Origin of the sequence: Streptomyces sp. NPDC050509 (assembly GCF_044457965.1) — a bacterium.
GTDB lineage: Bacteria > Actinomycetota > Actinomycetes > Streptomycetales > Streptomycetaceae > Streptomyces.
Map to the genome: position 1 here is coordinate 1,151,244 of NZ_JBITHL010000001.1, position 57,671 is coordinate 1,208,914.

At 72.8% G+C, this 57,671-nt stretch carries 37 protein-coding genes (1 of these 37 only partly in view); 29 read left to right on the top strand and 8 right to left on the bottom strand.

The features are described from left to right. Positions 1 to 143 precede the first annotated feature (143 nt). Positions 144 to 1,745 carry a LuxR C-terminal-related transcriptional regulator gene (locus tag ACIBJC_RS04380; protein WP_399287544.1) on the bottom strand — a complete coding sequence of 534 codons (1,602 nt, stop codon included), beginning with the start codon at positions 1,743 to 1,745 and terminating at the stop codon, positions 144 to 146. A 416-nt stretch (positions 1,746 to 2,161) separates the two neighbouring features. Beyond that, positions 2,162 to 5,083: an AAA family ATPase gene (locus ACIBJC_RS04385; protein WP_399287546.1), complete on the bottom strand. Its 2,922-nt coding sequence runs from the start codon at positions 5,081 to 5,083 to the stop codon at positions 2,162 to 2,164. Positions 5,084 to 5,277: 194 nt separating this feature from the next. On the opposite strand from ACIBJC_RS04385, the gene ACIBJC_RS04390 reads away from it, so the two are divergent. From ACIBJC_RS04390 to ACIBJC_RS04400, 3 genes are all read left to right on the top strand, one after another. Next, positions 5,278 to 8,382 (top strand): AAA family ATPase, encoded by a 3,105-nt coding sequence (locus ACIBJC_RS04390; protein WP_399287549.1) that lies wholly within the window; start codon positions 5,278 to 5,280, stop codon positions 8,380 to 8,382. Positions 8,383 to 8,468: 86 nt separating this feature from the next. Next, complete coding sequence (locus ACIBJC_RS04395) at positions 8,469 to 9,737, top strand: MerR family transcriptional regulator (protein WP_399287552.1); 1,269 nt, start codon at positions 8,469 to 8,471, stop codon at positions 9,735 to 9,737. 183 nt (positions 9,738 to 9,920) lie between these two features. Next, positions 9,921 to 11,132 (top strand): hypothetical protein, encoded by a 1,212-nt coding sequence (locus ACIBJC_RS04400; protein ID WP_399287555.1) that lies wholly within the window; start codon positions 9,921 to 9,923, stop codon positions 11,130 to 11,132. Between the two features lie 84 nt (positions 11,133 to 11,216). Here ACIBJC_RS04400 and ACIBJC_RS04405 read toward each other — a convergent pair whose 3' ends face one another. Together ACIBJC_RS04405 and ACIBJC_RS04410 are read right to left on the bottom strand one after the other, a co-directional pair. Then, the gene (locus ACIBJC_RS04405) at positions 11,217 to 11,765 is read right to left on the bottom strand and encodes a methylated-DNA--[protein]-cysteine S-methyltransferase (RefSeq protein ID WP_399288139.1); all 549 of its coding nucleotides are present in this window, start codon (positions 11,763 to 11,765) and stop codon (positions 11,217 to 11,219) included. A gap of 43 nt (positions 11,766 to 11,808) precedes the next feature. Beyond that, positions 11,809 to 13,308, bottom strand: a complete 1,500-nt coding sequence (locus ACIBJC_RS04410) for an AlkA N-terminal domain-containing protein (RefSeq protein WP_399288142.1) — start codon at positions 13,306 to 13,308, stop codon at positions 11,809 to 11,811. Between the two features lie 561 nt (positions 13,309 to 13,869). Between ACIBJC_RS04410 and ACIBJC_RS04415 the strand changes: the two genes are divergently transcribed. The 20 genes from ACIBJC_RS04415 (at position 13,870) to ACIBJC_RS04510 (ending at position 44,325) form a co-directional block, all read left to right on the top strand. Next, positions 13,870 to 15,720, top strand: coding sequence for a phage tail sheath family protein (locus ACIBJC_RS04415; RefSeq protein ID WP_399287557.1), 1,851 nt, complete (start codon positions 13,870 to 13,872; stop codon positions 15,718 to 15,720). 34 nt (positions 15,721 to 15,754) lie between these two features. After that, positions 15,755 to 16,279, top strand: coding sequence for a phage tail protein (locus ACIBJC_RS04420; RefSeq protein WP_313939720.1), 525 nt, complete (start codon positions 15,755 to 15,757; stop codon positions 16,277 to 16,279). A 105-nt stretch (positions 16,280 to 16,384) separates the two neighbouring features. Continuing rightward, positions 16,385 to 17,131 carry a hypothetical protein gene (locus ACIBJC_RS04425; protein ID WP_399287560.1) on the top strand — a complete coding sequence of 249 codons (747 nt, stop codon included), beginning with the start codon at positions 16,385 to 16,387 and terminating at the stop codon, positions 17,129 to 17,131. Further along, positions 17,124 to 17,909, top strand: coding sequence for a hypothetical protein (locus ACIBJC_RS04430; protein ID WP_399287563.1), 786 nt, complete (start codon positions 17,124 to 17,126; stop codon positions 17,907 to 17,909). The genes ACIBJC_RS04425 and ACIBJC_RS04430 overlap by 8 nt, the downstream gene beginning before the upstream one ends. Before the next feature lie 4 nt (positions 17,910 to 17,913). After that, a complete protein-coding gene (locus tag ACIBJC_RS04435) occupies positions 17,914 to 18,786 on the top strand; it encodes a DUF4255 domain-containing protein (protein WP_399287566.1) in 873 nt (290 codons plus the stop codon). Between the two features lie 32 nt (positions 18,787 to 18,818). After that, entirely contained in the window at positions 18,819 to 20,807 is a 1,989-nt protein-coding gene (locus ACIBJC_RS04440) for an ATP-binding protein (RefSeq protein ID WP_399287569.1), read from the top strand. Further along, positions 20,798 to 21,118, top strand: coding sequence for a hypothetical protein (locus tag ACIBJC_RS04445; RefSeq protein WP_399287572.1), 321 nt, complete (start codon positions 20,798 to 20,800; stop codon positions 21,116 to 21,118). The genes ACIBJC_RS04440 and ACIBJC_RS04445 overlap by 10 nt, the downstream gene beginning before the upstream one ends. Further along, positions 21,115 to 27,858, top strand: a complete 6,744-nt coding sequence (locus ACIBJC_RS04450; RefSeq protein WP_399287575.1) for a DUF4157 domain-containing protein — start codon at positions 21,115 to 21,117, stop codon at positions 27,856 to 27,858. Before ACIBJC_RS04445 ends, ACIBJC_RS04450 begins: the two co-directional genes overlap by 4 nt. A 9-nt stretch (positions 27,859 to 27,867) precedes the next feature. Next, positions 27,868 to 28,569 carry a hypothetical protein gene (locus ACIBJC_RS04455; protein ID WP_399287578.1) on the top strand — a complete coding sequence of 234 codons (702 nt, stop codon included), beginning with the start codon at positions 27,868 to 27,870 and terminating at the stop codon, positions 28,567 to 28,569. Further along, entirely contained in the window at positions 28,566 to 29,258 is a 693-nt protein-coding gene (locus ACIBJC_RS04460) for a hypothetical protein (protein ID WP_329827931.1), read from the top strand. The genes ACIBJC_RS04455 and ACIBJC_RS04460 overlap by 4 nt, the downstream gene beginning before the upstream one ends. Before the next feature lie 6 nt (positions 29,259 to 29,264). Then, a complete protein-coding gene (locus tag ACIBJC_RS04465; protein WP_399287581.1) occupies positions 29,265 to 29,630 on the top strand; it encodes a hypothetical protein in 366 nt (121 codons plus the stop codon). Further along, entirely contained in the window at positions 29,623 to 30,762 is a 1,140-nt protein-coding gene (locus ACIBJC_RS04470; protein ID WP_399287584.1) for a hypothetical protein, read from the top strand. The genes ACIBJC_RS04465 and ACIBJC_RS04470 overlap by 8 nt, the downstream gene beginning before the upstream one ends. A 34-nt stretch (positions 30,763 to 30,796) precedes the next feature. Further along, positions 30,797 to 31,321, top strand: a complete 525-nt coding sequence (locus ACIBJC_RS04475; protein WP_399287587.1) for a phage baseplate assembly protein V — start codon at positions 30,797 to 30,799, stop codon at positions 31,319 to 31,321. An 80-nt stretch (positions 31,322 to 31,401) separates the two neighbouring features. Next, on the top strand, positions 31,402 to 31,749 hold the full coding sequence (locus tag ACIBJC_RS04480; protein ID WP_399287590.1) for a hypothetical protein: 348 nt from the start codon (positions 31,402 to 31,404) through the stop codon (positions 31,747 to 31,749). Then, on the top strand, positions 31,746 to 32,129 hold the full coding sequence (locus ACIBJC_RS04485; RefSeq protein WP_399287592.1) for a GPW/gp25 family protein: 384 nt from the start codon (positions 31,746 to 31,748) through the stop codon (positions 32,127 to 32,129). The genes ACIBJC_RS04480 and ACIBJC_RS04485 overlap by 4 nt, the downstream gene beginning before the upstream one ends. Next, positions 32,126 to 35,386: a putative baseplate assembly protein gene (locus ACIBJC_RS04490; protein WP_399287595.1), complete on the top strand. Its 3,261-nt coding sequence runs from the start codon at positions 32,126 to 32,128 to the stop codon at positions 35,384 to 35,386. Before ACIBJC_RS04485 ends, ACIBJC_RS04490 begins: the two co-directional genes overlap by 4 nt. After that, complete coding sequence (locus ACIBJC_RS04495) at positions 35,383 to 39,327, top strand: putative baseplate assembly protein (RefSeq protein ID WP_399287598.1); 3,945 nt, start codon at positions 35,383 to 35,385, stop codon at positions 39,325 to 39,327. The genes ACIBJC_RS04490 and ACIBJC_RS04495 overlap by 4 nt, the downstream gene beginning before the upstream one ends. After that, positions 39,324 to 41,537 carry a hypothetical protein gene (locus ACIBJC_RS04500; RefSeq protein ID WP_399287600.1) on the top strand — a complete coding sequence of 738 codons (2,214 nt, stop codon included), beginning with the start codon at positions 39,324 to 39,326 and terminating at the stop codon, positions 41,535 to 41,537. Before ACIBJC_RS04495 ends, ACIBJC_RS04500 begins: the two co-directional genes overlap by 4 nt. 126 nt (positions 41,538 to 41,663) lie before the next feature. Next, the gene (locus ACIBJC_RS04505) at positions 41,664 to 43,322 is read left to right on the top strand and encodes a DUF6519 domain-containing protein (RefSeq protein WP_399287603.1); all 1,659 of its coding nucleotides are present in this window, start codon (positions 41,664 to 41,666) and stop codon (positions 43,320 to 43,322) included. Between the two features lie 109 nt (positions 43,323 to 43,431). Further along, a complete protein-coding gene (locus ACIBJC_RS04510; RefSeq protein ID WP_399287605.1) occupies positions 43,432 to 44,325 on the top strand; it encodes a peptidoglycan-binding protein in 894 nt (297 codons plus the stop codon). 112 nt (positions 44,326 to 44,437) lie between these two features. Here the strand turns inward: ACIBJC_RS04510 and ACIBJC_RS04515 are convergent, their stop codons facing one another. Then, positions 44,438 to 45,856 carry a phytoene desaturase family protein gene (locus ACIBJC_RS04515; RefSeq protein WP_399287608.1) on the bottom strand — a complete coding sequence of 473 codons (1,419 nt, stop codon included), beginning with the start codon at positions 45,854 to 45,856 and terminating at the stop codon, positions 44,438 to 44,440. 155 nt (positions 45,857 to 46,011) lie between these two features. Here ACIBJC_RS04515 and ACIBJC_RS04520 point away from each other — a divergent pair, with 155 nt between their 5' ends. After that, positions 46,012 to 46,806, top strand: coding sequence for a nucleotidyltransferase domain-containing protein (locus ACIBJC_RS04520; RefSeq protein WP_399288145.1), 795 nt, complete (start codon positions 46,012 to 46,014; stop codon positions 46,804 to 46,806). Positions 46,807 to 46,884: 78 nt separating this feature from the next. Here ACIBJC_RS04520 and ACIBJC_RS04525 read toward each other — a convergent pair whose 3' ends face one another. Both ACIBJC_RS04525 and ACIBJC_RS04530 read right to left on the bottom strand, forming a co-directional pair. Next, positions 46,885 to 47,745 (bottom strand): inositol monophosphatase family protein, encoded by an 861-nt coding sequence (locus tag ACIBJC_RS04525; RefSeq protein WP_399287610.1) that lies wholly within the window; start codon positions 47,743 to 47,745, stop codon positions 46,885 to 46,887. A gap of 64 nt (positions 47,746 to 47,809) precedes the next feature. Further along, the gene (locus ACIBJC_RS04530; protein WP_399287613.1) at positions 47,810 to 49,624 is read right to left on the bottom strand and encodes a gamma-glutamyltransferase family protein; all 1,815 of its coding nucleotides are present in this window, start codon (positions 49,622 to 49,624) and stop codon (positions 47,810 to 47,812) included. Between the two features lie 491 nt (positions 49,625 to 50,115). Between ACIBJC_RS04530 and ACIBJC_RS04535 the strand changes: the two genes are divergently transcribed. Both ACIBJC_RS04535 and ACIBJC_RS04540 read left to right on the top strand, forming a co-directional pair. Then, a complete protein-coding gene (locus ACIBJC_RS04535; protein WP_399287616.1) occupies positions 50,116 to 51,762 on the top strand; it encodes a TlrC/CarA/OleB/SrmB family ABC-F type ribosomal protection protein in 1,647 nt (548 codons plus the stop codon). Between the two features lie 262 nt (positions 51,763 to 52,024). Beyond that, positions 52,025 to 52,663, top strand: a complete 639-nt coding sequence (locus ACIBJC_RS04540) for a trypsin-like serine peptidase (protein ID WP_399287618.1) — start codon at positions 52,025 to 52,027, stop codon at positions 52,661 to 52,663. A 211-nt stretch (positions 52,664 to 52,874) separates the two neighbouring features. On the opposite strand, the gene ACIBJC_RS04545 is transcribed toward ACIBJC_RS04540, so the two are convergent. Continuing rightward, positions 52,875 to 54,590 carry an IlvD/Edd family dehydratase gene (locus ACIBJC_RS04545; protein WP_399287621.1) on the bottom strand — a complete coding sequence of 572 codons (1,716 nt, stop codon included), beginning with the start codon at positions 54,588 to 54,590 and terminating at the stop codon, positions 52,875 to 52,877. A gap of 185 nt (positions 54,591 to 54,775) precedes the next feature. Here ACIBJC_RS04545 and ACIBJC_RS04550 point away from each other — a divergent pair, with 185 nt between their 5' ends. The 3 genes from ACIBJC_RS04550 to ACIBJC_RS04560 all read left to right on the top strand — a co-directional run. After that, a complete protein-coding gene (locus ACIBJC_RS04550; protein ID WP_399288148.1) occupies positions 54,776 to 55,792 on the top strand; it encodes a zinc-binding dehydrogenase in 1,017 nt (338 codons plus the stop codon). Positions 55,793 to 56,280: 488 nt separating this feature from the next. After that, positions 56,281 to 56,904, top strand: a complete 624-nt coding sequence (locus ACIBJC_RS04555; RefSeq protein WP_399287624.1) for a TetR/AcrR family transcriptional regulator — start codon at positions 56,281 to 56,283, stop codon at positions 56,902 to 56,904. A gap of 156 nt (positions 56,905 to 57,060) precedes the next feature. Beyond that, positions 57,061 to 57,671 carry the 5' end (the start) of an AMP-binding protein gene (locus tag ACIBJC_RS04560; protein WP_399287626.1) on the top strand. It continues 1,054 nt past the right edge of the window, so the window shows 611 of its 1,665 coding nt (coding positions 1–611); it begins with the start codon at positions 57,061 to 57,063; its stop codon lies beyond the right edge, outside the window.

The window sequence follows — 57,671 nt, forward strand, 5'->3', positions numbered from 1 at the left end:
TTTTGTGTAGGGTGTTTTTCCTTTTGGGGGGGGGGGCCGGGGGGCCCCCCCCGGGGGGGGGGGGGCCGCCCGCGCCCCCCCCCCCCCCCCCCCCCCACCACTCCGGATGGTATTCGCGCGCCGCGTGGGCGACTTACGGATCGTTATCCGAGCGTTTCCCCGGAGATCTTTATCTCGCTTCTCTTTCCGATGTCGAGTTTCCGGTAGATCTGCGTCATGTGCTGTTCCACGGTGCTTTCGGTGAGGGAGAGTCGGGCCGCGATCTCCCGGTTGCCGTGGCCCTGGACGGCCAGCTCCGCGACGCGCTGCTGCCGGGCCGTCAGGGTCCGGGAGTCCCGTACGGCCTTGCCGCACACCCGGCCGCCCGCCGCCGCGAGTTCCTGGCGTACGCGCTTCTCCAGCGCCGCGGCGCCGCACGCGTGAGCCGCCTCGCACGCGGTGCTGAGCACGGCGCGGGCCGCCTTACGGTCGCCCGTACGGTGCCGCTCCCTGCCGATGAGGGCGAGGGTGCGGGCCAGTTCGAGCCGGGCGCCCGCGGTCTCGTGCATCCGGGCCGACTCCTGGAGGAGGTCCATCCGGAACAGCGGGTCGGCCGCCACGGCGGCCTCGCGGAGGCTGATTCCCAGCGTCCGGGGGGCCGCGCACTCCCGCGCGAGCCGGACCTCCGCGAGGGCGAGGGCGAGCGCGGGGCCGCGGTTGCCCAGCGCGAGGTGGGCGCGGGCGGCGCCGGAGCGCCAGGGGGTGACGGTCGGCCGGTCGGCGCCCCAGTCGCGCAGCGCGCGACCGCACCGTACGAAGTCCATGAGCGCCTCCGCCGGTCTGCCGCGCGCCAGCCGTGTCTCGCCGCGGAAGTACAGGTGGTCGACCCACTGAAGGCTGTTGGGGGACGGCGCGCGCGGGACGGCGTCGGCGTGGCGGTGCTGCGCGGTGTGTACGGGTACGGGTACGGCGGTGTGCCCCGGATCGGGCGGGCGCCCCGTGAGGGCCAGGACCCGGCCCCGCGTCAACAGGGCGGTGAGCCGCCAGGGTTGGGCATCGCCGCCGGGTACGAGGCCGAGGGCCGTGGCGAGATGGCCGAGGGCCGCGGTCAACTCACCCTGCCGGTACTCCGCCACGGCGAGCAGGGCCAGGAACTCGGCCTGCCGCTCGGGGGCGCCGTCTCCTTCCGCGTGGGCGGCCAGCCGCCCGCTCCATCCGGCGGCGGCGGCGAGCCGGTCGGTGTGCAGGAGGGCCCGGATCGCGGCGGCGGCCACCGTCGCGCTCCACGGGCCGCCCGGGTCACGGAAGGACGGAGGGGTCGGCTGAGACGGCTGAGACAGCGGGGACAGGGCGGTCAGCGCATGGGTGGCGCGCGGGGCGATCTCGTACGCCGGCAGTCCCGCCAGCACCCCGGCCCACGCGTCGGCCGCTGCGCGCACGGGCCCCTCCGTCAGAGCGCACCCCCAGTCGCCGGGCGCCGGGGCCCGGGGCGCGCCGCGCTCACCGGGGTGCTCGCCCCTGACGAGCGTACGGAGCGCCCGTGCGTCCCTGGCGGTGGCGTCGGTCGCGGACGGGTCGGCGCTCACCTCGTCGAGCAGGCCGAGCGCCGCGCCTCCGTGGCCCGAGCGGGCCAGCGCCTCCGCCCGCGCCGTCGATGGGTCCGGGCCGCGGTCGGCCGGGACCCTACAGTGACGGGCGGCGGGGCCCGGTACGGCGCGGACGGGGCCGGGTCCGGCCAGTACTCCGGGGCCGGTCAGGACGGGCATGCGCGGACCGGAGCGACGGTACCGGTGCCGGGGTAACGGGCGGTGCCGGGGTACGGGGCGGTGTCATTCCGTCCTCTGTCGTCCATCGCGCAGCGCGCCTCCGATCACACCATGTCAACTTCCGTGTTTTCAGCGGGAGTTCATTGCGGAGCTCATTTGCGGAGTTCATTGGCACTCCGGCTCTCCGGAATACCTGGTGAGGGTGCGCGCGGGCCTCACCGTGAACGCGTCCCAGAAAAACACCGCCGCGCGCGCCGACGCAACCACGGCCGCGTTCCGTGCCTGTTCGTACCTCCACCCTTGCCCGAACATCGTGGGTGGCGGCCGTCCCGGGGTACGCGGCGGTCCGCCCCCCTCCCCGCCCCAGTCCCCGCCCCGCCCCCCTCCCTGTCCCAGGGGCCGGACGGCCGGGCCGCTCAGCCGGGTACGAAGCGCGCGAGCCCGCCGTCCAGCCATGCGGTGGTCAGCTCCAACCGCGAGCGGCAGCCGGTGCGTTCGAAGATCCGGGCGAGATACGTCTCGACGCTCTTCTCGCTGCGGGCCAGCACGGCCGCGATCTGCCGGTTGGTCCAGCCGTCGGCGACCATCCCGACCACCTCCACCTCCAGCCGGCTGAAGACGGACCGGGTCGCGCGGCGGCGCGGCAGCGGATGCCCGAGGTCGTGGGCGACATCGGCCAGTGACTGCCGGGCGCGCCGCGCCCCGAGCCGTTCGCACCACTCCCACGCCTCGGCCAGCCACTTCTCCGTACCGGTGGCGCGGGCCAGCCACAGGCTGGTGACGAAGGACAGGCTCTGGTCGCCGTGGCGGGCGAGGAGCGCGTAGGCGGCGAGGGCGCTGTCCACGTCGTCGCGGGCCACCGCACGGGCCAGCAGGATGGTGGCCCGGGTCGCGTGCGAGTCGACGGACGCGTGCAGTTCCTCCAGGGCCTCCAGCGACTCCCGTACCGCACGGTCGTGCCCCTGGACCACCGCGTACCCCAGCAGCCGCAGCAACAGGCGTTCCAGTCCGGCGAGATGGCCGGCCGCCCGCAGGATCCGGTAGTCGCGCCAGCCGTCCCGCCACGCGCCGACGGCGTCGCCCGTGACATGCCGCAGCCCCGCACGGGACCAACTCGGCAGTGGCCCCCAGCCCGTGGGGGGATCGACGCCGGAGAGCCAGGCGGCGGCACGACCGGTGTCGCCCTGCCAGCGGCAGATCTCGGAGGCCAGGCTGCGGCTGTGGTCGTACAGCGGTCCGCGCCCGGTGCCCTCGGAGTGCATCTCGATCCGGCGGGCCAGGGCGAGCGCGACCTCCCACGATCCGGTCAGATACTCACGGACCAGGGACTGGTAGGTGCGCAGCGGGCTGTCCTCGAACTGCGCGCAGCGGTCGCCGAGGACCGTTTCGAAGGCGCTGGCCCAGTCGCCGAGCGAGGCCGCCTCCCGCAGCCGGTCGGTGACATCGAGCGGGGCGAGACCGTTGGACGAACGGAGGTTCTGGACGGCGGACAGGGCGGCGTCGAACTCGGCGCGGGTCCCCAGGGTGCCGGTGGCCAGCCGGGTCTCGGCGGCGGCCGGGACGAGTCCGACGGGCAGATCGGTGTCCGGGGCCTCGGGTAAGAGGCAACCGGGTAAGTGGAAGCCGGACAGCGGGGCATGAGCGGGCGCGCCCCCCGGTCCCCCGCCCACCGGTCCCCCGCGCCCCGGCTCCCCGTCCACCGGTCCCCCGCGCGGCGGCTCACCCCGGATCCGCACGGCCATCGCCATGAGCGCCGCGGCGGACGGGAACCGTACCGCCGTACGGGCCGCCGGGCCCGCGTGGTCGGCCACCCGGGTTCCGAGCCACTGCTCGTGAAGGGCGGCGAGGGCCCAGGCGGAGGCCAGATCGGGCAGGAACTCCCAGGATCGGGGCGGGCATCGAGTGCCGGCGGGCAGGAGCCGGCCGCCGAGTTCCAGCAGCCCGTCGGCGTCGCCGTGGTCGAGCATGAGCGCGATCGTGGTCCGCAGCACGCCGGGCAGACTCTCGTCGTCGGAGGCCAGTTGGCGGGAGAGCGCGAGGGCCGCGCGGGCGGCCCGCCGCCGCTCCGTGCCGGCCCCGCCGCGGCGGACCGCGGCCAGCAGGATCTCGTTGGACAGCGCGACGGGCAGTTCGGCGCCCGCGGCGAGCGCGTGGTCGCAGAGGCGCGGGTCCAGGGTGTCGCTCCTCGTGCCCAGCCGGCGTCTCGCGTTCGTCACGACGCGGGCGTGCAGCCTGGCGAGTTGGCGCCGGGTCCGTGAGGTGCGCAGATCGGCGCCCAGCCCGGGGACCGCGCACCTGAGGCTCTGCTTGTCGTCCACGGTGACCATGCGGTGCTCGACCAGCGTGTCGAGAACCCGGCCGATGTGTGCCACTGACCCGCCGAGCTCCGGTGCCAGATCGAGGAAGTCGTCGACCGTCGTCCGCGCCGCCTCGGTCAGCCGGGCGAGCAGCGCCAGCGTCTCCTCCAGGAACGTCTCGTCGGCGAAGGCGGGGCCGCCGGCGAGCCGCCAGATCCGGTGAACTTCCGTGCGTCCGATGGGCAGTTGTACGGGGGTGTCGGGGCCGGAGAGACATGCGGAGCCGTCCACCACCAGCAGGCGGTCGCGCTCCCACAGCGTGCCGACGGCGGCGAGTACGGCGCGGGGGTTGCCGGCCAGCGGGCCGAGCGCCCGGCGCAGCGCGGAGACCAGTTCGGGCGCGGCCGGCAGTCCCAGCCTGCGGCCGGTCAGGGCGCTGGTCTGGGCCCAGGTGAGCGGCGGCAGCGCCAGGACGCGGTCGGCCGCCGCCGCCAGCGCGTGGACGGCGCCGGGAGCCCCCGGTTCCATCCGCCCGCACACCACGACGGGCACGCCGTCGGAGCGGATCGCGCGCAGCAGCGCGCCGAGCGCGCCGGTCTCGTCCTCGGGGACGAGCTGCGCGTCGTCGAGGACGACGGCCGGCGGGCGGTGGCCCGCGATGTGCCGGACGGCGGCCCGCGCCTCCAGCAGCAGGTGGAGGGAGTGCCGCCGGTCCCTGGCCGCCCCGGCCTGGGCGCGCCGTACGGCCGTGACGAGGGCCAGGGCGGCGCTGTCGCCCTGTTCCGTCAGCAGGTCGCAGAGCCGGTCCGCCACGGTGTCCACCACCGGTTCCCGGCAGTCGGCGAGGTCGACCCTGACCACCAGGGCCCCTTCCCGCAGGGCGGGTTGGAGTGCCGCGTCCAGCACGGCGGTCTTCCCGATGCCGGGTTCGCCGTGCACGACCAGCAGCCGGGCGTCCCCCTCGGTGCGGCGCAAAGCCGCACCGATCTCGCGTACTTCTTCCTTCCGTCCGACGAACTGGGTTTTCCGGTTGGTCGACATCGGTCGGCACCACTCCCCCACGCAGAGCCCGGCTGCGGGCCCGTCGAGGGGCCCGGCCTCAACGTAACCTCCGGTGCCTTCACGAGTTGATCGAACGGCCCATTCCTCGTCCAGACGTTCGTCTACTATTGGCCGATCGGTCAACGGGGGCCAGGTGGTGATCCAGTCTGCCCCGGTTGCGCAAAGGGGTGATGGTGACGGGGCACATCACGGGGGACCTTCGGACCGGGGGCGAGAGACCGCTGCCCCGTACGGAGCCCGAGCTCTTCGGCCGGGACAGTGTGATCCAACGGATGCTGGAAGCCGCCACCGCACCGTCGGGTCCGGCGATCCATCTGGTACGCGGCGGGATCGGGGCGGGCCGGACCGCGCTGCTCGGGGCGCTCGCGGAGCGATTGCGGGCGGCGGGCCTCCCGGTGCACCCGGTGGCGTGCCGGCCGGGCGACCATCTCCTCGCGCATCTTCTGGCCCATCGGCTGATCACCGCGCTCTCCGGGCCGGGCGGTGCGGCCGGTGCCGGTGCCGGTGCCGGTGCCGTTGGGACAGGAGCGGTTGGCGGTAGCGCGGGGGCCGGTGGTACGGGTGGCGCCGTACCGGAGGACCGGCCGCTGGACGACGCGCTGCGCTCGCACACCGAGCCGCGCGGATCCGGTGAGGCGGTGTCCGTCCTGCTGGCCCGCACCCTGCGCACCCGCACCCCGGCCGTCGTCCTGGTCGACGACGCGCAGTTCGCCGACCCGGAGACCACCGAGCTGCTGTACGCGCTCGCACCCCGGCTCGTCTCCTCCCCCGTACGGCTGATCCTCGGCGTTTCGCCCCTCGGCCCGGTGCGGTCCAGCAGCCAACGTGCCGGGGAGGAAGCCCTGTTGGCGCTCGCCGACAGGGTGTCGATCGGCGCGGTGGATCTGCCGCCGCTGACGGTGGAGGAGGTCGCGCGGCTCCTGACCCACCGGCTGCGCGCGGTGCCGGAACAGACACTGGTCGACGAGGCGCACTGGCTGACCGGCGGCAACCCCGGGGCGCTGGTGGCCGCGCTCCACGCGGGCTCGCGGGCGATCCGGACCCTGATCGGCCACGCGCATCTCGTGGCGGGCGCGCCCGTTCCCGTACTGCCGGACGACGACCGTTTTGTCCGCGCCCTGCGGGGGCTCGGCGACACCGCGTGGCGTGTCGCGAAGGCGCTGAGTGTGCTGGAGCCGCTGGGCGAGCGGACGGCCGGGCTCGTCGCGGCGGCCACCGGGCTGCCCGAACACACCGTGCTCCGGGCGCTGCACCGGCTGGCGGAGCCCGGTCTCGTCGCGGGACCGGGCGACCGGGGCGCGGAGGCGGCGTACGGGCCGACGTACGGGGCGGGGACACGGAACGGGGCGGGGGCGTCGAAGGGGGCGGAGCCGGGCCGCGGGGCGGGCTGGACGTTCCGTATCCCGCTGGTCGCCGTCGCCGCTGCGGACCGGCTCGGTCCTTACGAACGCCGCGCCGTCTCGGCCACCGCCGTGCACGCCCTGTGGGAGGCCGCCGACCGCGGGCCGTCCGCCGCGCAGGGCACCGTGGCCCCGGCGGACGGAATGGCGTCCACGCACCGTGGCGCGGTGGTCGTGCCCCGGGACGCCGCGAGCGTACGCCGCACCTATCTGGCGAACCGCGTCGTCGATGCAGGCACGTTCGTCGACCGGGGCAGGGCCACGGCCGAACTGCTCGCCGCGGCACGGGAGTCGGACGCCGCCGAGGTGCCGGAGGCGTCCCGCTGGCTGGAGTCGGCCGCCGGGCTGACCGACGATCCCGCGCTGCTCGCGTCGACGCTGGCCCGGTACGCGGCCACCGCCGACTCCACCGGGAACGGGCCCGGCGCGGCGGACGCGGCGGCGGCCCTGCTGGAGCGGCACGCCCGCGCGATGGACCCGGGCACCCGGCTGGAGCTGGCGGTGGTCGAGCTGGCGGCGCGAGCGGCCTCCGGCGACCCGTCCGCGCTGTGCGGGCCCGCCGCGCTCCACCGCACGCGGGCCACGGGCGCGGGCGCCGACAGCGAGTCCGAGGTCCTGGGTGTGGTCGCGCTGTGTCTGCTGGGGCTCTGGTCCGAGGCCCTGAAGCTGATCGCGCGGTCGCACGCCCACCGCCATCCCCATCCGGTCGCCCGGCTCTTCGTCATGATGTGCGAGACGGCGGCACGGCTGATGACCGGGGACGCGGCCCCGTTCCGGCGCACGCTGCGCCACCCTGTCGACGGGATCCCGGCGCCGCACCTGATGCTCGAACTGACCGTTCTGCAATGCGACTTCCTGCTCGGCATGGGCGAGCTGGGCGAGGCGCGCGCCCTCGTCGCCCGACGCGGGCTGACCATCGGCCACCTCCCCATCCGCAATGTCATGTTGGCGCACTATCTGGCCGGATCCTGGGACGAGGCGATGGCGAGCGCGCGCTCCCTGATGGCCAACAGCCCGGCGACCGCCCGGATGCCCGCCAGTGTGCTGGCGCACGCCCGGACCTCGACCATGCTGCTCGCCCGCGGCTGGCCGTCGCGCGCGCGGACGGTGCTGGACACCGCGCGGGCCGTCACCAACTCCATGACGTATCTGCTGGATGCCGAACAGGCCGCCGTCCACCGGCTCGTGGGCGAGGACTCCCGCGCGGAGAAGGCGCTGCGCCGGGGCCTGGCCGAGGCGTCGGAACACGGTTACGCCTTCGGCACCGAGCCCTTGTGGGCTGCCCTCGCGGCCATGGAGGCCGAACGGGGCCGCCCGGACCGCGCGGCGACCTGTCTGAGCCGGCTGGAGCGTACGGCCGCCGCCTCGGGCGGTGACAGCGCGCGGCTGCTCTCCCTGCGGACCCGCGTCCTGGTCCTGCGGCACTGCCCCGACCTGCGCTCGCTGCTGCCCGACCCCGACCGGAGCGTACGTGAGGCCCTCGCCCTGGCCCGCGCCTCCGGCCGGCCCTTCGAGACGGCCTGCACGCTGCTGGCCGTCGCGTCGCCGGGGATCGCGACGGGACCGCGGAGCGAGGCGCGGCTCCGTGAGGCGTACGACCTGTTCGGGGGGTTGGACGCGCTGCTGTGGCGCTACCGGACCCGGACGGCGTTGCGCGACGCGGGGCTGCCGGTACCGGACCGGCGGACCGTGACCGAGGAGAACGAACGGCTGCTGGCGACCCTGGTCGCCGAGGGGCTGTCCAACCGCCAGCTCGCGGCGGCCCTCGGGGTGAGCGAGGGCAGTGTGGCGAGCCGGCTGACCAGGCTCTTCCACCGCACCGGGCTGCGCTCCCGGGTGGAGCTGGCGACGTCGATGCTGACGGCGAGCTATCCATGAGGGCCGGGGGCCGGGGGCCAGGGGCCGGGCAGCCGTACGGGGCCGGAGTTGACTTTCAGGTTGCCTGAACCTCGACAATCACCGCCATGGACAGCACTACAGGCTCCACCCCCGTGGACATCTCGATCGGCCTCTTCAAGCCGGAGCTGCTGAGCATCAGCGCCTTCGCCCGGCGTGTCGGCCTCGCCCCGAGCGCCCTGCGCTTCTACGACGACTGCGGCGTCCTGGCCCCCGCCCAGGTCGACGCCACCACCGGCTACCGCTCCTACAGCCTCGACCAGGAGATGCGGGCGCGGGTCCTGCGGAGCCTGCGGGAGGCGGGGCTGCCCCTCGCGGAGGTCATGGTCGTGCTCGACGGCGATCCGGACGCGGCCCGTACGGTACTGGAGCGCCACCGCAGCACCGTACGGGAACGGTCACGCACCGCCGATGAGACGATCGCCGCCGTGCTGCGCTCCCTGCCGGGTGCGGAGAGCGCGAGCCACAGGCCCGAGGACGGGAACGGCACGGCGGACGGAGCCCGGCCGGTCACACGGGTGCGGCTCGGCGGCGCCGAACTGGCCGGTGCCGTACGGCAGGTGGGTGCGGCCGTCGGCGCCGACCCGGACCATCCGGTCCTCGGCCGCGTCCTCGTCGAGATCGACGACAGCGAGGTGCGTCTGGTGGCCACCGACCGCTACCGCCTCTCGACCCGGGTCCTGAAGCCGGTGGTCGCGGTGGAGGGCCCCGACCGCCATGTCCTGCTGGACGCCGCCCCGTTGGCCGAGGTGGGCGCGTGGGCGGCGCGGTGCTCCGCGGTGACCGTCGAGATCGACGCGAACGAGGCCCGGATATCCGACGTGGACGGCGCGGGATCCCGCGAACTGAAGCTGTGGGACGGCGAGTTCCCCGCCTACCGCGACCTGCTCACCGAACTGCCCGAGGCCCGGCACCGGCTGATCGTCGACCGGACGGCGCTGCTCGACGCCGTCACCGCGTACGCCGGGACGGACGGCGGGGTGGACGGCGACGGCGCGTCGGCGGTCGCCCTGCGGCTCGGCGAGGACGACGTACACATCTCCCCGGCCGACCGACCGGACCAGCCGCCCCGACCGGACCGGTCGGGCGGCGCGGACGGCGCGGACCGGTCGGGCGGATCCACCACCCTGCGGGCGCTGCGCATAGGCGAAGCGCCCCTGCGGATCGGCTTCGACCCGGCCGTCCTCGCCCCGGCGCTCGAAGCGAGCGTCGGCCCCGACGTCCTGCTGGAGATCTCCGCCGTGACCGAACCGGTGGTGGTGCGCTCGGCCGACCAGGGCAGCTTCACCACCCTGGTCATGCCCGTCGCGCTCACCGCCGCCACCCCGGAGGACTGACATGACGTCGACAGGCCGTGCGGACGCCATCAGGACCCGATCGGCCTGACGGCACCGCCCGTACAGACGATATGACGGCCCGTTCGAGCCGTATCGCGCGTTCATTCCGCGTTGTTCCCCCGTGCACGCCTTCGCGGCATCATCCTGGTGTCCCACTGGAGTCCCACGCCCCCCGGAGGCACCATGCGAAGGCAGACACGCGGTCGGCTCACAACGGCCCTCTTCACGTCCGTGCTCGTCGGCTCCGCCGTCGTGGCCGGCGGGGGCGCGGCCCACGCCGACGACGCGGCGGCGGCCCGTACCGTACGGAAGCCGGCCGCTCCGCCCGCCCCGGCCGCGCTGCCCACGCTGCCCACGGCGGTCGACGGCGGCGCCTGGGAGTCCGGGCATCTCCAGGGCATGACGGTGGACCGCGTCAAGGGCGTCATGTACTTCTCCTTCACCAACCTGCTGGTGAAGACGGATCTGACCGGCAGACCCCTCGGCTCCGTCACGGGCTTCACCGGCCATCTCGGCGACCTGGACTTCAACACGGCGGACGGCCGGGTGTACGGCTCCCTGGAGTACAAGGCCGCGAAGGCGTTCTACATCGCCGTCTTCGACGGGGACCGTATCGACCGGATGAACATGGACGCCGCGTCCACGGGTGTGGTCTCCACCGTCCATCTCAACGAGGTCGTGAAGGACTACACGGCCGACATGAACGGCGACGGCGTCTTCGACGGCGATGTCGCCGATACCCCGGACCACCGCTACGGTTGCAGTGGCATCGACGGGGTCGCCTTCGGCTCGTCGTTCGACGGCAGGGGCGGCCTCAAGCTCACCGTGGCGTACGGGATCTACTCCAACACCGCCCGGCGGGACAACGACCATCAGGTCCTGCTCCAGTACGACGTCCGGGCGTGGAAGAAGTACGAGCGCCCGCTGACCGAGGACGCGCCGCACACCTCGGGTCCGGCAGCGCCGGACGGCAAGTTCTTCGCGTACACCGGCAACACGACCTACGGCGTGCAGAACCTGGAGTACGACGCGCGCAGCGGCAACTGGCTGATGGCCGTGTACCGGGGCAAGAAGACCGCGTTCCCCAACTACTCCCTCTTCGTCGTGGACGGATCCAAGCGCCCGGCGAAGGGAACCGTACGCGGCCAACAGCGGGCCGAGCGCGGCTCGTTGCTGTCCCTGCTCCCGCGCGGGCTGCACCACACGGCGTCCGGTGTGTACGGCTGGGAGGCGGCCGGACAGTACGGGCTGATCTCGCTGGACGACGGCCGCTACTACGTCGCCGAGGCCGGCACGGTCCAGTCCGGCGGTGTGACCCGGCAGACCGGACGCGCGGTCCTGCACCGCTGGACGGGGCTGACACCGAACCCGTTCACACCGGCGAGTACCTCCTGAACCACGGGGCCGGGTGCCGGCAGCACACCGCAGCGCCGCGCACCACACCGCCGCGCACCCGGCGCCCGCACCCGGCGCCGCGGTTCACCACAGCCCGTCGGCCACCGCGCCCCCGCCGGCCGCGGGGGCGCCCTCGAAGGTGAGGAGCCGCTGCTTACGGCTCAGCCCGCCGCCGTATCCGGTGAGGCTGCCGGTGGAGCCGATGACCCGGTGGCAGGGGACGATGATGCTGATCGGGTTCTTGCCGTTGGCCAGGCCGACGGCCCGCGAGGCGCCCGGCTTGCCGAGGCGTTCGGCGAGTTCGCCGTACGAACGGGTCTCGCCGTACGGGATCCGCAGAAGCTGCTCCCACACCTGACGCTGGAACGGCGTGCCGTGCAGAGTGAACGGCACGTCGAACTCGGTCAGTTCACCGTCGAAGTACGCGGCGAGCTGGCGCACGGTCTCCGTGAACGGCCCGGGGTCCTGGACGCCGAAGGACTCCTCGGGCGGGCGGTGGCGCTGCTCGTGCATGTAGAGGCCGCTCAGGACGCCGTCGGTGGCGACGAGCGTCAGCGGTCCGTACGGGCTGTCGACCACCGTGTGAGCGGTGTGAGCGGTGTGAGCGGTACGCACAGCACCGGTGGCGGTCACGGTGTGCTCTCCGGTCGTGGCGTTCAAGTCGGGTTCAACTCCCTTACGCGGGCAAGTGGTTGATGGCGTGGTCCTCGGTGGCCCACAGGTACTGCACGGCGTACGCGCGCCAGGGCCGCCAGGCGGCGGCGCGTGCCGTCAGCGCGGCGGGCGTCGAGGGCAGTCCGAGGTGTGCCGCGGCCCGGCGGATCCCGAGGTCGGTCGGCAGGAACGCGTCGGGGTCGCCGAGCGCGCGCATGACGATCACCTCGACCGTCCACGGCCCGAACCCGGGCAGCGCGGTGAGCCGCGCCCGCGCCTCCTCCCAGTCGCTGTCGGGGCCGAGCCGCAGCGCGCCGTCGGCGAGGGCCGCGACCAGCGTGGTGAGCGTCGTACGCCGGCTGCGCGGCAGGGCCAGGGCCTCCGGGTCGAGTCCGGCCAGCGCCGCCGGGGACGGGAAGAGGTGCGTGAGCCCGCCCTCGGGGTCGTCGACCGGCTCTCCGTACGCCGTGACCAGCCGCGCCGCGTGTGTCCTGGCGGCGGCGGTGGAGACCTGCTGGCCGAGCACGGCCCGTACGGCGAACTCGGCGGCGTCCACGGTACGGGGCACCCGCCGCCCCGGTGCCTTGTCGACCAGCGGGGTCAGCAGCGGATCGGCGCGCAGTTGTGCGTCGACGGCGACGGGGTCGGCGTCGAGGTCGAGCATCCGGCGGCAGCCGCTGATGGCGAGGGTGAGATCGCGCGGGTCGGTGAGGGAGAGCCGGCAGGCGATGTGGTCGGGGCGCGGGGTGAGGGAGACGATGCCGTGCCCGTACGGGAGGGAGAGGGTGCGGCGGTACGCGCCGTCCCGCCACTCCTCGACGCCAGGGACAGCGGTCGCTGCGAGGTGCCCGAAGAGGTTGTCCGGCGTGAGGGGCGCGCGGAACGGCAGGCGCAGACAGATCACTCCGGGGGTACGGGTCCGCTCCGTGGCGCGCCGGGCGCGCGGGCCGTGCGCGCTCCGGGCGGCCCGGTCGCGCAGTTCGCTCGGTGAGAGCGCGAAGACTTCTCGTACGGTGTCGTTGAACGCCCGGATCGAGGCGAAGCCGGCGGCGAAGGCGACCTCGGCCATCGGCAGTCCGGTCGTCTCGATGAGCAGCCGCGCGGTCTGTGCCCGCTGGGCACGGGCGAGGGCGAGCGGCCCCGCGCCCAGTTCGGCGAGGAGCTGGCGCTCGATCTGGCGGGCGGAGTAGCCGAGGCGGGTGGCGAGGCCGGGCACGCCCTCGCGGTCGACGACCCCGTCCTGGATCAGCCGCATGGCGCGGGCGACGGTGTCGGCGCGGGCGTTCCACTCCGGGGAGCCGGGGCTGGTGTCGGGCCTGCACCGCTTGCAGGCGCGGAATCCGGCCTGCTGGCAGGCGGCGGCGCTGGGGTAGAAGGTCATGTTCTCGGCCTTCGGCGGCACCACCGGGCAGCTCGGGCGGCAGTAGATGCGGGTGGTCAGGACCGCGGTGAAGAACCAGCCGTCGAAGCGTGCGTCCTTGGACCTGACGGCCCGGACGCAGCGCTCGGTGTCGGCGTGCATCGCGAGGTGCGTGGCGGGGTGCATGGGTCAAGCATCGGGCCTGCGGGGTGTCCCGGCTGGCAGAAAAACGACATCAGCGTCCGGACCGCACCGCGGCCCGCACGGATGCCACCCCCGGGCAAAGGGGCGCGCCGGAGGAAATTCTCTTCGGCTGGTTTTCGCCACGGCCGGAAACCCTTCTGTGAAGCCACCGTGAATTACTCTCCATACTTTTCCGGTCGCACGCCGCTGACCACGCCGTATACCCGCCGGGCGACCCGTTCGGGAAAGGATCACCCAATGACCGAATCGACCTCTTGACCATTCCTTGGAAAAGAAACGAGACTCGCAAGCGGCACTCATACACCAAGAGTCACAACGCATGATCATGCGGATGGGCGGCGCGGACGACCACCGCGCACGGCCGTGCGAATGACCACGCGAGACCGGTACCGCTATCGCATGGGATGTAACGGGGGAACGTAGGGGGTGCGTACGCATGCGTATTCAACTTCCACGCATGAACGCCATACCTTCACCTTCCCTCCTCATATCTTGATGCGCGAAGGGAATGGAGGGGGAATGCCGACGCATATGGGCTATCCCGGCGTTTACATCGAAGAACTCCCCAGCAGCGTCCGTACCATCGCGTCGGTCACCACCTCGGTGACCGCGTTCGTGGGCCACACCCGCCGGGGTCCGCTCAACCAGCCGGTGCGGGTCACCAGCTTCGCGGACTTCGAGCGCCGCTTCGGTGGGCTCACGTCCCGCGGCGCCGTCGGCTACGCCGTGCACCAGTTCTTCGGCAACGGCGGGACGGTCGCAGTGATCGTGCGCGTGGCCAAGGCCGGCACCGGCAAGGAAGCCTGCGTCACCCTCAACTCCACGGAGGGGAAGAGCGATTGCCCGGTCCTGGAGGTGCACGCCAAGGAGCCCGGCGGCTGGGGATCGCGGCTGCGGGTGGCGGTCGACCACGACACCCCCACCCCGGACCGTACGTTCAACCTCCAGGTCCTCGACGCGCGCGGCGGAGCCCGCGAGTCCTTCACCGGCCTGTCGATGGACCCCGACCACGGGCGTTTCGTGGAGACGGTGGTGAACAGCGGCTCCGGCCTCGTCCGGGTCAAGGCCCTGGACCGGGACCGCCCCGACCCCTCCGGCACGGTGTCCAAGCCCTTCGCGGCGAAACTCCCCTCCCTGGCCGTCGAGTTGAAGGTCAAGATCGGGGAGGTGGAGCGCGAGTTCACCCTCCACGACCCGCACCACGACGGCGAAGCGCCCACCAACGTGGTGGAGTTGGCGCTGCTGCTGGAGCGCAAGCTGCGCTCGCTGCCCGACGCGCCGGGGAAGCACACGTACGCCGGTGTCCAGGTCACCCCGTTCGGCCGCCGGATCCAGGTCGTCGCCGGGTCCATCGACCCCGCCGACGTCGTGCGCTTCGTCGGGGAGTGCGCCAACGACCTGGGGCTGGAGGGCTCGGTCAACCCGCCCGCCTTCGCCCTGGAGGGCGGCGAGGACGGTGACCCGCCGGGCCCCCGCGACCTCATCGGCAGCGAGACGGCCAAGACCGGTATGCAGGCCCTGCGCGACGTCGACGACGTCAATCTGCTGGTCCTGCCGGAGCTTTCGGCGTACGAGTCCACCGCGGACATGGTCACGGTGGTCTCCGCGGCGGGCCAACTCTGCCAGGAACGGCGGATCTTCCTGCTCGTGGACTCCCCCTCCGCCTGGGGCAACGTGGACGCCGCACGGGCCGGGATCGGTGCCTTCGACGCCGTACGCGGCGATCACGCGGCGCTGTACTTCCCGCACGTACAGCTCACCGATCCGCTCACCGGACGGCTCCGCGCCTTCCCGCCGTCGGGCGCCGTCGCCGGTGTCATCGCCCGGGTCGACAGCGAGCGCGGGGTGTGGAAGGCACCGGCCGGGACCGAGGCGAAGCTGGCCGGGGTGCGGTCGCTGACGGTCAAGCTCACCGACCGGGAGAACGGCCTGCTGGGCCCCCTCGGGGTGAACTGTCTGCGTACGTTCCCGGTGGTCGGCCCGCTCGTGTGGGGCGCCAGGACGCTGGCGGGTTCCGACGCGCTCGACAGCGAGTGGAAGTACGTACCGGTGCGCCGGCTCGCGCTGCATGTCGAGGAGTCCCTGTACCGGGGTCTCCAGTGGGTCGTCTTCGAGCCCAACACCGAGCAGTTGTGGCAGCAGATCCGGCTGAAGGCGTCGGCGTACCTCAACGACCTGTTCCGGCAGGGCGCGTTCCAGGGCGCCACACCGCGCGAGGCGTACTTCGTCAAGTGTGACAAGGACACCACCACCGAGGCCGACATCGACAACGGGGTGGTGAACGTCGTGATCGGCATCGCGCCGGTCAAGCCCGCGGAGTTCGTGATCGTGAAGATCCAGCAGGTCGCCGGACAGTTCGACCTTTCCTGACCAGACCGAGGAAAAAGGAACCCGAAGGAAACCGATGGCTGAGTTCCAGATCAACGCCCATCGCTTCGACCCGTACAAGAATTTCAAGTTCCTGGTTCTCTGGGACGGTCGAACGGTCGCGGGCATCAGCAAGATCAGTCCACTGAAGCGCACCACCGAAGTGGTCAAGCACCGCCACGGCGGCGACCCGAGCTCTCCGCGCAAATCCCCGGGCCGCTCCGAATTCGAGGGCGTCACCCTGGAGCGCGGCGTCACGCACGACCCGGAGTTCGACCGCTGGGCCAACAAGGTCTGGCAGGTCGGGGCGGGCCTCGGCGCCGAGGTGTCACTCCGCGATTTCCGCAAGGACATCATCATCCAGGTCCTCAACGAGGCCGGTCAGGTCGCCGTCTCGCACAAGCTCTACCGGGCCTGGGTGAGCGAATACCAGGTACTCGGCGAGCTGGACGCGAACGCGAACGCCGTCGCCATCCAGAGCGTCAAGCTCGAATGCGAGGGCTGGGAGAGGGATTACGAGGTGGAGGAGCCGGTGGAGCCTTCCTTCACGCATCCGGCCTGATCCACGTCGGGCGTCGGCCCCGTACCCACCAGGGCACGGCCCAGCACCACCCACCGCACCACCCACCGCACGACCCAGCACCACCCGCGCACGGAGGAACGAGGGATGACGCCGACGGGCCCCGCCGAGCTGCTCGCCACCTGGGAGGCCGGGCTGGCACAGCACGACTCGGGAAGGTCGCTGCTGCTGCACCACGCGGCCCGCCCCGGGGCCGCCACCGACACACTGCTGTCGCTGCCCGTCGGCGAGCGGGAGGCGGACCTGTTCGCGCTGCGCCGGGCGCTGTTCGGCGAGCGCATGCAGGTACGTGTCGAGTGCGGCGCCTGCGGGGCCGACATGGAGTTCGACCTCGACGCGACGGTGTTCGGCGTCCGGGGGCGGATCCCGGACGGGCCGCTGCGGGTGTCGGAGGGCGAGTGGGTCGTCGAGTTCCGGCTGCCCAGCGTCGCCGACCTCGCGGCGGCCGGCGCCACCGACGATCCGGCGGACGCCCGCCGGCTGCTGGTGGCGCGCTGCACGGTCTCGGCGGTACGGGGCGGGGAGGCCGTTGCGCCGGAGCGGCTGGCCGTGCTGCTGCCGGCCGAAGTGCAGCGGCGGCTCGCCGAGGCGGCGGCGGAGGCCGACCCGGCGGCCGAGGTGACCTTGAACGTGAGCTGTCCCGAGTGCGGCGGGGCCACCCCCGCCGAACTGGACATCGCTTCCTACCTGTGGACGGAACTCGACACCTGGGCAAGGGACTTGCTCCTCGACGTTCATCTGCTCGCCACCGCCTACGGGTGGAGCGAGCCGGAGATCCTGGCGCTCAGCCCGCTGCGGCGCCGCTACTACCTGGAGCTGTGCGCGGATGTCTGACTACTTCGACCGGCTGCTCGCCCGGTACACCCCGGTGCAGGCCGCCGACGGCGCCGCTGGCGGCAGCGGGGACCCCGGCGACGCGGGTGGTCCGGACACCGGGGTGACCCGGGTACGCCCCCGGCTGCCCGGGCCGTTCGAACGCGTCGAGGCGTTGCGTACGGCGCCGCAGGAGCCCGACGCGCCCGCCTCCCTGGTCCCGTCGGCCCCGCACCCCGCCTGGGGAACACCCGAGTCGATCCGGCACGAACGCGAGATCCGCACGGACCGGCAGACGGTCGTACGGACCGAGGCGGCCCGGCCTGGCGACCGTACGGAGCGGACGACGAGGGCCACCGACCCCTTCCGCGAGGACGAGGCAGCACAGCCCTCGGCCCGGCCGTCCCCGGCTCCGGGAGTGCGCCGGGGCGCGGCCGACGGCTCGCGCTCCGCGCGCCGTTCGACTTCGGCGGAGGCCGATACCTCTCCGGTGCCACGTGGTGGACCCGTCACCCCTTCGTCCGGCGCGCCCTTCGCCCCCCGGGGAGCCACCGGGGCGCCCCGGCCCCGCGACACCGACACGACCGCCGCGCGCGGCGCCGCGCAGAACGGGGTGGGCCGCCGGGCGCCCCGGCCGGCCGAACGTGTCGTCCACGTACAGATCGGCCGGCTGGAGGTGAGCGCGGCGCCGCCACCCGGCACACGGCGCCCGGAGGCCGATCGCCCCGGGCCCGCCGGGCGGCGCGCGCCCGTGCTGAACCTGGACGACTATCTGGCCCGCGGCGAGAGGAGGAACTGACCTCATGAGCAACGCACTTGCCATCGCGACGGTCACCCAGGCCCTGGCCCTGCTGATCGGGAACAACCTGTCTCCTGAGATGGACATCGCGGTCACGGTGGAGACACGCAAGCCGCCCGCCGAACCGCCGACCGAGCCGACGATCAACGTCTTCCTCTACCAGGCCACACCGAACCCCTCGATGCGCCACACCGACCTGCCGACCCGCGCCTCGGACGGCACCCTGGTCAACCGCCCAGCGGCGGCGCTGGATCTGCACTTCCTGATCAGCGCGTACGGGGACGAGGCCACGCTGGTCGGGCAGCGACTGATCGGCTGCGTGATCCGCACGCTGCACGAAATCCCCGTACTCCCGCAGGACTTGATCGAACTGGCCGCCGAGCGGCCGTATCTGACCGGGAGCGATCTCGCGGACTCCCCGCAGCGGGTGCGCTTCACCCCGACGGTGATGGACATCGACGAGACGTCCAAGCTCTGGGGGATGCTCCACCAGACCCCGTACGCACTGTCGGTGGCCTATCAGGCGTCGCTGGTGCTGATCGAGGGCCGGGAGAAGCCGGTACCGGCGAAGCCCGTGCAGCGGCGGACGGTACGGGCGGTGCCGTTCCGCGCACCGGGGGATCAGGCCCCCGCGGAGCCCACCGAACCCGCCGGCCCCTCCGAACCCTCCGAACCCGCCGGGGACAAGGCCCCCGCTTCTGCCGACGAGGCCGCGCCCGCGCCCGCGAAGAAGCGCGCTCAGAGCAAGGCTCCGGCGTCCAAGCGGGCCGCGACGGCGACATCCCGCACCCGCAAGGCCACCGGAACGAGCGGGCGTGGCCGGACGCCCTCACGCGCCGAGGACACGGACGCGGGCGACGACGGCAAGGAGAGCTGAGGGGAGTGGGCGGGACGGGGGCAGGTGACCACATGGGTACGGACACGCCGACGGGGCACACCGGTACGGCGGCGGACGGCCGGGCGCTGACCGAGGCCGTACGCTCCGTCCTCGCGCGCGTCGACGCCCACGCACGGCGCGCGCACCCCGAGGGCGCCCCAACCCCGCCCGAAACAAGCCCATCCCACTCCCCTGCCCCCTCCACCAACCCCGCCCATCCCTCCACCCTGGAGATCCTCGCCTCCTGCTTCGGGCTCAGCGCCTTCGAACGCGAGGTCGTGCTCCTCGCCGCGGCGGCGGAGCTGGACCCCACCACAGGCGCCCGCTGCGCCGCGGCCTGCGGTGACCAGGACAGGGCGTTCCCCACCTTCTCCCTCGCCCTGGCCGCGCTCACCGAGCCGCACTGGAGCGCGCTGACGCCCGTCGCTCCGCTGCGCCGCTGGCGGCTGATCGAGCCGGCCGACGAGACCCGGCTGACCACGTCGCGGCTCCGTCTCGACGAACGGATCCTCCATTTCCTGGCCGGCTCGCCGTACCTCGACGCCCGGCTGCACGGCCTGCTGCGCCGTACCGCCGTACCGGACACACTGCCCGCCTCGTACGACCTGGCGGCGGACCGGGTCGCCGCGGGCTGGGCGGGCGGCACCGGGCAGCGGGCCCCGCTCCGGGTCGAGCTGGTCGGCGGGGACCTGCGCTCGCGCGCCGACATCGCCGCCGCGGCGGCCCACCGTTCGGGGCTCGGGCTCTACGCGCTGACAGCGGAGGATCTGCCCGCCGCCCCGGCCGAACGCGACCGGCTGGCCCGGCTCTGGCAGCGCGAGGCCGTGCTGCTGCCGGCCGCGCTGCTGGTGGAGGCCGGCGACAGCCTGGACCGTGAACAGGCCGCCGCGGCGGACGCGTTCATCGAGAGCACGGCCGTGCCGCTCTGCGTCTCCAGCACCGATCCCCGGCCGAGCGAGCGCCGGCGCGGGGAGCGGGTCACCGTACCGGCGCTCGACTCCGAGGAACAGCTCGGTGTGTGGGCGGACGCCTTCGACGGCGTACCGGACGTCTCCGAGGACGACCTGCGCGGCCTGGTGGAGCAGTTCTCGCTGCCGCCGCATCTCATCAGGGCCGCCGGGGCGACCGTCGTACGGGATCTGCCGCACGCGGACGGCGCCAACGTCACCGCGCTGGCCTGGCAGGCCGGTCTCGGCGAGGCCCGGATGGGCATGGACGAGCTGGGCCGGCGGATCGAGCCGCAGGCGTCCTGGGGCGATCTGGTGCTGTCGGAGCGGCAGTTGAGGATCCTGCGGGAGACCGTCGCGCATGTACGGCAGCGGGCCACCGTCTACCAGGAGTGGGGGTTCGCCTCGACACTGCGCCGTGGCCTCGGTGTCACCGCCCTCTTCGCGGGCGGCTCGGGCACCGGAAAGACCCTGGCCGCCGAGGTGATGGCGAAGGAACTGGGGCTGGATCTCTTCATCATCGACCTGTCCCAGGTGGTCAGCAAGTACATCGGTGAGACGGAGAAGAACCTGCGCAAGGTCTTCGACGCGGCCGAACGCGGCGGCGCGCTGCTGCTGTTCGACGAGGCGGACGCGCTCTTCGGCAAACGGAGCGAGGTGAAGGACAGCCACGACCGTTACGCCAACCTGGAGGTGAGCTATCTGCTGATGCGGATGGAGGCGTACCGGGGGCTCGCGATCCTCACCACCAACATGAAGCAGGCCCTGGACACGGCGTTCATGCGCCGTATCCGCTTCGTCGTCGACTTCCCGTTCCCCGGCGAGTCCGAACGGGCCGAGATCTGGCGGCGGGTGCTGCCCGAGCGGGCCCCGATGAAGGGCATCGACCCCGCGCAACTGGCCCGGCTGACCGTGGCGGGCGGCTCGATCCGCAACATCGCACTGTCGGGCGCCTTTCTCGCGGCGGAGGAGGGCGACCGGCTCCAGATGCGCCACATGCTGGAGGCGGCGCGCACCGAATACCTCAAGCTGGACCGCTCGTTGACGCCTTCGGAGGTTCAGGGATGGATCTGAACGAGGCACCGCGCACCGTACGGGTGGACATCGGCGAACTGATCCTGGACGGCTTCGACCGGGTGGACCCCGACCGCGTATCGGCCGCTTTCGAGGCCGAGTTGGCCCGGCTCGTACGGGACCGTGGCGTACCCCTGGCATCGGCCGGCGGCCGTGCGCTGGACGCCCTGACCGGACTGCCGCCCCTCCCCGCGACCACCTCGCCGCGCCGCCTGGGCGAGGCGCTGGCGCGCGCGGTGCACGCGGGGCTCTCGGGACGCGGCGAGGCGACGTACACCTCGCCGGACGGGTCACAAGGGGGCGGGCGATGAGTGCGCAGTCGGCGTCCGCCGCGTCGCAGGAGGCCCGTTCGGCGCAGGAGGCCAGACGGCGCAAGCGCAAGGAGCGCGCGGCGGCGTCCCGTACCCCCGAGCCCAAGGACATCGTCAGCGGCGCGGGCCAGCCGCTGGACCCGAGCGTACGCCGCGAGCTGGAGGAGCGACTCGGCCACGACTTCAGCCGCGTACGCCTCCACACCGACCGCGACGCGGGCGCCCTCACGGACCTGCTGGGCGCGGACGCGGTCGCCGTGGGCCAGGACATCTTCTTCCGCGAGGGCGCCTACCGCCCGGGCACGGTCGACGGACAGCGCCTGCTCGCCCACGAGTTGCTGCACACGGTCCAGAACCCGGACGGGCTGGGCGCACTGCGCGCGGGCCGCGACCTGGGCGCGGTGAGCCTGCCGCAGGAGGCGATGGAACGCGAGGCGGAGTCGACGGCCCAGGCGCTCGTACGCCCGGAGACCGCCGACGCCGGACAGCCCGCCCCGCAGGTCGAGAAGGGCCAGGCCACACCGGGCTGGCTGCGGTACGCCACCGCGGACGCCGACCGGCGTCGCATGGAGGAGCTGGATCCGGCGACGCTGGTCGACCGCCTGGCCAACGGCGTCATGCGCTCCCTGCGCGGCGACCCGGAGGACCGGTCGGGCCGGGCGCGGCTCCAACTGGCGCGTATGGCACCGACGGTGCAGGAGAGCGTGCTCGACCGGCTGGAGGTACGGCTGACCGCCCCCGCCCTCGACCGGCTGCTGGACCTGGTCGACGAGACGGAGCAGCAGGGCCCACTGCCGCTGAGGGCGGCCGGGGCCCCGTCGGCCGTTCCCGGCGAGGCGGAGGAGGTCGCGCGGGAGCGGGAGCGCGCGGCGGTGGAGGGGCGGGGAGAACAGGCGGAGGAGACCGGTGACGGCCGGCGCGAGCCCGGCCCGCGGGGTGAGAACGGGAAGCCCGCCGGCGGCGGCGAGAAGACTGACTCGCCGAGTGGCCGGGGCGGGGCCGACGCCGACGGGACGGCCACGACGTCCCCGGAACAGGCGGCCGGCCAGGACCGGGAAGAGGCAGCCGCACGGCAGCAGGACCGGTCCCAGGCGCAGCAGGAGGACCGGGACGCCTCCGGCGCGCAGGACGCGTCGAAGGACGACGCGGGCGCGCAGGAGGAACAAGAGGCGCAGGAACCGGCGGAGGAGGCAGCGCAGGAGCCGGAGCCACAGGCCGCGGCGGAGGAGCCGCAGCAGGCCGACGATCAGGCCGGGGGTCCCACCGTCAAGGGGGATGCCACCGCCGAACCAGCAGCCGTGGACAAGAGCGGGGCCGAACCTGGCGAGAAGGCCAGGACAGGCGGTGACCCCGCCACGGCCCGCACCGCGGGCGACCCGGAGAACGAAGAAGACACGGACGACGAGCCGTTGGGGCTGGAGTCCGAATCCGCGGAGGAGGAACCGACCTCCGAAGAGGACTCGGCGGATTCCGGTCCCCGCGGTTCCGGCGGCGAACCGACGGAGCCCGACACCGCGGACGATCCTCGGCTGTTCCGGAGGCGGAAGAGGGGTGAACCCCGCGAACCCGGCATTTCATCGACCGAGGGCGATGCCGAGCCGGACACGCCCCAGGACGTCGCGGAAACCGAGGAGTCCCGGGCGCCCGAGCGCACCGGCGAGGAGGACACGGAGGACCGGACCCTCCAGGAGCTGTCGGACGTCATGTCCGGCGAGCGGGATCTCGGGCCGGAGAGTGGTCCAGGGGCTTCGGCCTCGGCGGGCTCAGGAGCCGCGATGACGGACACCCGTGATCGGGACTGGGCGACAAGGCAGACGGAGGAAGGCCGCGAGGACACCGAGGCGCAGCGGCGCGACGAGGAGGCTCGTACCGCCGTCAGCACGGCTCAGGCCCCTGTCGGCGGTGAGTCGGCCGCCCCCGAACAACTGGCCAAGGCGGACGAGGACGCGCGTACCCAAGGAGCCGCTTCATCGTCAGCCGCCGGAGCCGCGGCGGAGAGCCGGGCCGAAGGCTCCGGGAAGCCGGAAACGGCCCGGAGCGGTGACACGGCCGGTCGGAGTGAACCGGAGCAGGCCACCGGAGCGGGGACGAACGCGGAAAAGGCGTCCGACAAGGCCGAGGATGCGGGTGGGCAGGGAAGCGGCCCGGACCAGGACGCTCCGTCACCCACCCCCACGCCGCCCCCCGGCCCCGCTGAACAGGACGTCACCGAGGGCAAGGGTCCGGACACGTCGGCCGGGCCGGCGACCGGCCCGGACAAGGTCTCGACGCCGGGGCCCGTTTCCGCCCCGGAACTGGCGCCGGGCAACGGCCCCACGCCCATGGCCGGCCCGGACGCGAGGACCAACTCCCCCAAGGCGGCGGGGGCGCCGCGCTCCGGGTCCGCGGGGGCGGCGCCACGGTCGAGGCAGACGCCTGCCCAGCGGCAGACCGCCCGGAAGGCGGCCAAGACCGTCCGCCGGGGCGCAGGCGGCGGGGGAAGCGGTCGCTCGGCCCCGGCTCCGGTCCCCGCACGGGGTGGTCGGGGCGGCGGCCGGTCCGGTGGGTCCGGCTCGGGGAAGTCCAAGAAGGAAGCTCCGGCGCCCGACGTCTCGAACGCCACACCCGAGTCGGGGCTGGCCACCGCGGCGGGACTCAAGCCGCACCAGGCCCTGGAGACGCTGAAGGGTGTCGACGGCGCGGTCGGCCGTTCCGTCGACAAGGAACGTACGACGCTGCGCAAGGCACCGCCGAAGACGCGGCGCCCGTCGGGCTCCCCGAGGACGGTCCCGGGCGGCCCGACGGTGTCCGCCCCCGGCGCCTACACCAACGCCAAGGTGGCCCGTACGCAGGCAGCCCCGGGCAGTACGCCCGGGATCACCGGCGAGCAGAAGCCGGAAGGCGAGCTGCCGGGCTCGAACGTGCCGGAGCCGAGCTGGTGGGACATCGCCGTGACGATCGGCGCCCAGCTCTTCGGCAGACTGCTGAAGGAGATTCTGCCGCTCGACGACCTGATCGACTCGATCCTCGGGCTCCCCACCAAGGACGAAGGGCTGCGGAACGCACGGGTGGGTGACGCGCCCGGGCTGCCGCTGGAGAACGACTCGGATCCGCAACGCACGGACGAGCAGAGCCAGAAGCTGGACGAGCGGAAGGACGAGCTGCACCTGTCGGGCCGTACGGACGCGGGCCTGCCGATGGGCGAGGACCAGATCTATCCGGACGTGCCCGGGGAGACCCTGACCGGCAAGGTGCCCGGCGGGAAGAAGACCGCGAAGGCGAGTGGCCCCCGGTCGGTGTCCGGGAGCGTCCCGATCGAGTCCGCCTCCGCCGTGGCCGAGCACGACCGCGGCCCGCAGATCCAGGCGGGCTTCACCGAGGGCCGGGGCAAGATGGCCGAGGAGCGGGGGTCGAAGGACGAGAAGTCGCAGCAGGACAAGGCGAAGTACGACCGGGACCTCAAGCGCGAGGTCGACGCCAGCAGCAAGAAGCAGTCCGACACCCGCGACAAGGGCAGGTCCGACATCTCCGCCTCCCGCGCCGACTGGCGCCAGGAGCAGGACGACAAGGTCGCGGAGATCGACGGCAAGAAGGGCAAGAAGTACGAGAAGGTCCGCCAGGACATCACGGACAAGGAGAAGGAGACCGACGAGGACGTCGACAAGCGCACCGAGGACGACAACCAGAGGATCACGGACACGCAGACCGACGCCGAGCGGGAGGCCGAGGAGAAGCAGGAGGAGGGCAAGGGCGACGCCGACAACTGGCTCGAAGAGGCCATCGAGAAGCTGAAGGAGTTCTTCGAGGAGCTCAAGAACGCCATCAAGACGGTGTTCGAGGAGGCACGCCAGTTCGTCACCGGCGTGATCGACCAGTTCAAGCAGGCGGTCTTCCAGCTCATCGACGACGCCCGCAACTGGGTCATCGACCAGATCAACGTCTTCGCCGACGCCCTGATCGCCCTCGGCGACGAACTCCTCGCCGACTACCCGGCGATGCGCGACAAGTGGCGCAACACGATCGACGGCGCGCGCGACTGGGCCGTGGAGAAGGTCAACGAGTTCGCCGACGCCCTCAAGGAGGTTGCCGGCAAGCTGCTCGACGGCCTGTGCGACGCTCTGGTCGCGGGGCTGGACCTGCTGGAGACGGGGCTGCTGGCGGCCGTCGACCTCGCGGAGACGGTGACCGTCGGCGCGCTGGAGTTCGGCGCCGCCGTCGTGCAGGGGCTCGGCGAGTGGGCGGCCATCTTCAACGACATCGTCTCCGACCCGGGCGACTGGATCAGCAAGGCGGGAGCCGCCGCCGAGACCGGGGCGAGGGATCACCTCTTCGAGGAGATCAAGACCGCCGTCAAGGCCTGGTTCAACCAGAAGGTCCAGGAGATCATCGGCATCCCGATGGAGGACTTCCAGGCGCTGCTCGACGGTGGGGTCACCGCCGAGGAGATGGGCCAGATGGCCTGGGACGAAGCCCTGCCGCAACTGCCGCTCATCATCGGCGTCCTGGTCGTCGAGAAGGTCGTCGCCAAGCTCATCCCCGGCGCGGGCTGGGTCATGGCCGTCATCGACGCCCTGCAGACGGCGTGGGGTGCCCTCAGCGAGATCCTGGCCGCTTTCGGGCTCTTCATGGACTTCCTGAAGTCGGTCAAGAGCGGCAACGGGGCGCTGCCCTTCGCGAAGGCGGTCGCGGCGGGCGTCGTCGCGCTGCTGGAGCTGGTCTACCAGTTCCTGATCGAGGGTGTCGGCCGCTTCATGGGCAAGGTGGCCGACCGGATCGGCGACCTGCTGAAGAACCTCCGTAAGAAGAAGCCGGGCGGATCCGACAGGCCGGGCCAGCCGGACGCGCCGGGCAAGCCCAAGGACGACGATGCCTCCACGGCCGCGGACGACCGGACCTCGACGAACGACCGCCCGGCGCGTCCGGCCGACCCGGCGCCCCGCAAGCCGACACCGGACCAGACGTCCCGCCCCCGGCCGAAGCCCAGCCCCGGCAAACGCTCCTCCCCGGAGAAGAAGCCGCGCCCCTCGCACACGACACGGCCGAAGAAGCGCCGTGACGACAACGAGCGGCGCGAGGACGGCCGAGAGGTGAACGCCGCCAGGCGGCGGACCCGGGACGCGGAGCGCAGGACACGCGACGAGGACCGGGACGCCCCGACGACCAGGCCCACGCGCCGGGGCCCGGGCCGCGACACGCTCCGGCCCGACCGGCGCCGGCCCGACTCGGACCGTACGAACGACCGCGACCGTGACCGCGACCCGAGGAACACGCGCCCCGACGACCGTCGCCGCCCGGACGACCGCCGGCGGGACGACGACCGCAGGGACGACCGGCGCCACGACACCGACAAGGACCGCCGCCCCGGGGACCGCCCCCGCCACCGCCCGCTCCGGCGCGCCCGCCAGACCATCAAGTCGGCGGTCAACAGGGCGCGTCGGGCAGCCCGCAGGCTGTACGGCAAGGCGCGCCGCAAGCTCGGCAGCCGCCTGAACGACCGACTGCGGCGACTGAGGGACCTGCTGCGGCGGCGCGAGGACCGGATGCGGGACGACCGTTCCCGCCGCACGGACCGGGACCGGCGCGACGACAACTCATCGCAACCAGTCGACCTGCCGAAGGTACGGTTCGCCGATGCCGACGACGGCGAGCGCCACACGCTGATGTTCCACGGCCGGGGCCCCCGCGCACCGCTGTACATCCACAGCACTCCGCAAGAAGTGCCGCCGTTCCTGACGGCCTGGGGCAACGATCTCCTCCGGCCGGAGGCCGCGCAGGACCGGAAAAATCAGCAGAACTACCTGACTGCTGCGGAGGCCAGGTACAACGAAGCGAAGGAAATCCAGGCGCGCATTCCTACGGAAACAGAAGAGGAGAAGCGGAATTCCGAGATCCGGAAGAACAAGTACGAACTCAAGATGAAAATGAAAGAATTTGCCGACGAGGCGCGCAACCGTACCCATTTCGACCTTCCCGAACCGAATTTTCAGTCTTTCACCGACCTTGCACTCGGCCCGCAGGCCAGACGCCCGACGGAGAACCACACATCGAAGTTTCTCGGCACCTCGTCCAAGACGGTGTTCGGCGGCCCTGGCGAGGAGGCCGGTGAAGCAGACAAGGGGCAGCCTCCTGGCTGGCAGGACATCGTGAACCGGGGGCTGAGTACGGGAAGCCGTTGGGTGCGTATGCACCTCCTACCGGAGCGGCTAGGCGGCAGGGCGTCCGGGAACAACCTGGTTCCGGCTCGCGGACCGGAGATGAACAACAAGTTCCTGCACGGGATCGAACAGAAGGCGTACGACGCGATTCCCGACGAGGCAAGGGTCATCTGGTACAAGTCTCGGGCGGAATTCAATCACCAGGAATTCCCTCATATTCCCAGTCACATCTACGCGGAGTACGGGGCGTACGACCATGTCTCCGGAACCGGAAAGGAGCAAAAGGACTGGCAACCCAGGGGAACCTCGACTCCGTTCGGTCTGCCCCACGGCCCTATCGCATCGAACGAGAAAACTCGCCTGTCCATCAATGACGTAGGCCGTCCGACCATCAAGGCCAGGCTCCTGGGCGGGAAATACGAGAGCCTCGCCAAGGACTTCATCGAAGCCAGAGACAAGCTTCACAAGAACGGAGGCACCCTCAGCGGGCAGGCCGAAGTCCTCCGGCTCCTGGATGACCATCTGAACACCGAACGACAAGGCATCGACGTCCTGAAGAGCAATCTGCGGAAGTTGAATCGCCTTGGCGAAGTCAACTGGAATTGAGTATCCATCGTGACGGGCAATGATGAAACCACACTCCAGTTTCCCTTCGAGGTGAGCTGCGACAAGGCTCTGAGGGAGTTCAGAGGAGTCACAGAACTCGACGTGGAGCGGGCCCGGTTCGGCGATATTTCCCAGTTGCTCGCTGATCCGGCCGGTGTCTTCCAGACCCTTGCCGCAAGCGAGGATCTCGCCTTGAGCGACCTCGTCCAGGGGCATTTCTTCCGGCACGACAACATCGCAGCGCACTGGCGGTCTCGCCGTGCCGATTCACGACTGGTCGGCGAGTTCAGCCTCACCCACATCATGCGTGCCATCGTCGAGAACTACATGGACGACATCTGGGAAGGAGAGGACGACTGGGAGCGCAAGCTCTACAGCGAACTGCGGTTCTTCGACGACACGCCCCGCAGTGGCTCCGGCCGTATGGCCTTGCTGCGCGCTACCCCAGGGGTGACAGACCCTGAGGTCTGGTTCTTCGACACACGTCAGGGCGCCATGAGGATGGAGCTGGACTATCCGGGATATCTGGACACACTCCTCGTCACCAAGGGAGCGATCGGCTGGCAGTACCTCTACGTCGACCCGGCATTCAGTGGCCTCGGCTTCGCCTCCTGCTCCGCACGGCTCAAGGAAATGCTCGACGTCTTCCCCCGGCTCTTCCCCGACCACGACTACACCGACCTGCGGACCCGCCTCCAGGAGCGCCTGTGACCCGCTACGCCGACATACCCAAACCCATCCGCTCCGGCATCGTCATCGTCGACCCCGAGCGCGGCACCCCCCAGCGCATCATCGTGCTCCAGTTCAACCCCGACACCCTCGAACGCTCCGTCTCGCCCCAGGCCGCCGGCGGCAGCGGGGATTCCGGCGGCGGTGGGAGTGGAAGCGGGGACAGAAACGAGGCTCTGCGGCTCAAGGGGCCCGCGCAGGAGACGTGGAAGTTCACCGCCGAGATCGACGCCACCGATCAGTTCGAGGTCGCCGCGCCCGACGGGATCCATCCTCAGCTCGCCGTGCTCGAAATGCTCGTGCAGCCCACCACCGCGCAGCTTCGTGCCGCCTCGCGGCTGGCGCAGAACGGGACCATCGAGATCAGTCCGATCGAGACGCCGCTCACCCTCTTCACCTGGGGCAGCAAGCGGGTGATGCCCGTTCGGCTGACCGAGTTGTCCGTCAACGAGTCGGCTTTCGATGTGAACCTCAATCCCATTCGGGCGAGCCTCAGCATCGGGCTCAAGGTGCTCACCGTCAGCGATCTGCCCGCCGGGCATCGCGGTGCCGAGTTGTATCTCGCGCATCTCGCGCAGAAGGAGCGGCTCGCCGCCGCCGCGGTGGGTGGGCAGCTCGGGAGTCTCGGGCTGAGTGGTGGCGTGGGATTCAGCGCTGGGATCGGGAGGTAGGCAGTCATGATCGAGCCGTACGAGAGCGCCCTCGACGCGATCCCCGGATCGCATCCGTACCCCCGCGACAGTCGGTACCACGATGTCGAGATCGGGGTGCATGTCCAGGCCGACGGGACCGAAGTGCGGTATGCCAAGCGGCGGTTGCTGCCTGCCTTGGACAACGCGGAGGACGCGGTCGCGACGCACACCGTCAGCAGTGGTGAGCGGCCCGATCATCTCGGGCAGCGGTACTTCGGTGATCCCGGGCAGTGGTGGCAGATCGCCGATGCCAACCCGGTGCTCGATCCGCGGGAGTTGACCGCCGAGCCGGGCAAGCGCATCGACGTGCCGTTGCCTGGCGGCGGATACCCCGGGGGTGGCCGTGGCTGACGAGCCGGTCGGGAACGGGCCCGTACATCTCACCCTGCACATGGGGCCCAAGCTGACCCGGCCCGTGCCCGCCGAAGTGACCGAAGCGTTGCTGTCCGCGCAGATCACCACCACCGCCGGGGAACGGAGCGGCTTCCAGATCGCGTTCGATCTGACCAAGACCGGGGTGATCAACCGGCGGCTGCTGCCCGAGGGGTTCTTCGATCCGCGGACCCGGGTGATCGTCACTGCGTCCGTCAAGGGCGTCTCCACCGTGCTGCTCGACGGGCTGATCGTGCGGCAGGAGGTCGGGGCCAGCAATCAGCCGGGGCAGACCACCCTCACCGTCACCGGCGAGGACCTCACCCTGCTGATGGATCTGGAGGAGCGGACCGACCGGTACCCCAATCTCGCGCCGTCCCAGCGTGTCGAGCGGATCCTCGCCAAGTACGCCGACTACGGGATCGACACGCGCATCATCCGCGAGCAGGTGCAGCAACCGCCCCGCGAACAGTGGCGGGTGGACTACCAGACCGGGACCGATCTCCAGTACGTGAACGACCTGGCCAGAGCCAATGGGTTCACGTTCTATCTCGAACCCGGGCCGCGCCCCGGGCGGTCCGTCGCGTTCTGGGGGCCCGAACAGCGCCTGGGGCAGCGGCAGCACGCGCTCAACGTCAATATGGACAACAACTCCACCGTCGACCAGCTCACGTTCGCGTACGACGGGACCGCCCGCGAGGAGCCTCAGGCGCGCGTCCAGAATCCGCGCACCCGGGACGTGACCCTGCTCGCGCAGCCCGACATCAGTCCGCTCCGCCCACCCCTGGGCCGCCGCGCCACGCCCGCGCTCAAGCGCAGGACGCTCTCCGGCACCGCCAAGAAGGACCCGGGGCAGGCCGAGGCGGAGGCCCTGGCGCGCGCCGCGATGTCCGCCGATGCCATCTCCGGGTCGGGGTCGCTGGATGTGAACCGGCACGGTTACATCCTGCGCCCGCGCGAGCTGGTGGGGGTGCGCGGCGCCGGGGTGACGTACGACGGGGACTACTACGTCAAGTCCGTCACCCACAACCTCAGGCCCGGCTCGTACCAGCAGAATTTCACGCTCTCCCGCGAGGGACTCATCGCCCGGAGCACCACCGTCCGTCCGTAGTGGACGCCAGGGATCAGACCAGGAGCTACAGCGTATGGCGGCACCGAACAACCGCTTCCTCGGCAAGTTCCGGGGCCGGGTGATCGACAACAGGGATCCGCTGCGGATCGGCAGGGTCACGGCGCAGGTGCCGGACGTGCTCGGTGACGAGGCGTCCACCTGGGCGATGCCCTGTCTGCCGTTCACCGGGCGTCAGTCGGGCCAGTACGTCGTGCCGGAGATCGGGGCGGGCGTGTGGGTGGAGTTCGAGCAGGGGGATCCCAGTTTCCCCATCTGGACCGGGTGTTGGTACGGGGATGTCTCGGAGCTGCCCCCGCTGGCCAGTGCCGAACTGCCCGCCTCGCAGCCCGTGGTGATCCAGACCCCCGGGAATCACAAGCTGGTGATGTCGGACGTGCCCGGGGGCACCGGGATTCTGCTGGAGGCCAGGGGCGGCGCGTACATCCGGATCGACGAGAGGGGCGTGACCGTCGGCAACGGCAGTGGCGCGACCGTCGAGTTGATCGGGGACGAGGTCAGCATCAACGGAGGTCGGCTGACCGTGCCGAAGAAGCGATGAGCACAGCAGCGACGAACACAGCAGCCACGAGCACAGCAGCGATGGGCACAGCGACGATGTGCACTGCGACGGGGAGAGACATGTTGTCCGGGAATCTCATCACCACCGGTTCCGCCATCAGTTGTCCGCACGGCGGCCGGGTCACGCCCGCCTCCGGCACGTCGTCCGGTGTACGGCTCGACGGCCTGCCCGTGCCCGCGGCGACCGACACGTTCACCGTCACCGGCTGCCGGCACACCGTGGACCGTGTGCCGTACCCGTGCGTCACGGTCCGCTGGACGCCGGGCCACGGCGGCGACAGCGTACGGATCGACGGTTCGCCCGTGCTGCTGGACAGCACGTCCGCGCTCTGCTTCAGCGCCGCGCTCGTGCCGCAGGGGCCGCCGGTCGTGACCGCGCCGACGAGCCGGGGGGTGAACTCGCGATGAGGAACGGCACCGTACGGAGCGACATCGCCTTTCCGTTCCGGGTCGACCGCCGGGGGCGTACCGCCCACGCCGCGTACGACGACCATGTGCGCGACCTCGTCGAGCAGTTGCTCTTCACCAGCCCGGGTGAGCGTGTGATGCGCCCCGACTTCGGCTGCGGGCTGCTCGATCTGGTCTTCACGCCCAACAGCCCCGAACTCGCCTCCGCGGTGGAGCTGTCGGTGCAGGCGTCGCTCCAGCGCTGGCTGGGTGAACTGATCGAGGTGGAGGCCCTGGACGTGATCAGCGAGGAGAACGTGGTGCGGGTGCATCTGCGGTACGTGGTGCGCTCCACCGCGAGCCGGCGCGACGAGGTGTTCGAGGGGAGTGGTCCGGCATGAGCGGGCCCGAAGGCCAGGTGGAGTGCCGGACGGACGGACGGCGCGCGAGGGTACGGGCCGCGCGGCTCGGCGGTGTGGACGCGGTCGAGGTCGGTGACGACGGGCTGACGCTCACCGTCACCTTCCTCGGGAAGGCTCCGCACGGCGTGTGTCCGGAGAACGTACGGATCGACGGCGGCCGGCGGATCACCGGCATCGAGGCCGTGGACGTCTCCGTCGAGCGCGAGGAGGATCCGGAGCTCGACGACCGGCTCTTCGTCACGCTCGACCGGACCGGGGACACCTCCCGCTACCGGCTCTCCCTCGTCGACACGGACCCGTACGGGCGGCCGGGCACCGAGCCGTTCCCCGGCTTCGACCAGCGGTATTTCTCCGCCGGGTTCGATTTCCGGGCGGGCTGCCCGACGCCCTTCGACTGCGTGGACGTGGACGAGGCGCCGGACGGTCACCCCGGGCCCGGCGTCGGCGCGGCGCCCCTCATCGACTACGTGGCGCGGGACTACGACTCGATCCGCAAGGTGATCCTGGACCGGCTGGCGCTGACCACGCCCGGCTGGGTCGAGCGCAACGCCGCCGATCTCGGGACCACCCTGGTCGAACTCCTCGCCCACACGGCCGATGTGATCAGCTACCAGCAGGACGCGGTGGCCACGGAGGCCTATCTCGACACGGCCCGGCGCCGGGTCTCGGTGCGCCGGCATGTACGGCTCATCGACTATCCGATGCACGACGGTGTCAACGCACGGGCGTTCGTGGCGGTCGAGACGGTACGTGAACTGGCGCTGGCTCCTGGGACGTTCCGCTTCGCGGCCGTCGACTTCCGGCGGCTGGGGCCGCGCGACCGGCCGGAGACCGGCACCGTCCTGGACGACCGGGAACTGGCCGTGCTGGAGGAGCGCGGGTCGGTGGAGATCTTCGAGCCGGTCGTCCCCGAGGACGCACCAACGGACACGGCGCCGCTGGTACTGCGGCCGGAACACAACACCATCCGCTTCTGGACCTGGGGCAGCGAGGTGTGTTCGCTGCCCCGGGGCGCCGTCTCCGCCACCCTGCGGGACGCGTGGACGGACGAGGAGTGCTCGGCGCGTGCGCTGGATCTGTCGCCCGGCGATCTGCTGCTGATCGAGGAGGTACGGGGAGCGCGCACCGGTACGCCCGGTGACGCCGACCCGGCGCACCGGCAGGCCGTACGGCTCCTGTCCGTCACCCCCGCCGTGGACCGGCTGGCCGATCAGCCCGTACTGGAGGTGACGTGGGCGGCGCGGGACGCGCTCGCTTTCCCCGTACGCCTCGCCACGCGCGGCGGACCGCGCTGCGAGCCGGTCGAGGACGTGAGCGTGGCGCGCGGCAATGTCGTGCTCGTCGACCACGGCCGGTCCCTGGCCTTCGGCGCCAGTGACGGAGGCGGAGACGGAGAAGGTGGCTGCGGCGACGGCGGTACGGGCGAGACGATCGTCGTGCCGCCCGCGCCCGCCGTTCCCGGGTCCTGTACGCCCGCCGGATTCGGCTGCTGGGAGCCCGACCAGGGCAACGCACCCGCCATGCTCCTCAACTCCCTTCTCGACCGAACGCGGGGTGGACAGGCCCTCACGCCGCACCAGGTAAGGGAGTTGTTCACCGTCGTCGGCGACGCGGCCACGGAACGCGTCGGCATCGGGCTGGAACAGGCGGGCCGCAAGCGGGAGAAGGTCGTCCCGGGCACCGCGTACGCCCAGGCCGAGGCGCTGGCGGCGCTGCTGGCCCAGGTCACCTACCCGGGTATCGCGCCGCGCTTCCGGCCGGTGCTGCACCGCTCCCCCGTCGTCCAGTCCGTACCGTTCCCGGAGCCCTGCCATGTCTCGGCGGGACAGGCCGACCGGCTGGCGGCGATCCCGGGCCACGCGCGGCAGCGGCTCGTGGAGCTGTGGCGCAGCGCCCGCGACCACGACGGACTCTCGGAGCCGGAAGTCCGGGAACTGACCGTGCTGTTCGGGCTGCGGGTGCTGGAACGCTTCGAGCTGCGCCGCCATCCGGTGCGCGCGCTGCGGGAATTGCTGCATCGCAGTGAACGGCTGCTGGCCGCGAAGCTGCGCCGGATCGAGGTGCTGAGCGCGCGGGCCCGCGCGGGAGCCGTGCTCGACGGTTCCATCTCCTGGGAGATCGAGCACAGTTGGGGCCCGCAGTACGCGGTCGGGCTGCACCCGGCCGATCCGGTGCTGCACGGCCCCGCCGCCGCCCTCGTGCAGGACCCGCGGGCCGCTCTGCCCGCGGTACGGGTGAAGGACGGCGACGCGTTCTGGGCGCCACGCCGGGATCTGCTCGGCAGCGGGCCACGGGACCGGCACTTCGTGGGCGAGCTGGAGGACGACGGGCGGATCGCGCTGCGCTTCGGCGACGGGCGGTACGGTGCCCGGCCGCGGCCCGGCGCCCGGCTGGAGCCGCGCTACCGGCTCGGCGGCGGGACCGCGGGCAATGTCGGGGCCGAGGCCATCAACCATCTTGTGCTGTGCCGTGATCCGGACGCGCCGGAGACCGCCGAGAACTCCCCCGGCGACCAGGATCCGACGTCGGTGCGCGGGGTACGCAATCCGCTGCCCGCCGTCGGTGGCACCGATCCCGAACCCGTCGACCAGGTACGCCAGTTGGCGCCGCTCGATCTGAAGCGTGCGCGGCTGCGCGCGGTCACCGCCGAGGACTACGCGGCGCTGGCGGCGGCCCTGCCCGGGGTGCAGCGCGCGGCTGCGGAGATCCGGTGGACCGGGAGTGTGCGGGAGGCGCATGTCGCCGTCGACGCGCTCGGGTCCGGTGAGCCCTCCGCCGAGCTGCTCGCCTCCGTGTCGTACGCGCTGGAGAGCTTCCGCCGGATCGGCCACGATCTGGTGGTGGGGCCCGCGCGTACCGTACCGCTGGATGTCGGCCTCGCGGTGTGTGCCGCACCGGGCCATCAGCACGGGCAGATCCTGGCCGAGCTGTACCGGCTGCTGGGCAGCCGGCGGCTGCCGGGCGGCGGACTGGGCTTCTTCCATCCTGACGCGCTGTCCTTCGGCGATCCGGTCCGGCTGAGCCGGCTGGTGGCCGTGGCGGCGGGTGTACAGGGCGTGGAGAGCGTCCGGGTTACCCGGCTGCGCAGGCTGTTCCACGGAGACCCTCTCGATGACACCGCACTGGAGGACGGCGTGTTGCGGCTCGGACCGCTGGAGATCGCGCGTTGCGACAACGACCCCGACCGGCCCGAGAACGGCCGCCTGTCGATCGAGCTCGGCGGAGGTGCCCGATGAGCGGCATCCCCGGAACCGACTGCGGCTGCGGCTGCGCTGGTGGTGGCGCTGGCGGTGGCGGTGGCCACGACGAGCGGTACGCGCCCGAGCCGCTGTACAACCCGCCGGGCCGCACCGCGCTCAACTACCGTGTGGGAACGTACGGTTCGTTCCTCGCGGCCATGCTCGACCGGCTCGCCTCGCCGGCCTATCCGGCGCTGCGCGGGCTGACCGTCCGTACACCGGACGACCCGGCGATCGGCCTGCTGGACGCCTCGGCGGTCGTCGGTGATCTGCTGACGTTCCACAGCGAGCGCGCGGCCGACGAGGGGTATCTGCGCACGGCGAACGAACACCGTTCCCTGGCGCTGCTCGGGCGGCTGGTCGGGCACCGGCCCCGGCCGGGCATCGCCGCCGACACGCACCTCGCGTACACACTGGACCGCGATCCGCGCGCCGAGGACCTGCCGGTGCTGATCCCCCGTGGGGCGCGCGCCAACAGTGTGCCCGCCACCGCGGACGAGGAGTCGCAGGCGTTCGAGACCAGTGCGGACCTCACGGCGCGCGCCGCCTGGAACGAACTGGCGGTACGCCGCCGCCGGCCGGCGCTGCTCACCGCGGACGATCTGCGGAAGCGGTCCGAGATCCAGGTCGCGGGGACCGACACCTCGCTCCGGACCGGTGACAAGCTGCTGTTCGTCTTCGGTACGGCGGCGGGCCCGGGCGAGGGGCAGGGCGAAGGGCAGGGCGGACAGCGGCTGCTGTTGCCGGTCGCGCGGGTCCGGATCGACCGCGAGGACGACGTGACGGCGATCGCGCTGCCGCTGTCCCCGCCGCCCTCGCTCACCGAACTCGTGGCCGAGCTGCGCGAGTGGATCACCGAGGACGACCGGGAGACCGAGGACGGCGACCCCGCCCCGGACAACCCCAATCCACGCCCCGTCAGCCGGATCATCTCGGACTTCGACGACCAGGTGCTGGCGCCGCTGCGCGCGGATCTGCCCGGGATCACCACTCCGGCGCGGCTCGTACGGCGGCTCACGGATCCGCACGAGCGCATGGTCGAGGCGGCAGCCGTGGCCGCCGCCTACGAGGAGGTCGCCGCCTGGTTCGAGCAGTTGGCCGCAGTGGTGGGGGAACTGGCCGAACGAGCCGCCGAGTTGGAAACCTCCCAGCCCGACCAACCCGAACAGCCCGACCCACCGGAGCAGACCGACCTACCGGAACAGCCGCAGCAACCCGACCAGTCCGCCCAGCCCAACCAGCCCGGCCGGACCGCCGCCCCCGGCGCCACGACCGGGGCCGCCCTGCGGGCGCTCGGCTCCGTACTCCCCGCGCTGCGCACCCGCGCCGCGAAGCCGCCGGCCGGGCGCCGCGCACCGTCGCACGACCCCGGGCACCTCCTCGCGCCCGGCTCCGACCTCGGGGCGCGCCTGCTGGCCGCGCTCGATCCACGGGTGGCGGACGGCCTGTACACGGCATGGCGGAGCGCCTCCCCGGCGGCCACCGCCATGGAGGTCACCGTCCCGCTGCTGCGCGAACTCCAGGCGCTGCGGGTGACGGCCGCCCCCTTCGGGGCCACGGCGCCGCTCCAGCCCGTGCAGGACGAGCGCGGCCGGGTCATCCGCCAGACGGACTGGCCGCTCACCGGATCGGCGCTGACCACCGTGCGGGTGGTGTTCGACACGGCGGGCAAGGTGCAGGTGCGGGCCGAGTTCCAGCACACGGAGCACGGCTCCTCGGTGCAGACCTCGGAGAGCCTCCCCGCCGAGAAGACCGTCGACCTCGGTCCCGGCCAGGTCGCCCTGAGCAGCCGCCCGGCGCCGAGCACCGGCGACGGAACGGACAACGGCGACAGCCGCGACAGTGGCGACCGCGCCGAGCCCGAACAGCCCGGCTTCACCGCCCGGTTGCTGCCCGGTCTCCCCGAGCGAACCCTCTTCGTCTCCCTTCCCGGGGACGACGGGCGCGTCCGGGTCACCGTCCGGGGCGACGAGCCGCAGGAGTGGTCACTGGCGCCCGGCGAGCGCCATCAAATCGCCCACGAGGGTTACGAGTTGACCGTCCGCTACGCGAGCGGCAGCGAGCCCGCGAATGTCGAGATCGGCATCGCGACCGTCCCCGAGCAGCCCCGCCGTCACCTCCTGCCGCTCGACTCCGTGCAGGACGGCGTCACGGTCGGGAGCTGGGTCGCCGTCGAGCGTCCCCGCAAGGGCGCCACGGGCCCCGACGGGATCCCCGGCGACCCGAAGCTCTCGTTCGTCGCGACCAGGGTCACCGCCGTACGCACCGCCGTGTACACCGACTACGGCATCACGGGGCGGGGCACCGAGCTGACCCTCGCGGATCCGTGGCTCGACGCGCACGACGTGCTGCTCTCCACGATCCGGGACACCGTCGTGCACACGGGCGGCGAGCCGCTGCGCCTCGCCGACGAGCCGCTGGGCGCGGACGTGCACGGAAACGAGCTGGAACTCGCCTCCCTCTACGACGGGTTGACCCCCGGCCGCCATCTTGTCGTGTCCGGGGAGCGCACCGACATCCCCGGTACGGCCGGGGTGCGGGGCACCGAGACGGCGGTGATCGCCGCGGTGGAGCAGCGTCTCGACCCGCTGCTGCCCGGCGACCATGTCCGTACGACGCTGACGCTCACGGCCGATCTGGCCCACCGCTACCGGCGTGAGACGGTGCGCGTCCAGGGCAATGTGGTCCCGGCGACGCGCGGCGAGAGCCGTGACGAGCCGCTGGGCAACGGCGACGCGGAGCGGATCCACCAGTCGTTCACGCTCTGGCAGTCGCCGCTGACCTGGCTGCCCGCCGACAATCCGCTGGGCGCCGTCCCGACCCTGGAGGTGCGCGTCGACGGGCTGCTCTGGCACGAGGTGGACAGCCTGGCCGGACATGGACCGCGGGACAGGGTGTACGTGTCGGGGACGGACGCGGACGGGCACCCGACGGTGACCTTCGGCGACGGGGTGTTCGGGGCGCGGCTGCCCACCGGGCACGAGAACGTACGGGCCCGCTACCGCTTCGGCACCGGCCGCGCCGCCAATGTTCCCGCGCACCGGATCACCCAGGCGATCACCCGTCCGCTGGGCATCACCGCCGTGACCAATCCGCTGGCAGCGACGGGCGGCGCGGACGGCGACGGGCCCGGCCTGACCCGCCGTACGATCCCTCTCGCGGTCTCCGCGCTCGACCGTCTCGTCTCCCTGAAGGACTACGAGGACTTCGCGCGCTCACGGGCGGGCATCGGCCGGGCGGCGGCCCGCGAGATCTTCGACGGCCGGCGCCGTGTGCTGCATCTGACGGTCGCGGGGACCGACGACATCGCGATCGCCGAGGACTCCGAGGTGCTGCGCGCGCTGCGCTCCTCGCTCGTACGGTACGGCGACGCGCGCCTCCCGGTCCGGGTCGATGTGCGTGAGCTGGTGCTGTTGCTGCTCGCGGCACGGGTGAAGGTGGCCCCCGACCACACCTGGAGCGTGGTCGAGCCCCGGCTGCGGCAGACCCTGCTGTACGCGTTCGGCAGCGGGCGGCGGGAGTTGGGACGTCCCGTCCAGCTCTCCGAGGTCCTGGCGACCGCTCACCGGGTGCCCGGTGTGGACCATGTCGACGTCGATGTCCTCACCGGGGTGCCCGCGTCGGTCACCGCCGACGGACTGGCCGGACTCGCGGGCGAGTTGAGCCGCCCGCGTGCCTCGGTCCCGGCGCGGTCCGCCACGTACGACGTGGACACCCACCACGTCACCGCGGCGGACGGCGAGACCCTCACCCTGGTCGCCGCGCGGTACGGCATGGCGCTGGCCGAACTGCTGTGCCTGAACCCGGACATCACCGATACCCGGCGGCTGGCGAAGGGGCGGGTGGTGGTGGTCTTCCGGGGCATCAGGCCCGCGCAGCTCGCCGTGCTGACGCCGGAGGTCGCGGACACACTGATTCTGACGGAGGTCACCGCATGAGCAGGGAACCGGACGGGCTCGCGGAGCTGCTTCCGCAGTGGCACCGGCTGCGCGACGCCGAGGACGGTGAGCCGCTGCGCGCGCTGCTCGCGGTGATCGCCGAACAGGTGGACCGGGTACGGGACGGGGTCGAGCAGGGGTACGAGGACTGGTTCGTGGAGACCGCGGCGCCGTGGGTGCTGCCGTATCTCGGCGATCTGGTCGGCCACACCCCGCTGCCGGGCTACGAGCGCGTACCGGCGCGAGGACTCGGCGCCCGGGACGACGTGGACGCGCGCGAACGTCTCGCGGAGGCGCTGGCGCCGCGCCGCGATGTCGCAGCGACCGTCGCCAACAGGCGGCGCAAGGGGACCCTCGCCCTGCTGGAGGAGCTGGCCACGGGGGTGGCCGGCTGGCCGTCGCGGGCCGTGGAGCTCTCCCGGCTCGTCGCGCACCACCAGCCCGTCAAGCTGTACGGAGCCGCGACCGACGCCACCCGGGCCCGCCGCCTGGAGCGCGGCCGGCTCGCGGACGTACGGGACGGCGCCGCGCTGGATCTGGCGGGCGGTCCCTTCGGCGCGGTGGCGCGGACGGCGGAGGTACGGCGGGCCGGCTCGGCGCGCCGCGCCGGCGGCAACTCGCCTGCCGGGGTAGGGCTGTTCGTGTGGCGGCTGAAGCCGCACCAGGTGACCGCGGCGCCCGCGTACTGCGTCGACCGGGCCCGCAACCTCTACACGTTCTCGATCCTCGGCAATGACACCCCGCTGGTGACCAAGCCGGTGCCCGAGCCGTCGCCCACCCATGTCGCGACGGTCGACCACGTACCCGCGTACATCCGCCGCAGGCAGCTCGCGGACCGGCTCGTGGACTACTACGGGCCGGGGAAGAGCTTCACGATCCGGCGCGACGGCGGGAAGGAGCCGGTGCCGCTGTCGGACCTCGTCGTGGCGGACCTGACCGACTGGCGCTACCGCCCCGCGCGCGGGCAGGTGGCCGTCGACCCGGTGCTCGGCCGGATCGCGTTCGGGGCGCGTTCCGCGCCCCGCCAGGGCGTGTGGGTCAGCTACCACACCGCGTTCTCCGACGACACGGGCGGCGGCGAGTACCCGCGCGACCGAGAGACGCCGGTCACGGCGACGGTCTACCAGGTCGGGCCCGGCCGTACGTACCAGCGGATCATGGACGCGTACGGCGCGTGGCGCGACGACCGGCGCGGCGGGCGCTGCGGCCCCGACGGCGTCATCGAGATCACGCACAGCGGCGCGTACCAGGAGCAGTTGGACTTCGAGCTGGATCCCGGCGACCGCCTGGAGGTACGGGCGGCGGAGGGCGCGCGGCCGGTGATCCGGCTGCTGGACTGGTACAGCAACCGGCCCGACGCGCTCAACATCCGTGCCAGGGAGGACAGTGAGGGCGACGACGGCGGCGGGGACCGCACGGGCGGCGGCCCGGGACGGCCGGGACGTCCCGCGGCGCCGCGGATCGTGCTGGACGGTCTGCTGATCACCGGACGCGGTCTCCATGTCTCCGGGCCGGTCGGCACGCTCGTCCTGCGGCACTGCACGCTCGTGCCCGGCTGGTCGCTGGAGCCGCACTGCGCGCCGCACTCCCCCGAGGAACCGAGCCTGGTGCTGGACCGCACCACCGCGTGCGTGGCGATCGAGCGGTGCGTCCTGGGCACCATCGAGGTGATCGGCGACGAGGTACGGCACGACCCGCTGGCCCTGCACATCCGCGACAGCGTCCTCGACGCCACCGGCCACGACCGGGCCGCCCTGTCCGCGCCGGACTGCCGCCACGCCCACGCCGTCCTGCACGCGCACCGCACCACGGTGATCGGCGAGATCCACACACACGCGGTGGAGACCGCCGAGAACAGCATCTTCACGGGGGTGGTCCGGGTGGCCCGGCGGGGTATCGGCTGTATGCGGTTCTCGTACGTGCCGCCCGGCTCGCGCACCCCGCGGCGCCACCGCTGCCAGCCCGATCTGGTGGGCCGGGAGAACGCGCAGCTCGTACGGCCGCTGTTCACGAGCGAGCGGTACGGGACGCCCGCGTACGGGCAGCTCGCGGACGGGTGCGCCGAGGAGATCGGGCGGGGCGCGGAGGACGGCTCCGAGATGGGCGCCTTCCACGACCTGTACCAGCCGCAGCGCCTGGACAGCCTGCGGTCCCGGCTCGCCGAGTACACCCCGGCGGGTGCGGACGCCGGCATCTTCCGCGTCACCTGAAAGCCGCCCGAACGTACCCACTCACGGACCCACCGACCGACCGCCGCTCCGCCCCATCCGCCTTCCCACCCGCCTCCGCACCCACCGCCCCATGTCATACCGAACTTCCGAGGGGGACCCCTTCCCATGCACGCAGACATCTCCCGTGACACCTTCAGGCCCGAGCGGCGCTACTCGGCCGTGATCGCGCAGCAGGGCCGCGTCCAGCTCGACGCGGACGCCAACGAACAGGCCGCGATCCAGCTCGCCCAGGCCCGTACCGTCGCCGCCGACCTGATCGGGCAGCACGGCGGACCGCGCGACGCCACCGGCTTCGCGGTGGGCTTCGTGCCGGGCAGCCGGGAGCTGGACGACCTGACGATCGGGGGCGGTCGCTACTACGTGGACGGCATCCTGCTGGACGCGAGCCGCCCCGAGCCCGGCGTCCCGGTCGTGGACGACGAGCCCGGGAAGCCCGCCGCCGAGGACGACGAAGGCCAGGACGGCGACGGGGCCCCGGCGCCCGCCGCGTCGGAGCCGCCGGCCGGCTGGACGTACTGGGACCAGCCGGACGCGTACCGCGACCCGGAGCGTCCCGGCGACCGGCTGCCCGCCCACTTCCCCTATCTGGCCTACCTGAAGGTGTGGGAGCGCTCGGTCACGGCGGCCGAGGACCCGCTGCTCCGCGAGGTGGCGCTGGGCTCCGCGCTGCCGGACACGGCGGCCAGGATCAAGGTCGTCTGGCAGGTGCTGCCGCTGCCCGGCGCCGAGTTGGAGCTGGAGACGGCCGACGGATCGCCCCAGAGCCAGGACGAGGTCCGCGCGGCGTTCGCCCGGTGGGTGGCGGCGCAGGCGCCGACGGCCCGGATGGCGGCGCGCAGCCGCCGGCCGGAGCACGCGGACGACGAACCGTGCCTGGTGAAGCCGGACGCCCGCTACCGGGGGCCGGAGAACCAGATGTACCGCGTGGAGATCCACGAGGGCGGCACGGCGAAGGAGGCGACGTTCAAGTGGTCGCGGGAGAACGGCTCCGTGACCTTCGCCGTCGACGAACTCGACGGTACGTGGGTGGAGTTGGCCTCCCTCGGCAGCGACGACAAGCTCGACCTGAACGTGGGTGACCTGGTCGAGTTCACCGACACCGGTGCCATCGGCCGGGGCGAGACGCTGCCGCTGCTGCGGGTGGAGGAGGTCGACCTGCCGGGCCGGCGCGTACGGCTCTCCGGTGAACCGGAACGTCACATCGGACGGCGCCCCGAGCTCCACCCGTTCCTGCGGCGCTGGGACCACCGGCCGGTCTCGCGCCACACCGGGAGCGGCGGTACGGGAGGGTCCGGCCGCACGAAGCAGGGTGCGGGGAGGACGCGCGGCGGCGCGCTGCGTATCGAGGAGGGCGGCTGGCTGCCGTTGGAGGACGGCGTCCACGTGTACTTCGAACCGGGGAAGACCTACCGCTCCGGTGACTTCTGGACCGTTGCCGCCCGTACCGCCACGGGCGACGTCGAGTGGCCGACGGACGCGGCGCGCCGGCCGCTGCTGCGCTCCCCGCACGGGATCGGGACGCATTACGCACCGCTGGCCTGGGTGCTCAGCGAGAGCGCGGTGACCGATCTGCGCCTGGCGTTCGGACCGCTGGCCGTGCCGGTCCCGGCGGCGAGCGAGGCGGAACTGGCCGCGGAGCGCGCGGCCGAGGAGGAGACCGTGGCGGCGGAACGCGCCGCGGCCGACGCGGCGGCGCGGCCCGCCGACGACGGCACCGACGCCGCCACCGAGGCGCCGGGGAGCGAGGAACAGCCGGGGAACTGACGACGCGCCGCGCGCGCGGAGCAGCCCGCACGACAGAACACGGCAGCACGCACCAAGCTCACAGCAAAAGGCACACAGCACACCGGAAGATCCGTGAAGGAGCACCACGATGGCCACGCCTCTGACCGCCGCCAGACTGCTCAAAGCCCTCCGTGACGAGGGGCTGACCGTCGTCGAACACCGGAGCTGGCGTACCCACAACCGCAACCACAAGGGTGCCTGGGGTCCGATGCACGGGGTGATGATCCATCACACCGTCACCTCCGGCACCCAGAGCTCCGTCGAACTCTGCTACAACGGCCACTCCTCGCTGCCGGGCCCGCTCTGCCACGGGGTGATCGCCAAGGACGGCTCGGTCCATCTCGTCGGCAACGGCCGGGCCAACCACGCCGGTCTCGGCGACGACGACGTGCTGCGCGCGGTGATCAACGAGACGGCGCTGCCCGCCGACAACGAGGCCAACACCGACGGCAACCGCTATTTCTACGGCTTCGAGTGCGTCAACCTCGGCAACGGTACGGACCCGTGGCCGGCCGCCCAGCTCGAAGCGATCGAGAAGGCCGCGGCGGCGATCTGCCGTGCGCACGGCTGGAGTCAGCGTTCGGTGATCGGCCACAAGGAGTGGCAGCCCGGGAAGATCGATCCGCGCGGCTTCACGATGGACTCGATGCGGAGCCGGATCGGCAACCGGCTCGGCGGCAAGCCCGACGGCCCCTCGACGCCTCCGGCCAAGCCCCCGGCCAAGCCCCCGGCCACGTACGAGCCGTTCCCCGGGGCAGCGTTCTTCGCGGCCGGGCGGCACAGCGCGGTCGTCACGGCGATGGGCAAGCGGCTGGTGGCTGAGGGGTGCGGGCGGTATCAGGTCGGTCCTGGCCCCGACTGGTCGGAGGCCGACCGCGCCTCGTACGCCGCGTGGCAGCGCAAGCTGGGGTACGAGGGCGGCGACGCCGACGGCATCCCGGGCAAGGCGAGCTGGGACCGCCTCAAGGTCCCGCAGGTCTGACCGACGCGTCCGTCGGCCGACACCACCCCCGGCCGCCACCCCCGGCCGCCGCCACCGCCGAGGCAGCCCGCCCGGCGGACGACGCCCCGGTCCCGCCCGCCCCCGGTCCCGCTCAGCCCTGGGCCCGCAGCCGCCGCCATACGGCCTTCGCCGCGTTGTGCCCGGACATGCCGTGCACCCCGGGGCCGGGCGGCGTCGCGGAGGAGCAGAGGAAGACCGCGGGGTGGGCGGTGGCGTACGGGAAGAGGGAGATCTTGGGGCGCAGCATGAGCTGGAGCCCCGAGGCGGCGCCGCACGCGATGTCCCCGCCCACGTAGTTGGCGTTACGGGCGGCCAGCTCGGGCGGGCCCGCCGTGGCGCGGGCCAGGACGCGGTCGCGGAAGCCGGGCGCGAAGCGTTCGATCTGCCGCTCGACGGCGTCCGTGAGGTCGCCGTCCCAGCCGTTGGGGACGTGGCCGTACGCCCAGAAGACATGCTTGCCCTCGGGCGCGCGCGAGGGGTCGACCAGGCTGGGCTGGGCGGTGATCAGGAACGGTGTGCCGGGCGCCTGCCCGCCGGACGCCTGGCGCAGGGCGAGCCCGATCTCCCCGCTGGTGGGGCCGATCTGGACCGTACCGGCGCGGCGGGGCTCCTCGGCGGTCCACGGGACGGGCCCGTCCAGGGCATAGTCGATCTTGAAGGTGCTCGCGCCGTAGCGGTAGCCGTCGTAGACCCTGCCGAGGCCGGCGATCCTGGCGAGCGCGGTCGGGGAGGTGTCGAAGACGTACGCGCGGGCGGGCGGCAGGTCGTCCAGCCGCTTGACCTCGTACCCGGTGTGGATCGTGCCCCCCAGGTCGCGGAGGTACGCGGCGAGCGCGTCGGAGATCGACTGGGAGCCGCCGCGTGGCACGGGCCAGCCGCCCGCGTGCGCGGCGAGGGCGAAGATCAGGCCGACGGCGCCGGTGGCGAGGCCGTCGAGTGGGGCGATCACATGGGCGACGAGCCCGGCGAACAGGGCCTTCGCCCGCTCGTCGCGGAAGCGGCGCGTCAGCCAGGTCGACGGGGGCAGTCCGGTGAGGCCGAAGCGGGCGAGCGTGACGGGGTCGCGGGGCAGCGCGGTCAGCGGCAGGGACATGAAGTCCCGCGCCAGGGTGTCCCACTTGCCGAGGTAGGGCGCGACGAGCCGGCGGTACGCGCCGGCGTCGCGCGGGCCGAACGAGGCGGCCGTCTCGGCGACGGAGCGGGACAGCACGGCGGCCGTCCCGTCGTCGAAGGGGTGCGCCATGGGCAGGTCGGGGTGGAGCCAGTCGAGGCCGTACCGGGCGAGCGGCATGGTCTTGAAGACGGGCGAGCCGATCCCCAGGGGGTGTACGGCGGAACAGGGGTCGTGGCGGAATCCGGGGAGGGTCAGCTCTTCCGTCCTGGCCCCGCCGCCCACCGTGTCCTTGGCCTCGAACACGGCCACGGAGAACCCCCGCCTGGCCAGCTCGACGGCGGCGGTCAGCCCGTTGGGTCCCGCCCCCACGACGACGGCATCGAGCATCGACGTCACCTCGGACTCCTTCATCAGCCGGTGACAAGGAAGCCCAGGATATTCCCGGGCACCGACAGCCCGAAGGCGGGTACGGTCCGCACACGATGAATGACGCGACGAGTGACGCGACGAACGAGGCGGGGGACGGGGCGACGGACGCGAAGGTGCTGGCCATGGCCGCCCGGCTGGCCTCGGTACGCGGGGTACGCGCGGTGTCGCTCGGCGGCAGCCGCGCCCGGGGGACGCACCACCCCGGCTCCGACTGGGACCTGGGGGTCTACTACCGGGGCGCGTTGGACGTACCGGCGCTGGCGGCGCTGGCCGCCGAGGTGACCGGCTCCCCCGTCGAGGTCGCGGGCCCCGGCGGCTGGGGCCCCTGGGTCGACGGGGGCGCCTGGCTGAGGGTGGACGGGGCGGCGGTGGACTGGATCCTGCGCGACCTGGACCGGGTGGAGCGGGTCTGGGAGGAGTGCCGTCAGGGCCGTTACGAGGTGGGCACGCAGCCGGGGCACCCACTCGGGTTCTGGTCGCCCGCGTATGCCGGGGAGGTCGCGCTCTGCCGCGTACTGGCCGATCCGCACGGCGAGTTGACCGCGCTGCGCACGGCGGCGGGGAGCTATCCCGAGCCGCTGCGTGCCGCGCTCACCGGGGCCGTCTGGGAGGCGGACTTCTCGGTCGCCGCCGCCCGTAAGGTGACGCGGGCGGGGGTGCGGGACCCGCTGTTCGTGTCGCTGTGCCTGTCCCGGGCCTTCGGCGTCCTCGTCCAGGGTCTGCTCGCGCACCACCGGGTGTGGTGTCTCCACGAGAAGGGCTCCGTGGCGGTGGCCGCCGCCCTGCCGGACACACCGCGGGACTTCGCGGACCGGGTCGCGCGGGCCCTGGCGGCGCCGGCCCCGGAGGCGGTGGCGGAGGCCGCCGCGCTGGTGCGCGAGACGGTGGCCGTGCTGGAGACCGTACGGGACGCGTGAGGCGGCGACCTGCGCGCACCTGACGTACCTGTCCCGCCTGACGGGCCCCGCGCCCACCCGCGGACCCCGCTCCCCCGCTCAGACGCCGGCCAGCAGCCGCTCCCGTACCCGCTCCGCCGTGGCCCGGTCCCTGGCGGCCGTGAACGGAAGCGCGTTGCCGCCCGTGATGCGGTACGGCTCCCCGGTCAGCGTCGCGTGCGCGCCGCCCGCCTCCGTCACCAGCAGCAGGCCCGCCGCGTGGTCCCACGCCAGCTCCCAGCTGAAGGCCACCGCGTCGAGCGCGCCCCGCGCCACGGCCAGGTACTCCAACCCCGCCGCGCCGCAGGGCCGGGCGTCGATCCCCTCCGTTCGCAGTCCCAGCAGGGCGCGCTTCTGCTCGGGCGTGGTGTAGTCCGGGTGGGACGTCGCGACCCGCAGGGGCGCGGCCTCGTCGGGCGGTCCCGGGCGGAGCGGGACGCCGTCGAGGACGGCGCCCCGGCCGCGTACCGCGATCGCCATCTCGTCCAGCGCCGGCGCGTACGTCCACGACGCCACCAGCTCGCCGCCCTGCGCGAGGGCGACCAGGGTGCAGAAGCCGTCCTCGCCGCGGATGAACTGGCGGGTGCCGTCGACCGGGTCCACGATCCATACGGGCGCCTCGCCGCGCAGCGCCTCGTACCGCGCCGGGTCGGCGTGGACGGCCTCCTCGCCGACCACGGCGGAGCCGGGGAGCAGCGCGGTGAGGGCGGCGGTGAGGTGCTCCTCCGCGCGGCGGTCCGCGATGGTCACGAGGTCGTGCGGGGCGCTCTTCTCGGTGATCTCGTGCGCGGCGAGCCGCCGGTGGCGTGGCATGATCTCGGCCGCCGCCGCCTTGCGTACCGCCTCCTCCACGGCGGAGACCTGGACGGCCTGAGCCGTCCCGCGCAGGGGAACCGTTCCGTACACCGAGTCGTCGACCATGTGTCCAGCCAATCATGGACCGCTGACATCCGGCGGCCGGGGAGGGGCGGGAGCGGGCGGCCGGTCAGCGGCCCACGGCGTATCCCTGCATGCCGCGCGGGTTGGCGGCGGCGGAGAGGATGCCGGTCGCCGGGTCCCTGGCGACGGCGCAGAGCCGCCCCTCCGACCAGGCGTCCCCCACGGTGACGTCATGGCCGCGGCGGCGCAGTTCCGCAATGACGCCGGGGTCCATGCGCTCCTCCACGGTGACGCTGCCCGGGTGCATCCCGCGCGGGTAGAAGGAGCCGGGGAAGCTGTCGTTGTGCCAGTTGGGGGCGTCGATGGCGCCCTGGAGGTCGAGTCCGCCGCGGACGGGGGCGCGCAGCGCGAGCGCGAGGAAGAAGTGGAGCTGCCACTGGTCCTGCTGGTCGCCGCCGGGGGTGCCGAAGGCCACCGCGGGGGTGCCGTCGCGCAGGGCGAGGGACGGGGTGAGGGTGGTGCGGGGGCGGCGGCCGGGGGTCAGGGAGTTCGGCAGGCCGGGGTCGAGCCAGGCCATCTGGAGGCGGGTCCCGAGGGGGAAGCCGAGTCCGGGGACGACGGGGTTGGACTGGAGCCAGCCGCCGCTGGGGGTGGCGGCGATCATGTTGCCCCAGCGGTCGACGATGTCGAGGTGGCAGGTGTCGCCCCGGGTGGCGCCGTCCTTGGCGACGGTGGGCTCGCCCGCGCCCGCCGCCGGGACGCCCGGCGCGCCGAAGCCGGGCTCGCCCGCGGCGACGGCGCGCACGTGGTCGCTGAGCACGGGCCGGCGTCCGTCGGGGCTGCCGGGGCGCAGTTCGTACGAGGCCCGCTCGCCGATCAGGGCGCGGCGGGCGGCGTTGTACGGCTCGGAGAGCAGGGTGTCGAGCGGTACGGGGGCGGCGTCGCCGTACCAGGCCTCCCGGTCGGCCATGGCGAGCTTGCACCCCTCCACCAGGAGGTGGACGTAGTCGGCCGAGCCGTAGCGGGGCAGGTCGGCGGCGCGGGCGGGCAGCAGGGCGAGCTGCTGGAGGAAGGCGGGTCCCTGGCTCCAGCCGCCCGCCTTGCAGAGGGTCCAGCCGTCCCAGTCGTAGGTGACGGGCGCTTCGTACGGGGCGGACCAGTCGGCCAGATCGGCGGCGGTCAGGGTGCCGGTGTGGCGGGCGCCGCTGGTGTCCATGGTGGGGCGGTCGGACTGGGCGAGCAGCGCCTCGGCGATGAAGCCGGTGCGCCAGATCTCCCGGGCGGCCTCGATCTCGGCGGTACGGTCGCCGGCTCCGGTGGCCTCGGCCTCCGCGATCAGTCGGCTCCAGGTGGCGGCGAGCGCGGGGTTGCGGAACAGCTCACCGGGGGCGGGCGCCTTGCCGCCGGGGAGGTAGACGTCGGCGGAGGAGGTCCACTCGGTCTCGAAGAGTTCGCGGACGGTCTCGACGGTCAGGCCGATCCGTTCGACGGGCGCGTGGCCGTCCTCGGCGTATCCGACGGCGTACCGCAGCACCTCGGCGAGGGACCTGGTGCCGTGGTCGCGCAGCAGCACCATCCAGGCGTCGAAGGCGCCGGGCACGGCGGCGGCGAGCGGTCCGGTGCCGGGGACGAGGCCGAGCCCGAGGGAGCGGTAGTGCTCGATGGTGGCGCCCCGGGGCGCGGGTCCCTGCCCGCAGAGCACGCGGACCTCGCCGCCGGCCGGGGCGAGGATGATCGGCACCTCGCCGGCGGGGCCGTTGAGGTGCGGCTCCACGACATGGAGGACGAAGCCGGCGGCGACGGCCGCGTCGTAGGCGTTGCCGCCGTCCTCCAGGACGGCCATCGCGGACTGTGAGGCGAGCCAGTGCGTGGAGGACACCATGCCGAAGGTGCCCTGGAGAGTCGGCCGGGTTGTGAACATACCGTTTCTCACCTGCGCTTGTGTCGGAGTCCATCGGACCGATCAGTGCTCACGACGCCCCCTGGGGAGTCTCCGGGGAGTGGTGGCCACGGTTGTCGTTCGCCTGATCGGCGAGCAGACTATCGATCACCTGTCGTCCCATCCGCCCCGCCTCCGGCGTGACGTGGGCGTCGTGACCGCCCCGGCCCCCGGCCCCCGGCCCCCGGCCCCCCAGGCAACGGACAACGGACAACGGTCACGGATCACGGACCCCGGCCGGTAATGGGGTTGAGGCGCGCGGACTCCCGCCGTACCGTGTGGTGCATGGGTTCCCTGTGACAGTCCCCGTGCGCCCGCGTTGAGCTCGTCTCCGCCGTCGCACGTTCTCATCCGCGTTTCCCCTCCTCCCGTGGTGCCTGCTGCTCCGGCATGCCGCGCGGAGTGTTCCGGCGTACGCGGATGCGTCCACCGACCCGTTCCGATCGGCCTGGCCGAGAACAGGGGACTCCTCCATGTTTGCTGCACAACTATCTCTTCAGAACGTCACCCGCCGCTACGACGCCCATGTCGTGCTGGACGACGTGTCCTTCACCGTCAAGCCCGGCGAGAAGGCCGGCATCATCGGTGACAACGGGGCCGGAAAATCGACCCTGTTGCGTCTGATCGCCGGTCAGGACCGGCCTGACAACGGCGAGTTGACCGTGGTCGCGGCGGGCGGGGTCGGCTATCTCGCCCAGTCCCTGGCGCTCTCCCCCGAGGCCAGTGTCCAGGACGCGGTGGACCTGGCCCTCGCCGATCTGCGTGACCTCGAAGCGCGGATGCGGCACGCCGAGGCCGGGATGGAGGGCCTGGTGGGGGCGGAACTCAACGCCGCGCTGGACGCCTACGCCCGTCTGGTCGCCCGGTTCGAGGCGCGCGACGGGTACGAGGCGGATGTCCGGGTGGAGGGTGCTCTGCACGGGCTCGGCCTGCCGTACCTGGACCGTGCCAGGGCCCTGGGGACCCTGTCCGGCGGTGAGCGGTCGCGGCTGGCGCTGGCGGCCACGCTGGCGTCCCAGCCGGAGCTGCTGCTGCTGGACGAGCCCACCAACGATCTCGACGACCGGGCGGTCGGCTGGCTGGAGGCGCACCTGCGGGCGCATCGCGGCACCGTGCTCGCGATCACTCATGACCGGGTGTTCCTGGAACGGGTCACCACCACGATCCTGGAGATCGGTGAGGGCAGGGTGACGCGTTACGGCGACGGCTACGACGGCTATCTCGCGGCCAAGGCCGCCGAACGGCGGCGCCGTCTGCGGCAGTACGCGGACTGGTGCGCGGAGTTGGCCCGCAACCGGAGGCTGGCCGCCACGAACGTGGTACGGCTGGAGGCGATCCCGCGCAAGCTGCCGTTCGCCGTGTTCGGCCACGGTGGCTTCCGTACCCGCGGCCGTGGGCACGGGGCGATGTCCCGTATCCGTAACGCCAAGGAGCGCGTGGAGCGGCTGACGGACCGGCCCGTCGCGCCGCCGCCCGACCCGCTGGTGTTCGCCGCCCGCATGACCACCGCCGAAGGGAAGGTGCCGCAGGCGGCGGAACTCACCGGCGTCCGGGTCGGCGGCCGGCTGGACGTGGCGTCGCTGCGGATCGGCGGCGAGGAGCGGCTGTTGGTCACCGGGCCCAACGGGGCGGGCAAGACGACGCTGATGCGGGTTCTGGCGGGGGAGCTGCGGCCCGACGAGGGGACGGTGCGCACCTGGGGCCGGGTCGGGCATCTGCGGCAGGAGGAAACACCGTGGCCGCCCGGCCTGACGGTTCCCCAGGCGTTCGCCCGTGGCCGCGGCGGCGACCTGGACGAGCACACCGACCACCTTCTGTCCCTCGGTCTGTTCGGCCCCGCCGATCTGCGCCTGAGGGTGGGCGAGTTGTCCTACGGGCAGCGGCGGCGCATCGAACTGGCCCGTCTGGTCAGTGACCCCGTCGACCTGCTGCTGCTGGACGAGCCCACCAACCATCTCTCCCCCGGCCTGGTCGAGGAGTTGGAAGGAGCACTGGCCGGCTATCGGGGCGCGGTGGTCGTCGTCACCCACGACCGCCGTATGCGCGCCCGCTTCACCGGTACGCACCTGGAGCTGGACGCCGGTCAGGTGGCACAGCACGAGGAGGCCGTCGTGCGCTGAACCACGACAACGCTCGCCCCTGTGCCCCGTCGGGGTGTCCGGCGCACTTGTGTCACAGATCGTCGACAGCGCAACCGAACAGGCGGGGTCCGGCTCTTCGAGAGCGGGCCGACAGCCCCTGTCCGCCGCCTGCACCAGCCGAGGAGACATCTGCTGTGTCCGAGACATCCTCTTCCGTGATCCGGCGCCTTCGTGGCCGGGCCATGGGACTCGTCGTGGCCGGTAGGCCCTCGCCCTCACCGCCCCGCTCCCGGCGACGGCAGTGACCGGCCAGGCCCGTGCCGCCGCGGCGGACCCGGTCTCCGTCCTGAAGTACACCGCCAAGGAGCGCAAGGGAGCCCTCGCCCACTGGACACCGGCGCGGGTCAAGGCCGTCGGCAAGTCGGTGGACCTCGGGCCGACCGGGCCGAAGGCCAAGCCGTACCGGGGCACCCCTCTGAAGACGGTGGGCAGGCTCTTCTTCGTCAACGCCAACGGCGCCGACACCTGGTGCACGGCCACCGCGGTGAAGAGCGCCAACAAGTCGGCCGTGATGACCGCGGCCCACTGCGTGCGCCGGGGCTCCTCCCCCTACAACACCAGCACGGACATGGTGTTCGTGCCCGGCTACAGCAAGGGGAGGATGCCGTACGGCACGTTCGCGGTCCGCAGCGCCGCCACCCCGCGCGCCTGGGTGGCGGACTCCACCGACGACCTGGCCGCCCTGACCGTCGACACCGACAAGAAGGGCCGCAAAGCTCACCGATGTCGTCGGCGGCCAGGACATCGCCTTCAACCGCACCGTCGGCGGCACCGTATCCGCCCTCGGCTACCCCGCCACCAGCCCGCAGCGCGGCGAGGAGCTCCTGCGCTGCGTCGGTACGGCGAAGAAGGAGCACGGCACGCAGGTCATCCCCTGTAGCCTGAGCGGCGGCGCCAGCGGCGGCCCCTGGCTGGCCGGCTTCGACACCACCACCGGCAAGGGCGTCCTGGTCTCGGTCAACTCCGCACTCGGCTCCACCGCCCCGACCAAGATGTACGGAGAGATCATGGGAGCCACGGCCAAGAATGGCGACGGCGACAGCGCCCCGCGCCCGTGAGCCGCCGGCCGACGGGTGCGCCGGACGGGACGGTCAGTGCGACTCGCGGCTCACCTCCGAGCCGCTGGACCCGATCAGGAAGTCCAGGTCGGCACCGGTGTCGGCCTGTAGGACATGGTCGACGTAGAGCCGTTCCCAGCCGCGCCGGGGGTTGGCGAAGCCGGTGACAGTGGCCTCGTTCGGGGTTCTGCGGGCGAGTTCGTGGGCCGGGACGTCGAGGTCGATACGGCGGGCCTCCGCGTCGAGGCTGATGACATCCCCCGTCCGCACCAGGGCGAGAGGGCCGCCGGCCGCGGCCTCCGGTGCCACGTGCAGGACGACCGTGCCGTACGCCGTCCCGCTCATCCGGCCGTCGCACACCCGGACCATGTCGCGGACACCCTGTTCGAGCAGCTTCTTGGGCAGCGGCATGTTCGACACCTCCGGCATGCCGGGGTACCCCTTGGGGCCGCAGCCGCGCAGGACGAGGACGGAGTCGGCGTCGACGTCGAGGTCCGGGTCGTCGACGCGGGCGTGGAAGTCCTCGATGCTGTCGAACACGACCGCCCGGCCGCGGTGGCGCAGCAGGTGCGGCGAGGCCGCCGCGGTCTTGATGAGCGCTCCGTCGGGTGCGAGGTTGCCCCGCAGGACGGCGATGCCGCCCTCGGCGACCAGGGGCGCGGAGCGGGTACGGATGACCTCGGTGTCCCGGATCGGGGCGTCGTCGAGATGGTCCACCAGCGGCTCGCCGGTGACGGTCAGCGCGTCGGGGTCGAGCAGGTCACGGACCTCGCGCAGGACGGCGAGCAGGCCTCCCGCGCGATGGAAGTCGTCCATGAGGAAGCGACCGGCCGGCTGGAGGTCCACGAGGACCGGCACACGTGAGCCGATCCGGTCGAAGTCGTCGATGGACAGCTCGACCCCGAGCCGGCCGGCGATCGCCAGCAGATGGACGACGGCGTTGGTGGAACCGCCGACGGCGGCCAGCGCCACGATCGCGTTGTGGAAGGACGCCTCGGTCAGGAAGGTGCCGGGGCGCCGGTCGGCGGACACCATCTCCACCGCGAGCCGGCCAGTGCCGTGAGCGGCCTCCAGCAGGCGGCTGTCGGGGGCGGGGGTGCCGGCGACACCGGGGACGACCGTGCCCAGGGCCTCGGCCACCAGTGCCATCGTCGAGGCGGTCCCCATCGTGTTGCAGTGGCCCCGGCTGCGGATCATCGACGACTCGGAGCGGGTGAACTCCTCCGGCGAGAGCGTGCCGGCCCGGACCTCCTCGGAGAGCCGCCACACATCGGTGCCGCAGCCCAGCGGTGTGCCGCGGAAGGTCCCGGTCAGCATCGGGCCGCCGGGCACCACGACAGCGGGCAGGTCCACCGAGGCGGCGGCCATGAGGAGCGAGGGAATCGTCTTGTCGCAGCCGCCGAGCAGGACGACGCCGTCGACCGGGTTGGCCCGGAGCATCTCCTCCGTCGCCATCGCGGCCATGTTGCGCCAGAGCATGGCCGTGGGCCGCATCTGTGTCTCGCCGAGCGACACCACGGGCAGATCCAGCGGGATGCCGCCCGCTTCGTACACACCGTCACGGACCGAGCACGCCACCTCGCCGAGGTGTGCGTTGCAGGGGGTCAGGTCCGAGGCGGTGTTGGCGATGGCGATCTGCGGACGGCCGGTGAAGGCGTCCCCCGGCGCGCCGCGGCGCATCCAGGCCCGGTGGATGTAGGCGTTACGGTGCTGACCCGCGTACCACTGTGCGCTGCGGAGCCTTGCCATGGAGCCCCTTCCAATAATCGACACGGCGGTCTAATTTCTGGAACGTGGTGAAGCTGAGGAAGCTTACGCAGGGGTTCGACGGATCGACAGACCACGGCGGACCGGCAGAGCCCTGCGGATCGGCAGGGCCCAGCCGATCGGCAGAGCCCGGCGCGTTGATCTCACCGGCGGCGTCCTGCCGCTCCGTGCGGGCGTTCGTGCTGACGGCACCCGGGGAGTACGCGGTACGGGAGGTCCCGGCTCCGGTGGCGGCCCCGGGCGAAGCCGTCGTCGATGTCGAGCGGGGCGGTGTGTGCGGCACCGACGTGGAGTTCTTCACCGGTGCGATGGCCTACCTCCACCAGGGGCACTCCGCCTACCCGATGCGGCTCGGCCACGAGTGGGCCGGGCGTGTCGCGGCGGTCGGTGCCGGGGTCGACCCCGGATGGGTGGGCCGGCGGGTGATGGGCGACACCATGCTGGGCTGCGGTGGCTGCCGGCGCTGCCGCCGGGGTCACCAGCATGTGTGCGGGAAGCGGCAGGAGGTCGGCATACGCGGGGCGCGGGCCGGCGCTCTCGCGGAGCAACTCGCCGTGCCGGTCTCCTCGTTGCACGTCCTGCCCGACTCCGTCGACGCCGTGCTCGGCGCGCTGGTCGAGCCGGGCGGCAACGCCCTGCGCGCGGCACGGGCCGCCGCGCCGCACCCCGGCGACCGGACGCTGGTGCTCGGTCCGGGAACCATCGGCCTGCTGGTCGCGATGTTCCTCCGGGCCGCCGGCGCGGAGGTGCATCTGATGGGCCGCGCCGACAACTCCCTCGCCTTCGCCCACGCGTCGGGCTTCGCGGACGTGTGGACGGAGGACTCGGTCCCTGACCTGCCGTTCGACGCGGTCGTCGACGCGTCGAACGCGGCCCATCTGCCGGGTCTGGCGCTGGAGTTGGTCGAGCCGGCCGGGCGTCTCGTGTACGTGGGGCTGTCCGGTGAGCCCAGCAGGATCGACACCCGCGCGCTCGCGCTCAAGGACGTGACCGCGGTGGGCATCCTGTCCGCCTCCCCCGGTCTGGACGACACCATCCGCGCGTACGCCGACGGATCCGTCGACCCGAGACCGCTCGTCGCCGCGACCGTCGGCCTGGAGGAGGCCGGCGCCGTCCTCGCCGGAGAGCGCCCGGCCGGCGCCGGACCGGGACCGAAGATCCACGTCGACCCGCGGGCGGGGTGACCGGCGGCAATTCCCCAGGACTCGTCCGTGGAGCGCTGTTCGTCGGCCGGTACGAGGATGAGGTCGAAGAAGCGGTTGAGGGGCTCGATGATGTCGAGTTCCTTGTTGAGCAGCCACTGCGACTGCAGACCGTGCAGTACGGCCTGGAGAAGGGCTGCCGCGCCGTCCGGATCCAGCCCTTCCCGCAACCTCCCCTGCGCCGCGCGTTCCAGTTTGACCTGGGTCGTGTGGAGGCGCACGCGTTCGTAGCGGTCGAAGAAGTACGTCCGCCGTCCGGGCCGGGGACGACGGCCGGCCCCGGGACGACGGCCGGTCCGCCGTCCCACCCGAACCGGGGCAGTCATGATCCGCACCGGCCGGCCCCCGCCGGCCCCCGCCGCGCTCGCCCCACGACCCCTTCCACGTGCCACGCTCCCCGGGACCCGCAGTACGATGAGGCGTGACGCAGTACCCGGAACAGCTCGGCCTCGGTAGGGAGTGACGCAACGGTGCAGCCCGGCTCGCGGACCGGTCGGCGCGCGGCCGGTGGCGGACGCAAGCGCCTCGACGACGACCGGCGGGACGAGCTGCTCGGGCGGCTCCAGGGGATCGTCCTGACGGAAGGGTTCGCCCGGCTGACCGTCGACACCCTCGCCGCGCGTCTCCAGTGCTCGAAGTCCACGCTGTACGCGATCTCCTCCAGCCGTCACCATCTCGTGGCGACCGCGCTCAAGAGCTTCTTCCGGGACGCCGCGGAGCGGGTGGAGAAAGACGTCGCCGAGGTCGCGGACCCGGCCCGGCAGATCGCGACGTACCTCGCCGCGGTGGGCGCGCAGATGCGGCGGATGTCGGCGGCGTGCTACGACGACATGCTCGACGACGACGCGACCCGGGAGATCTACACCGTCAACTCGCTCGCCGCGACGCGCAGGGTCCGGGAGATGATTCACGCGGGTGTGGAGTCGGGCGACTTCCGCTCGGTGCACGCCGAGTTCGTCAGCCAGGCCGTCGGGCTGCTGATCGACGGTATTCAGAGCCGCGAACTGCTCGGTTCCACCGGGCTCTCCTCCGGGGACGCCTTTGTCGAGCTGAGCAATCTCGTTCTCGCGGCGCTCTCCAAGACCTCCCGCTGACCCCTCCACCGGCGCCCCCGGGGGCGGTGCGCACGATCCGCTCCGGCCCTCGGCTGCCCGCCGCACACCCTTGATGAATACGTCACGCGGTACTAACGTACGCGTAATAGTACTCAGCCTGAAGATCGTCTTCGTCCTTCCGAGATGAGGCAAACGATGGCCCTCTCAGACCCCGGCTCCGCCACCGATCCGCTCGACCGGGTCCGCGAGCTGGTCACCCTCTACAGCGACCCGGGCGCCCGCGTCGCCCACCTGCTCTGCGACGGGCATCCGGCCGACGCCGTCGCCTACACCGTCGTCGAGCCGGACCTGTCGTCCACCGTGCTCACCTACGGACGGCTGAGGACGGAGTCCGAACGGTTCGCCGCCGCCCTCGCCGACCTGGGGATCGGGCCGGGCGACCGGGTGGCGACGCTGATGGGCAAGAGCGCCGACTACCTGGTCGCGCTGCTCGCGACCTGGCGGCTCGGCGCCGTGACGGTGCCGCTGTTCACCGCCTTCGCTCCCCCGGCGATCGCGCTGCGGCTGCTGGCCAGTGACACCAGGATCGTCATCTGCGACGCCGCCCAGCGGCCGAAGCTCGAACCGGGTGAGGACATCCCGGCCGACGCGACGTGGCGGATCGTCGTCAGCGGGGGCGACGGCCGGGCCGGTGATCTCCGCTTCGCCGACCTGCTGGCCGCGCACGGACCCGGGTATCCCGCCGCGGCCCTCGGCGGGGACGCGCCGCTCGTGCACATCTTCACGTCCGGCACGACGGGCCGGCC

What these genes read in the sequence shown, in the direction of transcription:
- ACIBJC_RS04380 (WP_399287544.1), bottom strand. Translation starts at nt 1,745, where the DNA reads ATGCCCGTCCTGACCGGCCCCGGAGTACTGGCCGGACCCGGCCCCGTC.
- ACIBJC_RS04385 (WP_399287546.1), bottom strand. Translation starts at nt 5,083, where the DNA reads ATGTCGACCAACCGGAAAACCCAGTTCGTCGGACGGAAGGAAGAAGTA.
- ACIBJC_RS04395 (WP_399287552.1), top strand. Translation starts at nt 8,469, where the DNA reads ATGGACAGCACTACAGGCTCCACCCCCGTGGACATCTCGATCGGCCTC.
- ACIBJC_RS04400 (WP_399287555.1), top strand. Translation starts at nt 9,921, where the DNA reads ATGCGAAGGCAGACACGCGGTCGGCTCACAACGGCCCTCTTCACGTCC.
- ACIBJC_RS04410 (WP_399288142.1), bottom strand. Translation starts at nt 13,308, where the DNA reads ATGCACGCCGACACCGAGCGCTGCGTCCGGGCCGTCAGGTCCAAGGAC.
- ACIBJC_RS04415 (WP_399287557.1), top strand. Translation starts at nt 13,870, where the DNA reads ATGCCGACGCATATGGGCTATCCCGGCGTTTACATCGAAGAACTCCCC.
- ACIBJC_RS04420 (WP_313939720.1), top strand. Translation starts at nt 15,755, where the DNA reads ATGGCTGAGTTCCAGATCAACGCCCATCGCTTCGACCCGTACAAGAAT.
- ACIBJC_RS04425 (WP_399287560.1), top strand. Translation starts at nt 16,385, where the DNA reads ATGACGCCGACGGGCCCCGCCGAGCTGCTCGCCACCTGGGAGGCCGGG.
- ACIBJC_RS04430 (WP_399287563.1), top strand. Translation starts at nt 17,124, where the DNA reads ATGTCTGACTACTTCGACCGGCTGCTCGCCCGGTACACCCCGGTGCAG.
- ACIBJC_RS04435 (WP_399287566.1), top strand. Translation starts at nt 17,914, where the DNA reads ATGAGCAACGCACTTGCCATCGCGACGGTCACCCAGGCCCTGGCCCTG.
- ACIBJC_RS04440 (WP_399287569.1), top strand. Translation starts at nt 18,819, where the DNA reads ATGGGTACGGACACGCCGACGGGGCACACCGGTACGGCGGCGGACGGC.
- ACIBJC_RS04445 (WP_399287572.1), top strand. Translation starts at nt 20,798, where the DNA reads ATGGATCTGAACGAGGCACCGCGCACCGTACGGGTGGACATCGGCGAA.
- ACIBJC_RS04450 (WP_399287575.1), top strand. Translation starts at nt 21,115, where the DNA reads ATGAGTGCGCAGTCGGCGTCCGCCGCGTCGCAGGAGGCCCGTTCGGCG.
- ACIBJC_RS04465 (WP_399287581.1), top strand. Translation starts at nt 29,265, where the DNA reads ATGATCGAGCCGTACGAGAGCGCCCTCGACGCGATCCCCGGATCGCAT.
- ACIBJC_RS04475 (WP_399287587.1), top strand. Translation starts at nt 30,797, where the DNA reads ATGGCGGCACCGAACAACCGCTTCCTCGGCAAGTTCCGGGGCCGGGTG.
- ACIBJC_RS04480 (WP_399287590.1), top strand. Translation starts at nt 31,402, where the DNA reads ATGTTGTCCGGGAATCTCATCACCACCGGTTCCGCCATCAGTTGTCCG.
- ACIBJC_RS04485 (WP_399287592.1), top strand. Translation starts at nt 31,746, where the DNA reads ATGAGGAACGGCACCGTACGGAGCGACATCGCCTTTCCGTTCCGGGTC.
- ACIBJC_RS04490 (WP_399287595.1), top strand. Translation starts at nt 32,126, where the DNA reads ATGAGCGGGCCCGAAGGCCAGGTGGAGTGCCGGACGGACGGACGGCGC.
- ACIBJC_RS04495 (WP_399287598.1), top strand. Translation starts at nt 35,383, where the DNA reads ATGAGCGGCATCCCCGGAACCGACTGCGGCTGCGGCTGCGCTGGTGGT.
- ACIBJC_RS04500 (WP_399287600.1), top strand. Translation starts at nt 39,324, where the DNA reads ATGAGCAGGGAACCGGACGGGCTCGCGGAGCTGCTTCCGCAGTGGCAC.
- ACIBJC_RS04505 (WP_399287603.1), top strand. Translation starts at nt 41,664, where the DNA reads ATGCACGCAGACATCTCCCGTGACACCTTCAGGCCCGAGCGGCGCTAC.
- ACIBJC_RS04510 (WP_399287605.1), top strand. Translation starts at nt 43,432, where the DNA reads ATGGCCACGCCTCTGACCGCCGCCAGACTGCTCAAAGCCCTCCGTGAC.
- ACIBJC_RS04520 (WP_399288145.1), top strand. Translation starts at nt 46,012, where the DNA reads ATGGCCGCCCGGCTGGCCTCGGTACGCGGGGTACGCGCGGTGTCGCTC.
- ACIBJC_RS04525 (WP_399287610.1), bottom strand. Translation starts at nt 47,745, where the DNA reads ATGGTCGACGACTCGGTGTACGGAACGGTTCCCCTGCGCGGGACGGCT.
- ACIBJC_RS04530 (WP_399287613.1), bottom strand. Translation starts at nt 49,624, where the DNA reads ATGTTCACAACCCGGCCGACTCTCCAGGGCACCTTCGGCATGGTGTCC.
- ACIBJC_RS04535 (WP_399287616.1), top strand. Translation starts at nt 50,116, where the DNA reads ATGTTTGCTGCACAACTATCTCTTCAGAACGTCACCCGCCGCTACGAC.
- ACIBJC_RS04545 (WP_399287621.1), bottom strand. Translation starts at nt 54,590, where the DNA reads ATGGCAAGGCTCCGCAGCGCACAGTGGTACGCGGGTCAGCACCGTAAC.